At 51.4% G+C, this 52721-nt stretch carries 61 protein-coding genes and 3 tRNA genes (1 of these 64 running past the window's edge); 20 read left to right on the top strand and 44 right to left on the bottom strand.

Features of this window, described 5'->3' with window-relative positions; all coding sequences use genetic code 11:
- The 5 genes from ACTHUT_RS00735 to ACTHUT_RS00715 all read right to left on the bottom strand — a co-directional run.
- Positions 1-145, bottom strand: partial view of an ogr/Delta-like zinc finger family protein gene (locus ACTHUT_RS00735; protein ID WP_314575466.1) — the beginning only. The gene continues 173 nt to the left of window position 1, outside the view; the window shows 145 of its 318 coding nt (coding positions 1-145); it begins with the start codon at positions 143-145; its stop codon lies beyond the left edge, outside the window.
- Positions 129-332: a hypothetical protein gene (locus tag ACTHUT_RS00730; RefSeq protein ID WP_440386336.1), complete on the bottom strand. Its 204-nt coding sequence runs from the start codon at positions 330-332 to the stop codon at positions 129-131. Before ACTHUT_RS00730 ends, ACTHUT_RS00735 begins: the two co-directional genes overlap by 17 nt.
- A 72-nt stretch (positions 333-404) precedes the next feature.
- Entirely contained in the window at positions 405-686 is a 282-nt protein-coding gene (locus ACTHUT_RS00725; RefSeq protein ID WP_440386338.1) for a hypothetical protein, read from the bottom strand.
- Complete coding sequence (locus ACTHUT_RS00720) at positions 683-1132, bottom strand: DUF6948 domain-containing protein (RefSeq protein WP_440386339.1); 450 nt, start codon at positions 1130-1132, stop codon at positions 683-685. The genes ACTHUT_RS00725 and ACTHUT_RS00720 overlap by 4 nt, the downstream gene beginning before the upstream one ends.
- Before the next feature lie 97 nt (positions 1133-1229).
- Entirely contained in the window at positions 1230-1421 is a 192-nt protein-coding gene (locus ACTHUT_RS00715) for a Cro/CI family transcriptional regulator (RefSeq protein ID WP_440386340.1), read from the bottom strand.
- Positions 1422-1782: 361 nt separating this feature from the next.
- On the opposite strand from ACTHUT_RS00715, the gene ACTHUT_RS00710 reads away from it, so the two are divergent.
- Entirely contained in the window at positions 1783-2256 is a 474-nt protein-coding gene (locus tag ACTHUT_RS00710; RefSeq protein ID WP_440386341.1) for a S24 family peptidase, read from the top strand.
- Between the two features lie 23 nt (positions 2257-2279).
- The gene (locus ACTHUT_RS00705; protein ID WP_440386342.1) at positions 2280-3083 is read left to right on the top strand and encodes a WYL domain-containing protein; all 804 of its coding nucleotides are present in this window, start codon (positions 2280-2282) and stop codon (positions 3081-3083) included.
- Between the two features lie 111 nt (positions 3084-3194).
- Here ACTHUT_RS00705 and ACTHUT_RS00700 read toward each other — a convergent pair whose 3' ends face one another.
- From ACTHUT_RS00700 to ACTHUT_RS00685, 4 genes are read right to left on the bottom strand one after another with little or no spacing between them, the layout of a single operon-like run.
- Positions 3195-3356, bottom strand: a complete 162-nt coding sequence (locus tag ACTHUT_RS00700) for a hypothetical protein (protein WP_440386343.1) — start codon at positions 3354-3356, stop codon at positions 3195-3197.
- Complete coding sequence (locus ACTHUT_RS00695; protein ID WP_440386344.1) at positions 3337-4689, bottom strand: contractile injection system protein, VgrG/Pvc8 family; 1353 nt, start codon at positions 4687-4689, stop codon at positions 3337-3339. Before ACTHUT_RS00695 ends, ACTHUT_RS00700 begins: the two co-directional genes overlap by 20 nt.
- Before the next feature lie 3 nt (positions 4690-4692).
- Positions 4693-5145, bottom strand: coding sequence for a phage tail protein (locus tag ACTHUT_RS00690; protein ID WP_440386345.1), 453 nt, complete (start codon positions 5143-5145; stop codon positions 4693-4695).
- A gap of 3 nt (positions 5146-5148) precedes the next feature.
- Positions 5149-7806 carry a phage tail tape measure protein gene (locus ACTHUT_RS00685; RefSeq protein WP_440386346.1) on the bottom strand — a complete coding sequence of 886 codons (2658 nt, stop codon included), beginning with the start codon at positions 7804-7806 and terminating at the stop codon, positions 5149-5151.
- Between the two features lie 14 nt (positions 7807-7820).
- Here ACTHUT_RS00685 and ACTHUT_RS00680 point away from each other — a divergent pair, with 14 nt between their 5' ends.
- Entirely contained in the window at positions 7821-7991 is a 171-nt protein-coding gene (locus ACTHUT_RS00680) for a hypothetical protein (protein WP_440386347.1), read from the top strand.
- 56 nt (positions 7992-8047) lie between these two features.
- Here ACTHUT_RS00680 and ACTHUT_RS00675 read toward each other — a convergent pair whose 3' ends face one another.
- From ACTHUT_RS00675 to ACTHUT_RS00560, 24 genes are all read right to left on the bottom strand, one after another.
- Positions 8048-8398, bottom strand: a complete 351-nt coding sequence (locus ACTHUT_RS00675; RefSeq protein WP_440386349.1) for a hypothetical protein — start codon at positions 8396-8398, stop codon at positions 8048-8050.
- 9 nt (positions 8399-8407) lie between these two features.
- Entirely contained in the window at positions 8408-9415 is a 1008-nt protein-coding gene (locus ACTHUT_RS00670) for a hypothetical protein (protein ID WP_440386350.1), read from the bottom strand.
- Positions 9415-9921, bottom strand: coding sequence for a phage major tail tube protein (locus ACTHUT_RS00665; protein ID WP_440386351.1), 507 nt, complete (start codon positions 9919-9921; stop codon positions 9415-9417). The genes ACTHUT_RS00670 and ACTHUT_RS00665 overlap by 1 nt, the downstream gene beginning before the upstream one ends.
- A 24-nt stretch (positions 9922-9945) precedes the next feature.
- The gene (locus tag ACTHUT_RS00660; protein ID WP_440386352.1) at positions 9946-11148 is read right to left on the bottom strand and encodes a phage tail sheath subtilisin-like domain-containing protein; all 1203 of its coding nucleotides are present in this window, start codon (positions 11146-11148) and stop codon (positions 9946-9948) included.
- Between the two features lie 92 nt (positions 11149-11240).
- Positions 11241-11720, bottom strand: coding sequence for a hypothetical protein (locus ACTHUT_RS00655; protein ID WP_440386353.1), 480 nt, complete (start codon positions 11718-11720; stop codon positions 11241-11243).
- On the bottom strand, positions 11721-12317 hold the full coding sequence (locus ACTHUT_RS00650; protein ID WP_440386354.1) for a phage tail protein: 597 nt from the start codon (positions 12315-12317) through the stop codon (positions 11721-11723).
- A gap of 15 nt (positions 12318-12332) precedes the next feature.
- Entirely contained in the window at positions 12333-14123 is a 1791-nt protein-coding gene (locus ACTHUT_RS00645) for a phage tail-collar fiber domain-containing protein (protein WP_440386355.1), read from the bottom strand.
- Positions 14120-14746 (bottom strand): phage tail protein I, encoded by a 627-nt coding sequence (locus ACTHUT_RS00640; protein ID WP_440386356.1) that lies wholly within the window; start codon positions 14744-14746, stop codon positions 14120-14122. Before ACTHUT_RS00640 ends, ACTHUT_RS00645 begins: the two co-directional genes overlap by 4 nt.
- Positions 14739-15653 (bottom strand): baseplate assembly protein, encoded by a 915-nt coding sequence (locus ACTHUT_RS00635; RefSeq protein ID WP_440386357.1) that lies wholly within the window; start codon positions 15651-15653, stop codon positions 14739-14741. Before ACTHUT_RS00635 ends, ACTHUT_RS00640 begins: the two co-directional genes overlap by 8 nt.
- Positions 15654-15658: 5 nt before the next feature.
- Positions 15659-15991 (bottom strand): GPW/gp25 family protein, encoded by a 333-nt coding sequence (locus ACTHUT_RS00630; protein ID WP_070765451.1) that lies wholly within the window; start codon positions 15989-15991, stop codon positions 15659-15661.
- Positions 15988-16611, bottom strand: coding sequence for a phage baseplate assembly protein V (locus ACTHUT_RS00625; protein WP_440386358.1), 624 nt, complete (start codon positions 16609-16611; stop codon positions 15988-15990). Before ACTHUT_RS00625 ends, ACTHUT_RS00630 begins: the two co-directional genes overlap by 4 nt.
- 132 nt (positions 16612-16743) lie before the next feature.
- Positions 16744-17415, bottom strand: a complete 672-nt coding sequence (locus tag ACTHUT_RS00620; RefSeq protein WP_440386359.1) for a phage virion morphogenesis protein — start codon at positions 17413-17415, stop codon at positions 16744-16746.
- Positions 17412-17855 carry a phage tail protein gene (locus ACTHUT_RS00615; RefSeq protein WP_440386360.1) on the bottom strand — a complete coding sequence of 148 codons (444 nt, stop codon included), beginning with the start codon at positions 17853-17855 and terminating at the stop codon, positions 17412-17414. Before ACTHUT_RS00615 ends, ACTHUT_RS00620 begins: the two co-directional genes overlap by 4 nt.
- Positions 17827-18057 (bottom strand): TraR/DksA C4-type zinc finger protein, encoded by a 231-nt coding sequence (locus tag ACTHUT_RS00610; protein WP_440386361.1) that lies wholly within the window; start codon positions 18055-18057, stop codon positions 17827-17829. Before ACTHUT_RS00610 ends, ACTHUT_RS00615 begins: the two co-directional genes overlap by 29 nt.
- Complete coding sequence (gene lysC / locus ACTHUT_RS00605; protein WP_440386362.1) at positions 18054-18305, bottom strand: Rz1-like lysis system protein LysC; 252 nt, start codon at positions 18303-18305, stop codon at positions 18054-18056. The genes ACTHUT_RS00610 and lysC overlap by 4 nt, the downstream gene beginning before the upstream one ends.
- A 43-nt stretch (positions 18306-18348) precedes the next feature.
- A complete protein-coding gene (locus tag ACTHUT_RS00600; RefSeq protein WP_440386363.1) occupies positions 18349-18657 on the bottom strand; it encodes a hypothetical protein in 309 nt (102 codons plus the stop codon).
- Between the two features lie 10 nt (positions 18658-18667).
- Positions 18668-19159, bottom strand: coding sequence for a M15 family metallopeptidase (locus ACTHUT_RS00595; RefSeq protein WP_440386364.1), 492 nt, complete (start codon positions 19157-19159; stop codon positions 18668-18670).
- Positions 19160-19172: 13 nt separating this feature from the next.
- Positions 19173-19463, bottom strand: coding sequence for a phage holin family protein (locus tag ACTHUT_RS00590; RefSeq protein ID WP_440386365.1), 291 nt, complete (start codon positions 19461-19463; stop codon positions 19173-19175).
- Complete coding sequence (locus ACTHUT_RS00585; protein ID WP_440386366.1) at positions 19460-19858, bottom strand: putative holin; 399 nt, start codon at positions 19856-19858, stop codon at positions 19460-19462. Before ACTHUT_RS00585 ends, ACTHUT_RS00590 begins: the two co-directional genes overlap by 4 nt.
- Positions 19849-20067 (bottom strand): tail protein X, encoded by a 219-nt coding sequence (locus ACTHUT_RS00580; protein ID WP_440386367.1) that lies wholly within the window; start codon positions 20065-20067, stop codon positions 19849-19851. The genes ACTHUT_RS00585 and ACTHUT_RS00580 overlap by 10 nt, the downstream gene beginning before the upstream one ends.
- Before the next feature lie 12 nt (positions 20068-20079).
- A complete protein-coding gene (locus ACTHUT_RS00575; RefSeq protein WP_440386368.1) occupies positions 20080-20556 on the bottom strand; it encodes a head completion/stabilization protein in 477 nt (158 codons plus the stop codon).
- Between the two features lie 103 nt (positions 20557-20659).
- Positions 20660-21316, bottom strand: a complete 657-nt coding sequence (gene gpM, locus ACTHUT_RS00570) for a phage terminase small subunit (protein WP_440386369.1) — start codon at positions 21314-21316, stop codon at positions 20660-20662.
- A gap of 48 nt (positions 21317-21364) precedes the next feature.
- Complete coding sequence (locus ACTHUT_RS00565; RefSeq protein WP_440386370.1) at positions 21365-22390, bottom strand: P2 family phage major capsid protein; 1026 nt, start codon at positions 22388-22390, stop codon at positions 21365-21367.
- 50 nt (positions 22391-22440) lie between these two features.
- A complete protein-coding gene (locus tag ACTHUT_RS00560; protein WP_440386371.1) occupies positions 22441-23316 on the bottom strand; it encodes a GPO family capsid scaffolding protein in 876 nt (291 codons plus the stop codon).
- Between the two features lie 159 nt (positions 23317-23475).
- On the opposite strand from ACTHUT_RS00560, the gene ACTHUT_RS00555 reads away from it, so the two are divergent.
- Entirely contained in the window at positions 23476-25290 is a 1815-nt protein-coding gene (locus tag ACTHUT_RS00555; RefSeq protein WP_440386372.1) for a terminase large subunit domain-containing protein, read from the top strand.
- Positions 25291-25305: 15 nt separating this feature from the next.
- Positions 25306-26313: a phage portal protein gene (locus ACTHUT_RS00550; protein WP_440386373.1), complete on the top strand. Its 1008-nt coding sequence runs from the start codon at positions 25306-25308 to the stop codon at positions 26311-26313.
- A 247-nt stretch (positions 26314-26560) separates the two neighbouring features.
- Here the strand turns inward: ACTHUT_RS00550 and ACTHUT_RS00545 are convergent, their stop codons facing one another.
- The 4 genes from ACTHUT_RS00545 to ACTHUT_RS00530 all read right to left on the bottom strand — a co-directional run bounded on the left by ACTHUT_RS00545 (position 26561) and on the right by ACTHUT_RS00530 (position 28327).
- The gene (locus tag ACTHUT_RS00545; RefSeq protein ID WP_440386374.1) at positions 26561-27787 is read right to left on the bottom strand and encodes a tyrosine-type recombinase/integrase; all 1227 of its coding nucleotides are present in this window, start codon (positions 27785-27787) and stop codon (positions 26561-26563) included.
- A gap of 173 nt (positions 27788-27960) precedes the next feature.
- Positions 27961-28051 (bottom strand) — tRNA-Ser (locus tag ACTHUT_RS00540).
- Between the two features lie 64 nt (positions 28052-28115).
- Positions 28116-28202: transfer RNA gene (locus ACTHUT_RS00535), tRNA-Leu, on the bottom strand.
- A 38-nt stretch (positions 28203-28240) separates the two neighbouring features.
- A tRNA-Leu gene (locus tag ACTHUT_RS00530) sits at positions 28241-28327 on the bottom strand.
- Between the two features lie 94 nt (positions 28328-28421).
- On the opposite strand from ACTHUT_RS00530, the gene rnr reads away from it, so the two are divergent.
- The 4 genes from rnr (at position 28422) to recR (ending at position 34018) form a co-directional block, all read left to right on the top strand.
- Complete coding sequence (gene rnr / locus ACTHUT_RS00525) at positions 28422-30902, top strand: ribonuclease R (protein WP_440386375.1); 2481 nt, start codon at positions 28422-28424, stop codon at positions 30900-30902.
- A gap of 81 nt (positions 30903-30983) precedes the next feature.
- Positions 30984-31331 carry an ArsC family reductase gene (locus ACTHUT_RS00520; protein ID WP_440386376.1) on the top strand — a complete coding sequence of 116 codons (348 nt, stop codon included), beginning with the start codon at positions 30984-30986 and terminating at the stop codon, positions 31329-31331.
- A gap of 145 nt (positions 31332-31476) precedes the next feature.
- A complete protein-coding gene (locus ACTHUT_RS00515; protein WP_440386377.1) occupies positions 31477-33330 on the top strand; it encodes a SurA N-terminal domain-containing protein in 1854 nt (617 codons plus the stop codon).
- A gap of 82 nt (positions 33331-33412) precedes the next feature.
- On the top strand, positions 33413-34018 hold the full coding sequence (recR, locus tag ACTHUT_RS00510; RefSeq protein WP_188213932.1) for a recombination mediator RecR: 606 nt from the start codon (positions 33413-33415) through the stop codon (positions 34016-34018).
- Positions 34019-34080: 62 nt separating this feature from the next.
- Here the strand turns inward: recR and ACTHUT_RS00505 are convergent, their stop codons facing one another.
- A complete protein-coding gene (locus ACTHUT_RS00505; protein WP_107867417.1) occupies positions 34081-34368 on the bottom strand; it encodes a hypothetical protein in 288 nt (95 codons plus the stop codon).
- A 214-nt stretch (positions 34369-34582) separates the two neighbouring features.
- On the opposite strand from ACTHUT_RS00505, the gene ACTHUT_RS00500 reads away from it, so the two are divergent.
- The 4 genes from ACTHUT_RS00500 (at position 34583) to ACTHUT_RS00485 (ending at position 39700) form a co-directional block, all read left to right on the top strand.
- Positions 34583-35833 carry a lipoprotein-releasing ABC transporter permease subunit gene (locus tag ACTHUT_RS00500; RefSeq protein WP_003746931.1) on the top strand — a complete coding sequence of 417 codons (1251 nt, stop codon included), beginning with the start codon at positions 34583-34585 and terminating at the stop codon, positions 35831-35833.
- Positions 35826-36509, top strand: coding sequence for a lipoprotein-releasing ABC transporter ATP-binding protein LolD (lolD, locus tag ACTHUT_RS00495; protein ID WP_003679081.1), 684 nt, complete (start codon positions 35826-35828; stop codon positions 36507-36509). Before ACTHUT_RS00500 ends, lolD begins: the two co-directional genes overlap by 8 nt.
- 131 nt (positions 36510-36640) lie before the next feature.
- Positions 36641-38404, top strand: a complete 1764-nt coding sequence (recD, locus tag ACTHUT_RS00490) for an exodeoxyribonuclease V subunit alpha (protein ID WP_440386378.1) — start codon at positions 36641-36643, stop codon at positions 38402-38404.
- A gap of 96 nt (positions 38405-38500) precedes the next feature.
- Positions 38501-39700, top strand: a complete 1200-nt coding sequence (locus tag ACTHUT_RS00485) for a hypothetical protein (protein ID WP_440386379.1) — start codon at positions 38501-38503, stop codon at positions 39698-39700.
- 94 nt (positions 39701-39794) lie between these two features.
- Here the strand turns inward: ACTHUT_RS00485 and ACTHUT_RS00480 are convergent, their stop codons facing one another.
- Complete coding sequence (locus tag ACTHUT_RS00480; protein WP_003679090.1) at positions 39795-40196, bottom strand: RNA-binding S4 domain-containing protein; 402 nt, start codon at positions 40194-40196, stop codon at positions 39795-39797.
- 203 nt (positions 40197-40399) lie between these two features.
- Between ACTHUT_RS00480 and ACTHUT_RS00475 the strand changes: the two genes are divergently transcribed.
- The 6 genes from ACTHUT_RS00475 to ACTHUT_RS00450 all read left to right on the top strand — a co-directional run bounded on the left by ACTHUT_RS00475 (position 40400) and on the right by ACTHUT_RS00450 (position 45747).
- Positions 40400-41359 carry an acetyl-CoA carboxylase carboxyltransferase subunit alpha gene (locus ACTHUT_RS00475; protein WP_049322761.1) on the top strand — a complete coding sequence of 320 codons (960 nt, stop codon included), beginning with the start codon at positions 40400-40402 and terminating at the stop codon, positions 41357-41359.
- An 88-nt stretch (positions 41360-41447) separates the two neighbouring features.
- The gene (gene tilS / locus ACTHUT_RS00470; protein ID WP_440386380.1) at positions 41448-42776 is read left to right on the top strand and encodes a tRNA lysidine(34) synthetase TilS; all 1329 of its coding nucleotides are present in this window, start codon (positions 41448-41450) and stop codon (positions 42774-42776) included.
- A 214-nt stretch (positions 42777-42990) separates the two neighbouring features.
- A complete protein-coding gene (gene rpoE / locus ACTHUT_RS00465; RefSeq protein WP_036493687.1) occupies positions 42991-43590 on the top strand; it encodes an RNA polymerase sigma factor RpoE in 600 nt (199 codons plus the stop codon).
- Positions 43591-43595: 5 nt separating this feature from the next.
- Complete coding sequence (locus ACTHUT_RS00460) at positions 43596-44144, top strand: sigma-E factor negative regulatory protein (RefSeq protein ID WP_440386382.1); 549 nt, start codon at positions 43596-43598, stop codon at positions 44142-44144.
- Positions 44145-44261: 117 nt separating this feature from the next.
- Positions 44262-45053, top strand: a complete 792-nt coding sequence (locus tag ACTHUT_RS00455; RefSeq protein ID WP_296117285.1) for a TrmH family RNA methyltransferase — start codon at positions 44262-44264, stop codon at positions 45051-45053.
- A gap of 34 nt (positions 45054-45087) precedes the next feature.
- The gene (locus ACTHUT_RS00450; RefSeq protein WP_440386383.1) at positions 45088-45747 is read left to right on the top strand and encodes a UPF0149 family protein; all 660 of its coding nucleotides are present in this window, start codon (positions 45088-45090) and stop codon (positions 45745-45747) included.
- 69 nt (positions 45748-45816) lie between these two features.
- On the opposite strand, the gene ACTHUT_RS00445 is transcribed toward ACTHUT_RS00450, so the two are convergent.
- The 4 genes from ACTHUT_RS00445 to ACTHUT_RS00430 all read right to left on the bottom strand — a co-directional run bounded on the left by ACTHUT_RS00445 (position 45817) and on the right by ACTHUT_RS00430 (position 50533).
- Positions 45817-46305, bottom strand: a complete 489-nt coding sequence (locus tag ACTHUT_RS00445; RefSeq protein WP_003746916.1) for a DUF456 domain-containing protein — start codon at positions 46303-46305, stop codon at positions 45817-45819.
- A gap of 143 nt (positions 46306-46448) precedes the next feature.
- Positions 46449-47684, bottom strand: a complete 1236-nt coding sequence (locus ACTHUT_RS00440) for an MFS transporter (RefSeq protein WP_440386384.1) — start codon at positions 47682-47684, stop codon at positions 46449-46451.
- A gap of 100 nt (positions 47685-47784) precedes the next feature.
- Entirely contained in the window at positions 47785-48183 is a 399-nt protein-coding gene (locus ACTHUT_RS00435) for an extensin (RefSeq protein ID WP_440386385.1), read from the bottom strand.
- A gap of 304 nt (positions 48184-48487) precedes the next feature.
- Positions 48488-50533 carry a TonB-dependent receptor gene (locus ACTHUT_RS00430; RefSeq protein ID WP_440386386.1) on the bottom strand — a complete coding sequence of 682 codons (2046 nt, stop codon included), beginning with the start codon at positions 50531-50533 and terminating at the stop codon, positions 48488-48490.
- 548 nt (positions 50534-51081) lie between these two features.
- Here ACTHUT_RS00430 and ACTHUT_RS00425 point away from each other — a divergent pair.
- Positions 51082-51702, top strand: coding sequence for a TetR/AcrR family transcriptional regulator (locus tag ACTHUT_RS00425; RefSeq protein WP_440386387.1), 621 nt, complete (start codon positions 51082-51084; stop codon positions 51700-51702).
- A gap of 90 nt (positions 51703-51792) precedes the next feature.
- Here ACTHUT_RS00425 and ttcA read toward each other — a convergent pair.
- The coding region (gene ttcA, locus ACTHUT_RS00420) for a tRNA 2-thiocytidine(32) synthetase TtcA (protein WP_440418660.1) at positions 51793-52721 on the bottom strand (929 nt) is incomplete at its 5' end.

The following is a 52721-nucleotide window of genomic DNA, read 5'->3' as shown; positions in this document are numbered from 1 at the left end:
TGGTGCAGCGCAAATAATATAAGCGGGTCAGGACGGTTTGCCGGAAAGACGCGTAAATGACACAAGGCTCTTCGCAGCATGGGCAGGCTTGCTGCGCCAATTTCAGACGGCCTTTTTCGTGTTGGTTTCTATTTTTGACCGTCATGGGCTTGCTCCCTTGCATAAACTACTAGGCCGCCGCCGTGTTTGCGGTAGGTCGCCGTTGCGCGGATATTCGGAAAGCGTTTCATCGGCTCGGCGAGGCGGAAGTTTTCGGCTTCGCGGTCGGTCAGCTCATGACGCGCGATTTCTTGGTGCTTGGCGTTTACGATGATTAATTGATTGTTTGACATATCCCCACCTCTTATTTTTTTAAATTAAACCGTGTTTGATTCGGACGTCTGCGTCGGCGGCCGCCTCCATCTTTAGCCTTCGCCGTCGCCTTCGCCGCTGCCGTAGCCGCTGCCTGCGCCGCTGCCTGCGCCGCCGCCGTAGCCGCTGCCGTCGCCGCTGCCGTTGCCGTAGCCGTAGCCTTCGCCGCTGCCGCCGCCGTTGCCGTTGCCGTAGCCGTAGCCGTAGCCGGAGCCGCTACCTTTGCCGCCGCCGTTGCCGTCGCCGTAGCCGGAGCCGTAGCCGCTACCTTTGCCGCCGCCGTTGCCGTCGCCGTAGCCTGAGCCGTGGTTAATTGGCTTATCTAAGTAGCTCATGATTGTTCGATCTCCAGTGCGGTGCGGATTGATTCGGCTGCGTTGCCTGTTACCGGAATAATCTCAATCGCTTCAAGCCATACGGAAGCAAGCTCACCGCAAATCTTGCTGTCTTCTTGCTTGATGCCGTGTCGTGCGACACCTGACAGGCTGATTGATTCCTTTGCCCACCATTCATACATACGGCGCGCTTTAACCAAAATCACTTCATTGCCTGCTTTTTGTTTCAACACGCCAAACCAAACGCCTGCAGAATAAGTTCGGATGATCACTTCTTTGCCGATGGCGAAATCATTAATGCCTTTAGCCTCTGCAACTGTTACAGGCGGCAAGGTTTCTTCTTGGGCTTCTTCTGCCTGTTGCTTGCTTTCCGCGCTTGCCAAAACATTTGCAATCATCATCAGCAAATCAGAAGGGCTGTTTACTTCAAATTTTTTAATTTCCATTTTGTATTTCCTTGTTTATCAAGTGTTTAAAAAATTTACCGTCATAGGCCGTTATCTTTTTTTCGCCTGTAACCGTTTGTTCGGATTCTTGCTCCGGTTAGTTTGGTAGGCCGTCTGAAATTTGTTTGTATTGCAAGGGGAATTTCTCTTTTAAGAAGTTCATTTGCGCTTTCGGGATTCCGTTTTTCTGCCATTGAGAAACTGCTCCTCGTGTGATTCCGCAAATTTTTGCAACCGCTGAAACGCCTCCCAATTCTTTAATGAATTTGACTTGTTGGTCTGTTTTCATTTTTTGTCCTTTTTTAAAGTTTAGTGAACTATACATTCCTAAACTTGTCTAGTCAAGCATACTAAACAAATAATAGTTTAGAATTCTAAATAATCATTGTTTTTACTAAGTATTTTTTTGGCTGGGATTTTTAGTGATGGATTTGAAAGATAGACTTCAAGAGTTGATGGCTGAATACGGCCTAATCACTCAACAGGACTTGGCAGACTTCGCCGGAGTGTCTAAAGGTCTTGTCGGTCAATGGTTCAACGGTCAGACAGGGTTAGGTAAAAAACCGCTGTTAGCATTTGAAAAGAAGACAAGATTTTCTACTCGTTGGCTTGCAGATGGTCTAGGCGAAAAGTATAGAAAAGATTTAGAAATGTATAGAGAAGTTGATTTTTCAGACGGCCAAGAAACCGCGCGCCTGGATTTATTCGACGTTGCCGCCTCGTGTGGCAGTGGCCATTTGAATGCCGACTATCCCGAATTGCTGCACTCGCTGGAGATTCCTAAGTCTGCTCTTAAAGAGCTGCTCGGCACGGACAACCTGCACGGCGTGAAGCTGATGTCGCCCGACGGAGACAGCATGGAGCCGACAATACCGCCGAAGTCGATCACGCTGATTAAAACTGATGTCGTCGATTTTGAATCGAGCGGCGTGTACTTGTTCACGTTTCAGGGCTATACCTACATCAAACGCCTGGCGCGCGGCAAAGCTGGCGTGATACACGTTACAAGCGATAATCCGATTTACGGAAAATCCGACTTTGTCATCGAGCCGGAAGAATTTGACGATTTGTTTATTCACGGCAAATTCTGGAAGGTGTTGCCGTTGGATTTTTTGGATATTTAGTTTTTTAAGAAAAAGGGGATTTTATGAGCGAGGAAATGTCTGATTTGGTGGCCTTATTCGTCTTGGGCGTGTGTACGTTTTATTCTGTTTGGCTGTCGATGGAGTTTAGCCCACGAAGCAAACTGCACTTGCTCTGGACGATTCCTGTCGGCTTTTTCGGCTGCTTTGTGGCTTTGGCTATATTTTCGCTTGCGGTCAATCAGGCGAATGATTTTGTATTTATTGCGGCGGCCAGTGCGCTATTTTTGCCGTTTCCGATTTGGCGGCTGTACAACCGCCGAAAATTTGCGCCTGCACCGAAAGAGCAGGCCGCGCCCAAAGAGCCAAAACAGATTCTCACACCGTCGGCTCTGTTTGATTCCGTCCGAAACATGAAAAGCAAACTTGATTTACAGACGGCATTGCTGAAGAAAAACAACGGCGACGATTTGCCGCCGCCCGAAGTCAGCGGATCGAAATACATCAATCCGAATGACCCGGATTTAAAGGCGCGTTATGAAAACTTTGTCGCTTTTAAGGCTTGGCAGAAAAAGAGGGCGGAAACAAGCCAGCGTTATGATTCGTATTTGGACGATGACGATTTTATCCTTGACGATGACGCCGAAAGTGAAGAGCTTCCAGACGGCTTAAGTCTGGGCGACGAAATCACTTTTTCTTATACGAATGCGAAAGGCGAATTTTCTGACCGCCGCTTCGTCATTCATGGATTTGACGGCCTCTATTTAGAAGGCTGGGATTTGGATAAACATGATGGTCGGACTTTCCGAATTGACCGTATAGACGGCGGCGTCGTCAAAATAAGTACCGGCGAAGTATTTTATTTTTAATTTTTTTGAAAAAATGCTTGCATTACCGCATTAGGTGCGGCGGCAATATCTTGAGCGGAAATCGAATTAAAAACAGAGACCGTCTGAATTTCAGACGGCCTTTTTGTCGGGCTAATATTTTATTTGGCGCATGGCTTGATAATTGGCGAGTTCGCGCTCGGCGTGGTTGAATGCGTCGATGTCGGCGGCTTCGCTGGCTTCTCGGCTTTTTTGTTGCCAGTATTGGATTTGTCGGTCAATCCATGAATATGGATCATGAGTTTGGTTTTCCATTTTTTAGAATCTCCGTAATTTCGCCTGTCGGCTGGAAGTTGTTGGTCGGCGCGTCTTCGTAGAGCGTGATGTCGGGGACGATGCGCGCTTCAAATTGTATGCTTGCGGTATAGCCGCCGCTGTCGATTTTATGCGAAACCTCGTTAATTAGCCAGGCTTCTGCGTCGATTTCGGGCTTAAAGCCTTTGACGACGGCAGGCGTTTCGGGGTAGAGGTCAGGGCGGCCGACGGCGAGGGTAATGCTAAATTCGGCAACGCCGCGCTGGATTTTTTTGAATGCGCCGCGCGCGCCTGACCATGCGCCGCTTTCTGTGGCATACAGATGGCGCAGGGTTTTGATTTTTTGGCCGTCGGTGTTGACTTTGCGATTGTCTGTCACGGTTTTTGTCGTCGTGACTTTTTTTGTTGTGTACTGCCTGCCTTTTTTGCCTTTTACCGTCTTGCCCTTGGTGGCTTTGCCTTTTTGGGTTTTGCCTTTTACGGCTTTTCCTTTGATGATTTTTGTCTCGCTGACTGTCTTTTTATTGGGGTAGGCGTTGTCTTTGTTGACGATGACTTCTTTTTTTTGGCCTGTTTTTTTATCGGTGTAATAGGCGCGCACGGCCTGATAACTGTTATTGCTGGAGTAGGTAAAGCTGTGGCTGTCGCCGCTGGCGCGCGTGATGGTGGTGGGCTGAATGGGCTGGCCGCTGGCGGTTTGGCTCTCGCCTGCAGGGATAAATAAGAGCTTGCCGTTTTTGATGGTAGCGATGGCGTCGTATTGCTCGGCAAGGCGGCTCATAAAGGACGCGTCTGATTCGTTGGTTTGGTCGATGTGTTCTATTTTTTGGCTTTGAAAATCCTTGCTGATGATGTATTCGTATTTGTGTTTTTTGGCGATGGTCTCAATGATTTGGTAGAGGGTTTGCTTGTGCCAGCTTTTCTCGACTTGCTCGGCGAGGGCTTCGGCGAGGTCGGCGGCGCGCGCGGTAATGCTTAGGCGGTCGGGGCTGCCTGATGCGGTAAATTCGGAGACGAGGTATTCGCCTTTTTCGACGAGGCCAGTTTCTTGGTAGCCCAGCTTGAGCGTGATTTTGCTGCCTGTTTTAGGGATGGCAATGGTGCCGTCGTGGTCGTCCAATTCGATGGTCAGCTCGTCGGCTTCAAAGCCGCGCTTGTCGGTCAGGCTGATGCTGATGATGCGGCTCATTGCCTGCGTGCCAAAGCGGCGGCCGTCTATGGTCAGCTCGGCTGCCGGCGTGAGATGTCGGGCGTTTTTGCCGCTGACTTCGTCAAAGATTTTAGCAGCGGCCTTTTGGGCGGCCGCGCTGATGGAATCAAAATTTAATTGCATGGCTTAAATCCCTGTCAGGTTTCGGACGACGGAGACGGCGACGTTGAGGGCGGCGCCTTCGAGGCCTAGCGCGCTGTCGGAAACTTTTTTCAGGCTCATGCTGAAAGAGATGGCGCGCGCGGAGCCGTCGGGATTCAGTTGGCTGCCTCGCTCTTGGATGTTGGTTATCACATAGCTGCCCATGATTTTGCCGTGGCCCATGATTAGGGTGTAGGGCTTGCCGGTAGCCGCCATCATGCGCAGGGCTTCGATGCTGCCCGTGCCGCCTGTGACTTCGGGGCGCAGCTCGCCCTCGATGGTCATCTCTTCTGGGTCTTTGCCTGTAAATTGTGCCGGCGGCATGGTGCCGACGGTTGCTTGGTTTGGGTGTTTCCATGCCTGGCTGCGGCTGTATTGATTAAAGGGTATGGTACGCATTAAAAACACGAACATCCCCAAGCTGCCTAATAAAACCATGATTTAGTCCTTATCGAAAAATGAGGAATTGCGGCGGCGCTGCTTGGCTTGGCTGCGCGCTTCGAGCTTGGCCATGATGGCGTTGACGAGGGTCTGCTCGCTCATGCCCGGCGCGGCGTGAACGTTGATTGTGATGTTGTCGCCCGCCATGCTGACGGCGTGGGGCGCAGCATTGAATCGGGTCGGGCTGGGCAGGGCGGTTTGGCGGCCGTCTGAAAATCCCAGTCCCAAGCGGTTGCCGATGTTGGCGAGTACGCCTGCGCCGCCGCGTCGGATGGCCTCGACTGCCTGCCAGCCGCCAAATTTGGCGACGTCGCGCTGATTGAATACGACTTCGCCTTTGTGTACAACGCCTGCGGCTTCATGGACGCCGCCTGCGCCTGTGTAGCCGCCGACGGAAAAACCGCGATTGGGAATGCCAATGCTGGGCGGCGTTGCCGGGGCTTTTGCGGAGGTGGCCTTTTTGAGCCATTCCCACGCGCCGACGGCAGCGGAGCGCAGGATTCTGAAGCTGTTGATGACTGCGCCGATGGGACCCATTGCGGCCGCCATGGCGATGGCGATTGGGTTATTGCCGGAAAATGTTTTTTTAATCCATTCCCAGCCGCTAATCAGGGCGGCTTTGACTTTATTCCAGTTTGCGAGCAGGGCAATGAGCCAGCCGATAGGGCCGGTAAAGGCGGCGAGCAGGGGGTTTTGTTGGAATACTTTTTTAATCCATTCCCAGCCTGCAATCAGGGCGGATTTGACTGTTTCCCAGTTGCGCCATAGCAAAACAATGGCAGTAACGGCGAGGATGGCCCAGCCGAAGGGGTTGGTCACAAGGAAAACCGCCGCTTTTGCGCCAAAGCCTAGCAGCGCCATGCCCAGACGGCCAAGCCAGCCGATAATCGTGGAAATCGCGCCGCCGCCACCTGCGAAGACGCCGAAGAGGCTGAAGAATGAAAATTTAGCCAGGGCGATGGGGACGAGGACGGCGGAAATGGCCGCGCCGATGCCTGTGATGACGGTCAGGAAGATGCCGACGGCGGCGACGATTTTCATGATGGTATTAGCGGTCTCTGGATTTTGGGCGGCCCAGTTGCTCAATTTTTCGTTAACGTCGCCGATCCATTTGGTTATTTCTTTCAATTCAGGCGCGATGGATTCGCCCATTTTGGCAAGAAAGTTGGTAAACGTGCCACCTGCCGCGTCCCATAAGTTGGTCAGCGTGCCTAATTGGTCGTTGACGCGCTGTTCGAGGCTGGCTTGCGATTCCAGTTTTTTGGCAAATTCTTCGTATCCTGCCTTGCCTTTATCGATCATGGTGTTTAAGGCTTGCTGCGTCTCGGCATCATCGCCGAAGATGCCTTGCAGAATCTTGAGGCGTTGCTCGGTGTTGACGGCTTTGAGCTTGGCCAGCTCGTCGTACATTTTGTCTAAGCCGCCAAATTCGCCCTTGCCGTCGGTAAAGTCGAGGGAAATGCCTGTCCCTTTTGTGGCTTTGGCAATTTTCTTGGTATCCATCATGCGCGTGAACACTTTGCGCATGGCGTTGCCTGCTGATTCGCCTACTAAGCCTGATTGGTCAAGCATGCCGACGAGCGGCGCCATCGTCTTCATGGCTGCCTCGCCCTTGATGTTGAGGATGTCGAGGGCTGGGGCCATTTTTTCAAACGCGCCTTGAATATTACTATCTTCAACGCCTACGTAATGCAGCCGCTGAACTTGGTCGATAACGCCTTTTATCTCGTCTTCGGTCGCACGCATAGCGTCTTGCAGTTTGGCTGTCATCTCGGCGGCGGCTTCTGGGCTTTTTTTGAGTTGGACGGCCAAGAGGGCGGCGGCCTCGCCTGTGCCGCCTAAGATTTTTTTTGATTCTATGCCTTGGCGGCGCAACATGAGCATCATGATTTTAAAGTCGGCGGTCGTACCCGGCAGGCGGTCGCCCAAGCGAGTGGCAAGGTTTTCAATGTCTTTGAAGTCGGCGGATACTTTGCCGGTATTGTCCATCATGGCCGCGCGCAGGTCGGTGGAGGCGGCCTCTGTTTCGGCGTAGGCTTTGACCGGCGAAGAGAGGACGTTGCGCGTGGTGTCGGCAATGCCGCGCGCGGTGTACATCAGGCCGACGGCGCGCATGCCTGCTTCGGTCATTTGGGATTTGGCGGCGGCGGCTTTGTTTTGGGCGTTTTGTAATTTTTCGTATGCCAGCCGTTGCTTTTCTACCGCTTTAGATGCCGCTTCGTGTTTTTTATTTAATTGGTCTTGGGCGTTTGAGAATGTTTTGGCCGTGATACCGGCGGCAGATAATGCCTGGTCGAGTTTTCTGACTTTCTCCCAGTTTTTCTCTTGCGCCTGTGTCAGCTTTTTGTTTGCTTTGGTCAAGTCGCGTAATTCTTTTTCTTGCTCTTTGCTCGCTGTTCCTGTTTTGGCAATTTCGTTATTCAGGCGGCGGATTTCGGCGGCGTTTTTTCTTAATGCTTCGCCGTTTTTGCTTAATTCTTTATTTAATTTGTTTTTTCTTAATAGATTTTCTTGGGCTTTATCTAGGTCATGCAATTCTGCCTCTGCCTTTTTTAGGCTTTGCGCTAAAACGTTGCTGCCCTCTCGTAGCTTTTTGAAAGCCGCGCTGGCTTTGTCGGTGGCCGACATGATGATTTTTAATTCGAGGCTTTTAGACATGATGTTTCCTGTTTTTGATTACAAAAGGCCGTCTGAAATATTCAGGCGGCCTTTGTTTACTCTTCGGGCGTGTTGATTTGGACGGCTTTGTCGGTCCACTCAATCAGCTCGGCGATATTGCATTGCTCAAACTTGTCGAGGCTGCCGAAGGTCGCCGCGCATTGGGCGAGGCAGTCGTTGATTAGGTTGTAATACTTTTTCTCGTCTTCTGCCGCCGCCTGATAGATGTCGGCTTCGCCGCTTAGGATTCGGCCGACGTGGTCTGCTCGGAATTTGAGCTTTGGGAGTAGCCCAAGTCCTGCAAGGCTGCCTCCATCTCGGCTTTGGCTGACGGCGGCGCTGAAAAAAAATCAATGGCAACATTTAAGACTTGAGCGTCCGACATGCTCAATTTGCCATAGGCGACACGCGTCAGCGGCGGCGTTGAGATTTTGCCCAGCAGTTTTTGAACGGTGTCTGTGTGTTTGACTTTAATCAAGTCCTGCCCCAAGCCCTCCATGTCTTTGGCCAGCGGCTCGCGCAGGGTGTAGCGGTCGCCGGTGGAAAGCTCGATGGTCAGGGTGTTGTCGTCGTTGATTTTGATGGTTTGCATTGTTTGCTCCTATTTGGATTTTAAGATGGCGGCGCGATACCAAACGCCTTTTAACTCTGGGCTGTAATTGGTGGCCAGGTCAAAGCCTGACGCGGTCACGTTTTGGACGTACTGCAAGCGTGCCGAATTGCTTCGGATGTCTAAGCATACCTCGAAAATATCAGGGCGGCGGCTGAATGGTTTGGGGAAAGATACTGTGGCCGGCGTGTTGTTTTCGGGGATAAAGCCGAAATTTTCACGGGCGATGTAGCCCTCCTGAATTTCACTATATGGCGATTCTGCTTTAGGGGCAGGGCGGTTTTCCAAAGCAGTGAGGCGGCGTTTGAGTTCGCTGTCGTCGTAGACGGTGTCTTGGTCTTGGCGGTTTTCCAGCGCGGTCAGCCGTTGCTTGAGGTCGCTGTCGTCGTAGACGGTGTCTTGGTCTTGGCGGTTTTCCAGCGCGGTCAGCCGTTGCTTGATGTCGCTGTCGTCGTAGACGGTGTCTCGGTCTTGGCGGTTTTCCAGCGCGGTCAGCCGTTGCTTGATGTCGCTGTCGTCGTAGACGGTGTCTCGGTCTTGGCGGTTTTCCAGCGCGGCGAGCCGTTGCTTGATTTCGCTGTCATCGTATGCCGTCGGGCTTCGATTTCCAGCCGCGCGGATGATGGTGGCTTCGGAAACGGTAACGCTGACGGCCTCTTCGTGGATTTCGCCGCCGTCGCCTGCGGTCACGGGCGTGATGCTCGGCGTGATGTGCAGTTGGCCGCGCAAATAGGTTTTGACGTACTGGCCGCTGATGGCGCGGAGGTCGTATTCGGCGGTTGTGTGCGTGATGGCGGCGGTCAGGGCGGATGGAAACAGCAGGCTGACGATGTTGCCGTCAACGGTCAGCTCGGGCGCAATGGTTGCACCGTCGGGGAATTTGACGGCCAGCGCAAAAGACAGGCCGTCGATTTGCAACGGCTCGCCTGCTTCGTTGGTCAGGGCGACTTTGAATAAATAGGTGTCGCCCTGGTAAATGGCCAGATTCTTGGTTTTCATCACAAGCCCAACGCGGCGCGCAGGCCGGCGCGTTCGTCTTGGCCGCCGAAAGCGGCTTTATTGCCCATGACGTCAATTTCGACGATGGGGCTGCCGTCCACGCTTTCTTTCCAATAAACAAGCTCGACTGTGAATTTATGCTCGCCGCCTTCGCCTTGTTTGTCGCTGCCGGGGTCGGCTTCGGTAATGCGGCCGCGCGCTTCGCCTTTGAGGGTTTGGTAGCCTGTGCCGTCTTCTTCTTGCAGCGCGCCTTGGTAGCGCAGCAGCTTGCCGTCAATGCTGCTTGACATAGATTTGAGCATATCGGCGTCGTAGCCTTTGGATGTGATTTCCATTGTCAGCTTTTCAAAGCCGTGGACGACGGTCATTTCAATCATGCCGCCGCCCGGCGTGTAGGTTTCGGTTTGGCGGCTGATTTTTGGGCGCGTGATGTCGACGGTTACGCCGTATTGGTTCTCGCCATCGACGAATAAGTTAAAGCCTTTAAGGACTTTTGGCATTTTCATGGGGTGGGTTTCCTTTCAGACGGCCTAGACGGTAGTCGGTTTCAGGGTGTTGGCGAATGTGATGACCTTGTCAACCAAGTTAACAAAGAAGGTGTCGGTAACGTGTTGGTTGAAAACCAAGTTTTCCAGTGGCGGCACCCATGTGAACTCGTAGCTGATTGTGAATTGACCGGCTTGGACGGTTTCGGAGGTGTTGAGGGTTTTGTCGATAAACACGCGCGCGCCCAAGATGTAGCCTTTGTTGACGTACTGCGCCAATTTGGCGTTGATGGCCATAATGATGTCTTCCATCAGGCTCTTATGCATCGGCTTGTCCAAAGCCCACATGAAGGCGGAAGCGATGGTCTCTTGGATGATTTGGGCGGTACGCGTGGCGACTTCGAAAGCCATCATGCTGTCGTTGGTGCAGGTGCGGTTGCCCCAAACGCGGAAACCGTCCTCGCGGATCAGGGTGGTGACGTCTTTGTTGTTGAGGGTGTTGGCGTCGCAGTTTTTGTCCAAAAGATCAAAGCTGCGCGCGAATTTCAGGCCGCTGACGCCGTTGATTTCAGTGTTGGAGATTGATTTGTGCCAGCCAACATTTTTGTCGAGTTTGGCGCGCGCGCCCAATACTCGGGCGATGGTGGCGGCGGTCTCGGTTTTCTTGGAGGCAGGGTCGAATGCCATAAACTCGTTGTCAATCAACATCAGCTCACGCTGGCCGAAGTTTTTGCGGTAGTTGCCCACTTCCGTGATGTCGGGATTGCCGCCTGCGCTGCCGTAGGCAAAGGCGCGCGTCGCTTGGGCAACGCCTACCAATTCGGTCAAGACGTCTTGGCTGTCCAGCTCTGGGCAGCCCAAGATTTTCGGGGTATAGCCTGTCACGGCTTTGGCGCGGCGCAGGGCTTTGAGGCCGGTGTAGTTGCCGCCTTCGGCTGTGCCGATGACGTTGGCTTTGAGTTCTTCGGTGTTTTTGCTGTCGGCAACGCGCACGATGACGACTTGTGCGTCGGCTTGGTCAACGATGGCGTCGAGGGATTTGGCGAGCGTGCCTTTTGTGCCTGCTTTGGCGAGCAGGTCGTAGGCGGAGGTGGCGAAAATCGGGGTGTTCAGCGGAAATACTTTTGCGTCGGCATCTTCGGCGGTACAAACCATGCCGATGATGGCTGTCGAGATGTCGCTGATGCTGCGCACGCCTTCGGTGTATTCGTTGGCTGTGATGCCATGATGGCGGTTTGCTTCTGCCATTGGGGCTTCCTTTTTGTGGGTTGGACGATTGATACACTATTAAAAATTAATCCCACGCGTGTGGCGAGCGCGTGGGATTTTTTGGGTATTTTTTAAAATTGGTCTTGCTTCATGACAACGGCAAGGTCTGACGGCGAATATTTGGACGGCTCGCCAAAGCCGATGACGGCGGCGCACCATTCGGAGCAAAACCATTTATCCGGAGCTTGGCGAATTTTCAGGCGTCGGAAAACCGACTTGACGGCCAAAACGCCTGAAAGGTCGTATTTCTTGCCTTTTGTTTCGCGCCATAGTTTCATGGCGCGGCCGTAGGTCAGATTAGGCTTGGGCAGCTCAATCAAATCCCACTTGTCAGACGGCAGCTCCATGCGCTTGCAACGGACGCCGCCGTCCCGATGGGACGATGTGTAGCAGTCAAACTGACCGTCAGGTAGTCGGACGGCGATTTCGCAGTGGGAATATTCGCCGCGCGTCGCTTTGCGGATTGCCCAATCAGTCAAGCGGTAGATGATGTCTTTGGGAGATTGGATTTTTTTTCGGCCTTTGTACAATGCCAAATAAATTTTACTCATTCAGACGGCCTCCGGCAGCTTAAACTCGATTTTGATTTTGTCTAAGGCTGATTTGGTTTTGGCGGATTCGATTTTGCTCTGCAGCGCCTGCCGCTGGCCTGTGATGGATGCGGTCAGTTGCTCATAGGCGAGAGTCTTTTTCAAAGCCGCCTGTTTGAGTGCGTCAGCCGGTACGCCTCGGCTGGCCGCGATTTGGTCGAGTATTGGCGTAGGGGCAGATTTATCAGCCGCCCATGCTTTTGCCTCGGCCGCTTGGATGACCCATGTCTGCACTTCAAAGCCTGGGATTTTATCGATACCGGCGGCGCGGTCGATAAACGCTTGAGCCGCCGCATTTAAGCTGATGATTTTTTCGGCTCGTAGCTCTTCCAAGATGGCGGCTTCGCGCTCATTTGGCAAAACCCATTCCCCATCCTTGACGATATGGGCTTCAGACGGTGGCGGCGTGGTTGCTTCCTGCACGGTTTTGCCGTCTGAAAACAAGTATTCGCCCAAATCGTCCGCAGCTTCTAAATAAAAGTAGCCTTGGGGCAAAATAGGCGGCTCGACACTCATTTTCTCGGCGAAATGCCCATGATGATTAAAAATATAAAACATAATTACCTCTTTTGATTATTTGCTGTTTGGGGTGTGCCATTCGGTGTAGCCGTAGGTGTATGGAGTGTCTTTATGCGGCTGAATGCTGATATATGTTCCGCTCCACCAAGGGACTACTGCACCGCCGAAGCCGCAGGCAATTGCCCTAAGTGGTCTATAGTCCTGATTTCGGAAACGCTTCGGTATTTCTTCTGTTGTGATGATTGTTTCGATGTTGGCTTTAAATGAATAGACGGTGTCAAGCCTTAATTCAATGTCGCCGCCGCGTTGGCGGTACGCGATGGCGGCGCCGCCTTGCCCTTTACTGCCAGCTTTAACGCCATCGATTACTGGAAGCGGAATCCATCCGGTATCGTATGGCTCGACAACATCGGCAATGATTTCAATGGCGGAAGGGATGGCGCGCCCTGTTTGAAACCCATCGTCTGAAGATGGGCAGGCGTATGCGTCGCCGTACCAAACCTGCGAAGATCCGCCAGCGTCGAGGGCGACGGCAATCAGGCAGCCTTCATCTGCCATGATTTGCGCGGATTCTTGCAGCGTTGCACCGTATGAGCCGCTGATTCCCTCGAGGTTTAAAAGCACGATGCTGCGGTCGGCACGTTGGCCGATGGCGGCGCGCGCGCTCAAATATGTGTCAGGGTTTTGAATGACGCTGCCGTTTTCAACCAAGACAGGGCCGCGAGCGAAACTTGCTGACCATTCCGCGCCTTCGTCAACCCATTGGGCGGCCGACTTGCCGTCTTTGCTTTTGGCGGCTTTTAATTTGCCGTTGCGCATCCAAACGGCGGCGGCGTTGGTGTCGTAATCTGATGATGCCCAGTCTCGATGTACTTTGCCGTCAACGATTTGCAGTCCTTGCAGCGCCGCTTTGCCATCTACCGGCGGCGTCGTCCATCCGTCGCAGCTCAAAAGGATGCGCGCGCGGCTATTGCCGACGTAGTCATGCAGTTTTTCTAATTTGATTTTTTTTTGTGCGTCAGGCTCGCCTAAAAGGATTTTTCTGATGCTGCCGGGCTTGGGATTGATGACTTCGGTAATGTTCCATTTTTTGCCATTTTTTTGATGATAGCGGCAGCGGACGATGGTTTTTTCGCGCGTGTCGATGTAGTCGCCGTCAAAGTGGGCAAATGATTCATCGATGGGCAGCCAATCCGGCGCATCGGGAATATATCGCGCGCCGGTTTGTTTTTTATATAAATGACCTTGGGCGATGATTACCGCGCCGTCTTTGAGCTTTGTCAGATTTTCGAGGGCGGCAATAAACTCGCGGCGGCTGTCAAACGATAAAACAATCTGCGCCGCTCCGCCGAAGCCGTTGTCTTTAAATTTTTTATTAATCAGTTTTTCGACATATTCACGAGTCGCCAAAACGACGGCAGGGTCAACCTTGAGGCCGACGGCGTCGGTGTTGTCTATTTGGATGACCATGCGGATGATTTGCTGACTTGCCGAGCCGCTGGATAGGCGCGGCTTGTAGCTGTCGGCGATGCTGCCGATGGCGATCAGGTTGTTGTTGTTGTCAAAGAGGCCGACTTCGCGGATGGTAAAGTCGCCTTCTTCTTCGGGGATGAGCAGCTCGGCGATGACCTGCTTTTGGTTGTTTTCGTCAACCTCCAACATATTGAGGCTTGCGCGGTACACTTCGCGCGTCAGGGCGGTGGCTGTGGCAGACGGCGTGATGGGTTTGCCGCCGCCGTCGCCGACTGCCATTTGGCTCAAGTTGACGACTGTGCCTAATGCGGTCGCTTTCGCGATGCGCGCGGCGCCGATGTTGGTGACGAGGGTGTAATACTGTTGGCTCATGGGTTGGCTTTCGGGTTAATTGTGATGACGTCGATGTGTTGTAATGCGGCGGCGGCGCGGCCTGCCGGTTTTAAATTAATTTTTGGCTTGATGTATGGGTAAATTGTCGTGCGTTGTCCGCTGATGGTAATGCCGCTGGCTTTGAGTTTTCCGTAGGTCATAACGCCGACGGTCAAGCCGCTTAAATGACGGCTGACCGGCTTAACCTTTTGGACGATGCGCAGCATTTCCTGATAGTCGGCCTGGCTGATGGCTTCTTCGGCCATCAGGGTCAGAGCAAAGCTGGCAGGCGAGCCGATGGGCTTGGTCTGAAACCATTCTGTAATCTTGGCGGTCACGCCGAAGGGCTTTAGGGCTTCTTCGATGGCGCCGTTCGTGCCTTTAAATTTATGGGTGCGGTAGGCTGATTTGATGACGTCGCGTTTGCGCTGCTCGTCCCATGCGTCATTCCAATAGTCAACCGACAGCGCCCATGCGAGATACGGCAACAGGTGGGCTGGGATTCTGTCGGGATTCCAGAGGTCGGAGACGACGGCGTAGGGGACGGGGTAGATTTCGGCTTCGCCGAATTTCTTCTCAAAAGCCGTCCGCGTTGATGGCTGGGCGGTTTGGTATTTATTCATTTTGGCCGCCGTAGCTGATATTGATTTGCGTACACAAGGCCGCCTGATATTGTGTGACCGGCATGGCGGCGGCTGGCTGGCTGATGACGACGCTCTGCACGCCCTCGACGCGGAGGGCGGCGTAAATCATGGAAAGGTCAACGTCGCGGCCCAGCTTGAAATTTTCGTCCACGGCTTCACGCATACGCGTGCGCGCGTTTTCCAAAATCGGCTCATAGTCGGGCGTGGGATAGACGATGATTTGGGCGTTGATTTGATACTCGATGATTTGGGCGGCTTTGACGGTCACGCGGTCGGCGGTCGGGCGGCGGTATTTGGCATTGACGGCCTCTGTCACGGCTTTGATGACGGCTTCAGACGGCACGCCGCCTGCTTGATTCGAGAGGACGACAATATCGACAACCGCGCCGCTCGGGCTGATGACGGCGATGTCGGCGACTTGGCCGTGCGCGGATTTGGCGTGTTGGTAATAGGATTCTTCGCTGCCTGCCGTGGTCAGGGTTTCAAACGCGCCTTGCACGCGGCGGCGCAGGGATTCGTCGGATTCCCAAACCTGCTGGATGGGCGGCTCGACGGTGTAGTCGGCCTCGGTAATAACGAGGCGCTGAATATCGACATTGGCGGCGAGCTGGTCCAAGTCGCTGCCTGTTGCGTATGCCAGCATTAAGCCTTTGGCGCGCTCGTTGAAATCTTGGCGCATGAGCATTTCTGAATAGGCGCACTCTTCCAGTAATTTGACAACCGGCTCGGATTCCAGCTCCAACACTTTGCGCCAATAGTCGCGCTCGGCAGGCGTTTGATATTCTGCGATAAAACGCTCCTTGCGCGCGGCAAGTATTTTCTCGAAGTCAATCTCTTCGATGACGTCGGGGGCTGGAATTTTCGATAAGTCGGCAATTTGCGGCATTTTTTTTATTTCCTGATGCTGTATGTCTCAAGTGTGCCGGTCGAGATGTTGACGGCTTCGATGTTGATGATGACTTTTGCGTCGTTGGCGGCGGCTGCCGATACGGTGGCCGCCTGAATTTCAATGCGCGGCTCCCACTTTGCCAGGGCGGCGATGGCGGCCGCCTGGCATTGCAAGAGCAGGGCGGGGGTAATCGGTTGGTCTAATAATTCTGGCAGTAGGCTGCCATATTCTTCGCGCATCAGGCGCGTGCCGATGCGCGTGAACAGAATGTTTTTTATTGACTGGCGGATGTGGTCGTAGAGGCCGATCTGACGGCCTGTTTCGCTGTTGGTCATTCGGGTTTGCCTGTCTTGCCGCCGCTGTCGCCGGTGTGAATATGCTCATCGAGGACGATGCCGTTGGATTCGATTTTGCCGGTATTGGTCAGCGTGCCTTCGTGGTTGATTGCGCCTTTGATGGTTGTGCCGCCGCCTGCGCCTTCGCCGCCGCTGCCGCTCATGCCTGCCGTGTAGGTCAGCAGGCCGTTGCTTGTCGTCATTTTTTGGATGACAACGTTGCCAGTGATGAGGGTGTCGGGCGCGTCGATGGTCAGCTTGGCGACGGCTTTTAAGGTCATTTGGCCTGCGCTGTGGTTGTAATTGATGATGGCGCCGTCTGGGAATTTGACGACGGTCTCGTCAGCCGATTGGGCAGGGCTGGGGAATGAGGCCGATGCCATGCCGCACAAAACCATGCCGTTGGCGGTCTCGCCGCTTGGCGACAAGATGATGCAGTTTTCGCCGACGCTTGGGGGGCGGTGTACGGAAACGCCGCCTGCGAATGGGACGAAATAGGGCAGCCAGTCGCTCGTCAGCTCGCCATGCTGCACGCGTACCAATGCGCGCGCAGGGTCTGATTCGGAAATCACGCCCTGCTTGATGATGTTGGCGATTTTTCTGTTGAGTTCGGCGGTCATTGGTTTGGGTTTGTGTTCGCGTGCGTGTAATGGGCATAGTTTGGCAACGGCAACGCGGTTTTTCTATTCTTGGCGGTTTTGATGGTTTTTTTTAAAAGAGAGGCCGTCTGACAACGGGTTCAGACGGCCTTTTTATTCGTGGGCGGCCATGTGGCTGATGACGAGGTTTTCGATGATTTCGAGGTCGTCATCACTAAAACCTAAGAGATGACGCTCGGGTCGGCCGTCGTCGCCGTATTGGTGGGCGGCGGCGATGTAGGCGGTCAGGCCGCTGACGAATTTGATGGCGACGCCCATGCTGTCGATTTGTGAGCGCAGGTATTTGGCGCGGTGGATTTTTGTGAACATGCGCGTTTTCAGCCGCTCTTTGGTGGGCTTGCCGTCTAAGACGCGGATGTAGTCGCGGTTGAATTTTGACACGCCGCGCGTTTCCAATTCGTAGCCCCACTCATACTGCGGATCGTAGGCGGCCGTATTGGCGCGCGATTTCTTGGCGGCGCTGGCGGCGGTCTTGATGTTTTTAAATTGGCGGATGCGTCCGGCGTGTTTGCCGGATAGATAGACAAAGCGCTGCCCGACTTTGAGACGCTCGCCGTCTTTGAGCTTGCGCCCTTCTTCGCCGTGTCCGGCGCGCGGCGTCATGGCGTTGCCTTCAGGCTCAATGTTGGCGCGGATGCGCTGGCGGTTGGCTTTTAAAACGACTTTGCCAATGTCGCTTTTAAGGCGGCGAAGCTCTGCCGGGGAGAGTTTGGCAATGTATTCGTCGATGTTTTTAATATAAAGATTTAAGGCGTCGGCGGTCATTTTCTGTCTGTTCCGATGCCCAGCGCGGTCATCAGGTCGGAATGGTTGGCGTTGCGCGGATGGCCGATGACGATGTTGCCCTGGTCGTCGGTCAAGACAGTGGTGCGCTCGGTCAGATTTAACTCAATCAGAATGTCGCAGGTGTCGTTCCCCAAAAGCTCAACCTCGAAACTGTAATCTGTCGGCGTGGTCGCGCCCGGGCCGATGATTTGGGGGTTTTCTTCTTGCAGCCAAGCGATAACGACGGCGTTTAAGACGTCGATGTTGCCGGTAAAGTCGGTAATCATGACGCTCAAACGGTATTTTATCTCATGGCTCAATGTGCCTTTTGAGGCGACGATTTGCCCGTTGGTCACAAACATCGTCAGCTTGTCGGGATTTTGGCGCAGCTCGGGCAGGTGCTTTTGGATTTCAGCGCGCAGTAAAGCTGGTTTTTCCATATTTTTCCTGTTCGCGTTGGCAGTCGATACAGAGGCGGCAGCCGGGGACGGCTTGGCGGCGTGCTTCGGGGATGGGTTCGCCGCATTCTTCGCACTCAAATGCGGATGGGTAGTCTTGCTCGGCGCGGTCGGCTTGGCGTGCGAGGGCGTGGGCGCGTTGCATTTCTTCCAGCTCGCAGGCGCGGTCGATGTAGTCGGTCATTTCTCGGCCTCCGCGTCTGGGTTGAGGCAGGCGGCCAGCGTGTCGCGGTAGAGGCGGCATTGATTAAAGGCGGTTTTGTAGGCGGCAATGGTGTAAACCAAGTCGGCATTGGTTTTTATTTCGGTCAGCGGATTGACGGTACATTTCGGCACGGGTGGGCAGGTGTCGGCGGCTTGTATGGTCAGCGGCTCTTTGGCGGAGCAGGCGGTCAGGGCGGCGGAGAGTAAGATGGGGAGGATCGTTTTCATGGCTGTGCTTTCTAAGATAGGGCGTGTTTGACACGCCCTTTTTTTATTTGATGGATTTGGCTAAATCTTCGGGGACTGCCTGACTTGCCCAATCGTGATTTTTTTGGATGGCCGTCTGAATCTGCTCATTGTGTCCGGCGGCTTCGGCGGTCAGTCGGTCGAGCTGCTCTTGCAGGGTGCGGCTGCGCTGGTGGTAGAGCTTCAGGGCGGTATCTTTTTGCTTGATGGTCTCGGCCTGCGTTTTGATTTCTTGCTCTTTGGCTTTGATGGTGCGGTTGGCTTTAAGCAGGCCGTTCATGAGCAGGCAGCAGGCGAGAAAGAGGGCGAGACAGAATGAAATGACGGTTTTCATGGCGAGTCCTTTAGGCAAGCTCGAAATGTGGGCCATCGATAAACGCGCGTTTACCGGCGGCGCGGCGTTCGGCGACGTAGTCGGCGACGAGTTCGGTTGTCGGCTTGGTGGTGTCGTTGAGGGTTGCCCAGCAGCCGCCCCAACGGACGCGGATGTTTAATTCTTTGGCGGCGTCGCGCATGGCTTCGGCGATGGGGTAGAAGTTTTCCCATGCCCATGAAATCTCTTTGCTGCCGTTGCCGTCGAAGTCGCCCCACGGGATGAGGTCGGAGGCGTGGCCGTAGCCGTCTGGTTGTTTCAAGTGTTTGCTGTTGAGGGTACGGCTTGCACCGGCGGCGACAAGTCGCTTTTGTCGCTCAAGTGTGCGCAGCCCTTCGTTTACGCTGAAGTCTTGGCTGGTCAGCTCGATGGCGCGTTTGATGACTTTGACGAGGTCGGGATGGACGCCGTTTAATTTTGTCAGGCTGGTTTTGCCCAGGGTGTAGGTTGGTTTGTCGGTCATTTGTGAGGCTTTCTTATGGGTTGGTCTGATGTTTGGTCGCGGTCGGCAAGAGGCTGTTGACGTTGCCGCCGTGCCAAATTAATGCTCCGGTATGCAGGGCCAATCCGAAAATCAGCCCCCACACGGCGGCGGAGTAGAGTTTGAATATCACGGCAATCATCAGCCCGATCATCCAGGCAAATTTGAGCCAGGCGATGAAACAAATGAGGGGCTTATGGGTGCGGCCGCGCGTATCGAAAAACAGGATGCGCCATGCTCCGGCAGCCGTCAGGGAGATGATGGCGGCGGCTTGCAGTGGGGTCATTCGCTCTCTCCTTTCTTTTGGTTGGGTTGGGTTGGCTTGGCTGTGCCGACAAAGTCGATCAGGCGGTTGACGATGACGACGACGAGGGCGGAAAACAGGGCGGCGCCGAGAAATTCGTTAAATTTCAGCGGCTGGGCATCGGGGCGGATGATGCTCAAAACCCAGTTGAAAATCCCTGCGGCGGTCTCACCGCCAAAGATGCCGCTGAAAAAGGAAACGGCGAAGAGCCAAGCCTTGGTCAGTGGGCTGTGTTGGTTTTGGCTTAAGATAAACAGGCTTGCGCCGACGGCCGCGCCGAAGGCAACAGATGCGGCCATGTGATAACTGCCGATGACGATGACGGCCGCGTTGATGGCGGTGGTGGTTTTGGTTTCGTTCACGTTTTCTAATCCCATAGATTGATTGTTTTGATTGTTTGGTTTTGTTCTGTTCTCGGCATGACGATGGTCAGCCCTGCTGGCAGTTGCACGGCTTGGCGGCTTAGTTTTGGATTGGCTGCGAGGATTTGCTCAACCATGACGCTGGATTTGCCGTAATACTCGTAGGCCAGGCGGCTGATGGTGTCGCCGTCGCGCGTGATGATGGTGTTGTTTTGGGTGTGCATTTCAGACGGCCTTTAAATCAGCTCGCAGTCAATACGCGGCTTTTTGAGCAGCTCGGCGATGGCGTGATGCCCTTCGCGTCGGTAGTCTTCGGCGGTCTCTTGTTTGGCGTCGCTGCGCGCGGCGGTCTTGCCGGTGCTGTCGTAGTCGTTGTAAACCTCTAGAAGCAGGGCTTTGGTGTAGCTGTACACGGCGCGGCGGTAACGGATGGTGGCGAGCGGCTCGCCGTTGATTCGGCGTGGGTCGGTTTGGCTGATGTGTTGAGCCAATGGGACGATGGCGATGATGTCTTTGAGCTGGTCGTTGACGTAGGCGACGGCGTTGACGGCGGTGTCGAAGAGGCGGTCGGGCGTGATGGTGGTGTCGATGCGCATGTCGCGGCGCAGCTCGTCTAGGTCGATGACCGGCCAAAATTCGCCGCTGTCGATTTGTTGTTTGTCGATGGTTTGTGTGTTGGCTGGGGCGGCTGTATTAAAGTTAAATCCGGTCATTTCAGACGGCCTTTTTTATTGGGGTATGGCAGGGGCGGCGGCGCAGGCTGTAAGGGATTGGGCTTGCAGACAGGCCGCCGTCTGCCATACGGCGGGGGAGCTTTTATTTTTCGAGCTGTTTTTTCAGGGCGTCGATGCGTTTTTTGACGCCGCTGCGCGCGTTGTAGGCGTAGGCTTGCCAGTAGAGGGCGAGGGCGTGTTCGGCTTCGCCTTGCTCTTCGGCGCGTTCGCCTGCGGCTTTGAGCAATTTGGCGCGTATTTGGTCGGGCATGTTGTTGATGTGCAGGCCGTTGTCTGCTTTGGCTGTGACCCAGTCAATCAGGGTTTGCAGGTTGGGCAGGCTGATGTCGCTGCCTGCGCTGATTTGCTCGGCCATTTGCTCGATGATGATTTCGGGCATGGTTCGGCTGTATTCATCGGTCGAGGCCATTTGTGTCTCGATGGCGAGCTGCGCCAACGGCATGGCGGCGTCGAGCGCGCCTGTGTCAATCATCCAAACCAAGAGCGTCGGGGTCACTTGGTCGTCTTCGGCGGCGCGGCCTGTGTCGATGACGCCTTGAATCCAGTCGGAATAATTGGGAATCATGGCGGCTTTGGCTTTGATTTTGTCTTGGATGGAATCGATATTTTTTAAAATCGCTTTGTCGTCTTTGAGGCTTTTGTAGAGGCGCTGATAGACGGTCAGGGCGTTGATGTCGATGCTGTCCGTCGAGGCGGCAGCGGCAATGCTTTGGTCAAAGTGTTGGCGAATGAGGGTCATTTCAGACGGCCTTTCTTTTTGTCTTCGGGGGCTTGCGCCCCCCTGTTTTTATTCGGTGTATTTCAGGTTTTCAATCAAGACGGCCGCGCCGTATTCTTCGACGATGAAGTCGATGTTTTTGGATTGCAGGCTTTCAAGCTGGTCTTTTCGTGGGTTGTCCACGATTAACCGGCGCTCGCCGCTGATTTGGTAGTAAATCGACAGATTCGATACTGGGGTAATCAGCAGGGTGTTTTGCGGCATATTTGGGACGTACATAACCGGCAGGCCGCCTAATGTGCGCTCTTTGTTCAGACGGCCGCCTGCTTCGATTTCAGTGGCGGTTTCGCCTGATTTGTTGACGATGCGCAGGTATTTGTCGCCGACGGTACGGCGGCTTGCCAAGACGACAAAGTCGGAGCGGTCGGCAAAGCGTTCGTCCATGATGTTGAGCGCGTCAGTGACGACGGCATCGAGGTTTTTGTAATCTGTTGCGCCCGGGCCATATGGGACGGATGTCTTCGATGTGCCTGCCGTGCCGATGCAGCGCGCTTTGTTTTCCTCGCGCATTTTTTGCAGCCAGCCTTTGGTAACGTCTTGCAGCATTGTGTTGGTGGAGGCGTCAGAATCGGCGGCGCGGCTGGTGCCGTTCATGCCGATGGTGACCAAAGACAGGGCGATGGATTCGGCAATTTTTTTGTTGATGTGTTTCGGGAAATCGGTCAGGTGCGCCCATTGGTCGATTTCGTCATAGCGTAGGGCGGCGTCGAAGTTGGTTTTCTCGAGCGAGTATTTGCGGCCGCTCAAGTTGTGGATTGGCTTCGGTTTGCGTTCTTTGCCTGCGCCGGTGGTGTCGGTATTGCTGCCGATCAAGCCGGATGAGAGGCCGATGACTTCGCCTACTTTTTCAGTTTTCGGGCGCAGATTGATTTTTTGCAGCAGCTCGGTGTTTTGTGCGATTTCGTCGTACATGGTCTGCACGGCGGTCGGGGCGATGGTGTAGCCGTTGCTGACTTGCTCTTTGCTGATGCCTTGGGCGGCGGCAACTTCGGAAATCATCGCGGCGATGGCGAGACTTAATTTAGTTTGGTTCATGATGCGCTTTCTGTGGTATTGGGGGGATGTGGTGGATTCGGGTTGCTTACTTACCAGACAATGCGGTCGGCTGATTGGCTGCCGCTGTGTTCTTGGCGTTGGCCGGTATATGGCGCGGCTTCGATTTCGGCTTTGAATTTGTCAAACTCGGCGCGCAGGGCGTTGTATTCGGTTTGCTGGGCTTCGATTTTTTCGTCCAGTTTTTCGATGATTTGCGCGGCTTGACTGTATTTCTGACGCATGGCGTCGAGGTCTTCGGCTTTGGCGTAATCTTGCGAATCCCCAGCTTGGTCGGTTGTTTCCGGTGTGTTTTCCGGAATGGATTCTGGTTTTTCTTTTTTGCCGAAATATTTGTCAAACAGGCGGCTGAAAACGCTTTCTGCGTGTTCTTCGGTCATCGGTTTGGCTTGGTTTTCGGCTTGGTTGCTGTCTTGAGGCTTGGTCATGGCGATTTCCTGCGTTTCGGTTTGGCGGTAGGCGGTAAAGATTTTTTCTTCGGCTTTGGTCTTGGCGGCGGTGTAGTTTGCGGTCGTGCCAAGACTTGCCGGGGTGTCGGTAATGGCGAGGCCTGTCAGGTAGGCTTTTTTGGTGTCTGCAAAGCGCGGCGTAATCTCCATGCTTGTGTAGATTTTTTGGCCGCTGTCCCAAAGTTTTTGAAGGCTCTCGGTAATATTCAGCTTGGCCAGCAGGGCGGTTTTGGTTTCGTCTTTTGCCCACGGCTCGGCTTTAAGTTCGACAACGTCGCCATAGCCGCCGGCGAAATCTGGAAACAGAAAATTCATGTGTTCGAGATTGATGCGCGCGCCGTAGATTTCTGGGTCGTATTGGTCGGCCATTTCTTGCAGCTCTTTGGCTGAAATGGTGCGGCCGTCTGCGGTTTCGCCGCTGACGCCGATGACGCGCCAATCGGTTTTTTTATAGGTCATGGGTGAATGTCTCGCGTGTGGATGGGCATAGTTTGGCAAGCGTTAAGCTCTTTATCTATGCTTTGCGATTTTTGAGGATTTTTTTAAAAGGCGTTTGGGTTTAAGGCGGTCTGAAAATCATTGATTGTTTGGTTTTCAGACTTTTTTATTTTTTGAGAGATGACAAAAGAATCGTTAATCAAACCGAATGTCGATCCGCGCTTGATGGCGCGTGAGCTTTATTGGCAGGGCTGGCGGATTTCAGAGATTGCGCGGCATCTTGGTCTCAAGGCGCCGGCGGTCTATTCTTGGAAGAGCCGCGATAATTGGGACGGCGGCAGTCCGGCGGTGCGCGTTGCGGCTTCGGCGGAAATGCGGCTGCATGTGTTGATTGCGCAGCCGAAGAAATCGGACGCGGACTATAAGGAGATGCGGCAGCTTTTTGCGCTGGTATCGGGAGGCAAGAAAGCCGACGCGCGTCAGCCTGATTTAAATGAGGTCGAGCAGGCGGCCGCGCCTGTGGTTTCAGACGGCCTGCCCTGGGATGTGCCGACTATCGACAAGCCGCCGCGTGAGCGTCGGGAGCGTGAGAATGTGCGCTCGGCCTCGAAGCCTGCGCCGAATAGTTTCACGGCGGAGCAGGTCTTGCGCTTGCAGGAAATCTTCAGGGAGCAGATGTTTGAATATCAGCGGATTTGGTTCAATCAAAAGGTACGTTTCCGCAATCTGCTCAAAAGTCGTCAGATCGGGGCGACGTTTTTCTTTGCTCGTGAGGCTTTTGTCGATGCGCTGACGACGGGTAAAAATAAGGTGTTTTTGTCGGCGTCAAAAGCGCAGGCGTTTCAGTTTAAACAGTATCAAATCGACATGGCGCAGATGGTCGGCGTCGAATTGAAAGGCGCGGATATTCGTTTGGGCAATGGCGCGGTCTTGTATTTCTTGGGGACTAATTCGCGCACGGCTCAAGGCCGACACGGCGACTTGTATGTTGACGAGTATTTCTGGATCCCCGATTTCAAGGAATTGACGCGCTTGGCGAAGCCGATGGCGTCTCAAAGTCAGTATCGGATTACTTATTTCTCCACGCCGTCGGCGTTGTCCCATCCGGCTTATTCGTTTTGGACTGGCGAGCAATTCAATGAGGGCCGCGATAAGTCGGAGCATATCAAACTCGATGTCAGCCATGACGCGCTTGTTGATGGCCGCGCCTGTGAAGATGGGCAATGGCGGCAAATTGTGACGCTCGATGATGCGGAGCGGCGCGGCTGTAATTTGTTTGACCGCCAACAGTTGCTGCTTGAAAACTCGCCGGCGGAATTTCGTCAGCTCTTTATGTGTGAGTTTGTGGAGGACGGCGACAATGTCTTTGACTTCACTGCATTGCAACGCTGCGCGGTCGATTCGTGGGACGAGTGGGCGGAATTTTATAAACCGTTCGCGGCGCGGCCTGTTGGGAATTTGCCTGTTTGGTTGGGCTATGACCCGGCCGATTCAGGCGATGCGGCGGCTTTTGTGGCTGTCGTGCCGCCTCGTTTCGCTGGCGATAAGTTCCGCATTGTTGAGCGGCAGATGTTGCACGGCAATGATTTCCAAAGTCAGGCGGCATTTATTAAAAAGGCTTTCGAGCGCTACAACGTGCAAAAGGTCGTCATCGATAAAACTGGATTGGGCGCGGCGGTCTTTCAGATTGTGCAGGGATTCTATCCGCCTGTGGTCGGGGTTCAGTATTCGATGCATGAGAAATATCTGATGATCAATAAGATGCACGCGCTCATGCGTGAGCGTCGCGTCGAGTGGGAGCTGGATTGGAAGGATTTCACGGCGGCTTTTATGAGTATTCGCACGGCTGTGACCGGCAGCGGCCGCAATGTGACTTATGTCAGCGGTCGGACGAAAGAGTTGAGCCATGCGGATGTCGCGTGGGCGGCGTTGCAGGTGTTCTACCAAGAGCCGCTCGACGGCTCGGCGGCGCGTGGTTCGGTTGATGTTTTTTAATGAGAGGGTTTTATTATGAGTAATGAGATTTTGAAAGAGGGTCAGTTTGACTGTGATGTCTTCTCGTTTGAGGATTATCAAGATGTTTACAGTCTGTTTGATTTTATCGGCTGCTTTGACAACGGCAAATGGTACGAGCCGCCTGTCAATTTATATGATGTCGAGCGGCTGATGACTAAAGGGTTGCACCATGCTTCCGCTCTGCTCGCCAAGCTAAACATTTTGAAAGTTACCTTTAAGCCGACGGAGTTTTTGAGCCGCTCGGAATTTGAAAAGCTGGCTTTTAATTATTTGGTTTTGGGCAATGGCTATCTTGAGATGCAGCGCAATCGATTGGGCAAGGTGGTCGGAATGAAAAGCCGCTTGGCTTTGTACATGCGCCGCGCGTCCAATTTAAAAGACTTTGTCTATTTGCGGAATAATTTTTTACAGTTGGACTATGAAGAAATCAAAGGCAGCGATGTGATTCATATCATGCAGCCGAATCTGAAACAGGAAATCTATGGCGTGCCGTATTATCTGGCGGCGATGGATTCGATTGATTTAAATTCGGCGGCTACTAAGTTCCGCGTCCGCTATTATAAGAATGGTTCACACGCTGGCTTTATTCTCTACTCGACTGATACGCAGATTGACGAGAAGGGCTGGGATGCAGTCAAGTCGCAGCTCCGCCAGTCAAAAGGCGACGGCAATTTTAAAAATGTTTTGCTCCGCGCGCCGGGCGGAAATCCTGACGGCATTAAACTGATTCCGATTGCGGAGGTCGCGGCGAAGGACGAGTTTCTCAACATCAAAGCAGTCAGCGCGGAAGATATGATGGCGATTCATCGCGTACCTCCTGCGTTGATGGGGATTGTGCCGAAGTCTGCCGGTGGTCTTGGCGACGCGATGACCGTGGCAAAAGTGTTTGCGACGAATGAAGTCAAGCCGTTGCAGCAAAGTTTTATTGACGTCAATGAGCGGATCGGGCTTAAAGTCTTTGACTTCGACAGCTATCAGGTCGAAGAGCCAACGCCGAAATAAAATCAAACCAAAAAGCAAAGCTGAATCCAAAAAAATGGATTCAGCTTTTTTATTTTTGGAAATTTTGACCGGCGGCGGAGCGGCTCGCCGCGCACCGCCCTCCGCTCCTCCGCATTAAAAAAATCCTCTGCATTTTTATGCAGTCTGGCGAAATACTCAAAGTCTTATATTTAGACGGCCTCTGACATATTTTTTATTACGCGTTTTTTATGCGTTTTTATGCAAAATTCCGCGTTTTCTTTCTAAATTATTCGCCAGCTTTTCGGCGGCGGTATTTTTCGCGTAATTCCATCACATCACGTCCGAATAATTCCAATGCTTCTCGGCGTTCTTCTAGCAGTTCGGAGCGGTCATAGGCTCGCTCGGTTTTGTCTGCAATGCCGTGTGATAGCAATAATTCCCCCACATCGCGGCGGATTTTGTGTTTTTCTCGGAGATATGTTCGGGCAAGGCTTCGGAGGCCGTGGGCGGTTGTGTCTAGTTTCATTTTCCGCCGCAGTTTCAGACGGACGGTTTCACGGTCGAGCGATTTTGTAAAGCCGCTTCCCTCAAACAAATAAATTCCGTTGACGTTGAGCTTGATAGCCTCGTTATAAATTTGCAGCAGGGCCGATGATAACGGCACGATGTGCGGCCGCGTCTTCATCCGCTCAAGTGGGATTTCCCATGTTTTTTGCTCAAGGTCAATTTCTTTGAGTAGCGTCCCAGCGGCTTCAGACGGCCGCGTCATGCTTAGGAGTTGCCAATAAATCAGCAGGCGCGCACGGTCGCCGATACCGTCGGCGGTTTCTAGCTTTTCGATTAGTACCGGCAGCTCGTCATATTTCAAAGACTTAAAGTGTCGTTCTTTGGGTTTGTCAAAAACCTGCTTTCCGATAACGGTCACGGGGTTGTTTTTCAACGTTCCATCGGCGACGTAGTAGTCAAACATTAGATTCAAGTTTCCCTTGACGCGGCGCAGATATTCCAACACGCCGCGCGCTTCCATTTTGCGGAGCATTTCTACAATCTCGGCCGTTTCGATTGTTCGTATGTCGCGGCCTTTAAAAACTGGTATCGCGTTTAGTTCGAGCGCCGACAAGACTGCTTTTGCATAACGCGGCGCTTTTTCGCTGCCATCTTTGCCGCCCGATCTAGCCCAGCGGTCATACCAAACCGCCAAGCAATTCTCGAAGCGATATTTAGCGGCGACATCATCAGATATGATTTTGGGGTCTTTCCCTTCGCCAATTTTTTTTAATATCTCTTCTCGCCATTGCCTTGCGTCGGCAAGCCCGAATTTTGGGAAAAGCCCCAGCGTCAGCGTGTCTGACTTGCCATCGGTAGGGCGGCGATATTGAAGCCGCCATGACTTCTTGCCTGATGGTAGCACCCAAAGAGCAAGGCCGCCGCCGTCAGGTAGCTTGTACATTTTATCTTTTGCGCGCGCGGCTTTGACTTGTGCCAGCGTCAACGGGGTCACGATTTTGGGCATTTCTAATCCGATTTTTGTCTGATACCAAATAAAATACCACAAAAAAACAAAAAAGATTTAAACCTTTTTAAAAGCGTTTGACATTCTTGAATAAATAAAAGCCCCTTAAACACTTAATATTTAAGGGGCTTTTTCTGTTTTTGAAAAGTTCGTAAAACTTTTAAAAGTATCTATGGCAGAGAGGAAGGGATTCGAACCCTCGATACGCTATTCACGTATACACGCTTTCCAGGCGTGCGACTTAAACCACTCATCCACCTCTCTGTGGACTATTATCCTGAATTGTTATTTCAGAATAATGTGAAAACTTGACTGATTGATTTATCAGTGGTGCCCAGGAGAAGACTCGAACTTCCACACCCGTGAGGATACTAGCACCTGAAGCTAGCGCGTCTACCAATTCCGCCACCTGGGCAATTTAAATTTTCTTAAGCAAAGAAGCACCAAATTATTTGGTGCCCAGGAGAAGACTCGAACTTCCACGCCCGTGAGGACACTAGCACCTGAAGCTAGCGCGTCTACCAATTCCGCCACCTGGGCTTTGCTTTATTCTTCAATTTAAGGTAGAGTTGACTACCTGAACTGCGAAGAAGCAGCTATTATATATTTTAAAAAAAGAATGTCAACCATCAAAATGAACAAAAATACTAAATCTTTAAATTTACGAGAAAAAGACCCATATTTGGAGCGGGAGAAACAACGTTACGCTCATCCGTTGCCCAGCCGTGAATGGGTTATTGAATTATTGGAACAAAAAGGTGTGCCGACCAAAATCGAAGCGTTGGCACATGAATTGTCGATTACAGAAGATGAATATGAATTCTTCGAACGCCGTCTGAAAGCGATGGCGCGCGATGGTCAGGTGTTGATCAACCGACGTGGCGCGGTATGTGCGGCAGAAAAATTGGCATTGGTTAAATGCCGTGTCGAAGCGCATAAAGACGGTTTTGGTTTTGCCGTGCCGCTTACACCGACAGGCGAGGGCGATTTCGTTTTGTATGAGCGTCAGATGCGCGGCGTGATGCACAGGGATATTGTTACCGTGCGTCCTGCCGGTATCGACCGCAGAGGCCGTCGCGAAGGTACGGTTTTAGATGTGGTGGAGCGTGCGCAGTCTAAAGTGGTCGGCCGTTTTTATCTGGATCGCGGCGTGGCGATTTTGGAGGCGGAAGACAAACGCTTGAATCAAAGCATTGTTTTGGAACCTGAAAGCGTAGCGCACTTTAAACCGCAATCCGGTCAAGTCATTGTTGGTGAAATTGAGACTTACCCCGAGCAAAACCGCCCTGCCGTAGCGAAAATCATTGAAGTGTTGGGCGATTATGCCGACAGCGGTATGGAAATTGAAATCGCCGTGCGCAAGCACCATTTGCCTCATCAATTCAGCGAAGCATGTACCAAAGCCGCGAAGAAAATTCCCGATCATGTGCGTAAAACCGACTTGAAAGGGCGCGTGGACTTACGAGATTTGCCTTTGGTAACCATTGACGGTGAAACTGCGCGGGACTTTGACGATGCGGTTTTTGCCGAAAAAATCGGCCGCAATTACCGTTTGGTGGTGGCGATAGCCGATGTCAGTCATTATGTCCGCCCTGATGACGCGATTGATGTAGATGCTCAAGAACGCAGTACCAGTGTGTATTTCCCGCGCCGTGTGATTCCGATGCTGCCGGAGAATTTGTCCAACGGCATCTGCTCGCTCAATCCTGATGTCGAACGCCTGTGTATGGTGTGCGATATGGTGATTACTTATGCCGGCAATATCAAGGAATACCGTTTCTATCCGGCAGTAATGCGTTCGCATGCGCGACTGACTTATAATCAAGTTTGGGATTGGATTTCAGACGGCCGGGATCATCCGTTTAAACCGCAAATCGATACTCTGTATAAATTATTCAAAATCTTGCAGAAAAAACGTTTCGAGCGTGGCGCGGTTGAGTTTGAGAGCGTTGAAACCCAGATGATTTTCGACGACAACGGTAAAATCGACAAGATTGTTCCCGTTGTCCGCAACGATGCGCACAAGCTGATTGAAGAATGTATGCTGGCGGCGAATGTTTGCGCGGCAGAGTTTTTGCTGAAAAACAAACATACGGCTTTGTTCCGCAATCACTTGGGCCCGACCCCCGAAAAACTGGCTACTTTACGCGAGCAGCTTGGTTTGCTGGGGTTGAGTTTGGGCGGCGGCGATAATCCGACGCCGAAAGACTATGCTGCGCTTGCCGAACAATTTAAAAACCGTCCGGATGCGGAACTGTTGCAAGTGATGATGTTGCGTTCTATGCAACAGGCGGTTTATGAACCGCATTGCGACGGTCACTTTGGTTTGGCTTATAGCGCATATGCACACTTTACATCGCCTATCCGCCGTTATCCGGATTTGACGGTCCATCGTGCCATCAAAGCTGTATTGAACGGACAAACTTACCAACCCAATAAAACCTGGCAGGCTTTGGGCGTACATACCTCGTTCTGCGAGCGCCGAGCCGACGATGCCAGCCGCGATGTGGAAAATTGGCTGAAAACTTATTATATGCGCGACAAAGTCGGCGAAGTTTTCAGCGGCAAGATTTCAGGTATGACCAGCTTCGGTATTTTTGTAACTCTGGACGATATTCATATCGACGGCTTGGTTCACATCAGCGATTTGGGAGAGGATTATTTCAACTTCCGTCCTGAAATTATGGCGATTGAGGGCGAACGCAGCGGTGTCCGTTTCAACATGGGCGATACGGTTACTGTAAAAGTTGCGCGTGCCGATTTGGATACCAGTAAGATTGATTTGACCTTAATCAGCGGCGGTTCAGTCGGTAAGAAACGTGGCACCAGAAAAGCAAAACCTGTAAGCAAGCCGACAGCTGCTGACAAATCTGTCGAAAAGCGTAAGCGTAAACTTTCAGCTAAAGAAATTGATGAAGCGTTGGCTGCTCCCGTGAAGGCAAAGAAGGGTAAGGTAAAAAGCAAACCCGCTTCCAAACCGGCCAAGTCAAGTAAACCTAAAGCTGCAAGCAAGAAAAAGGCGCAGGCGAAAACAGCTTCCGTCAAAGCCGGGCGTAAAAATAACGCACAAGGCAAAAGCGTGAAGATTAAAGTGAAGAAAGCTGCTAAGAAATAAGCAGCATTCAATTCAGGCCGTCTGAAAGGTTTCAGACGGCCTGAGTTTGTGATTTCATGAATGAAAACAAGGATAAATAAGATGATAAAACTATACGGTATTCCTAATTGCGATACGGTTAAAAAAGCGCGCAGTTGGTTGGCGGAAAACGGCATCGAGTTTGAGTTTGTAGATTTTAAGAAAAACGCCCCGACTGCCGATTTGATTGATGGCTGGCTGAATCAGGCGGCTTTGGAAATTTTGCTCAATAAAAGAGGCACGACTTGGCGCAAGCTGGATAAAGATGCGCAAGAATTTGCCGCCACAAAAGAAGGTGCGATTGCTTTAATGGTGGAGAATCCCAGCATCATCAAGCGGCCTGTGTTGGTCAAAGAAGGGCAGGTTCATGTCGGATTTTCAGTAGAAGCGTATCAGGAAATGTTCGGATAAGGCATTTTTAGGTTTTTAGGCCGTCTGAAAAAGCAAGCCTCGAAAAAATACGTTACAATACGCGCTTTGAGCCTGTTTTCAGGATTTTAAGATTTTTGTGGCAGCATTTTCCGGCTGCCGTGCCAAACTTTTCTTTCGGATAAATATGTTCCATATTGTTGAAAAATATAAAACACCCGCCCAGATTGTTTTAGGTATCATCGGTCTGACCTTTATCGGATTCGGTGCCAATAATTTGTCTTCGCCGGGTTCTGATTACATTGTCAAAGTCGGGGATGAGAAAGTCAGCGAACACGCTTTACAGATTGCGATACAAAACGAGCAGGCTGCCGGCAATAATGCGCCTTCGCGTGATGCGGTATTCCAATCGTTATTGCAACGTGCTTATCTGAAGCAGGGTGCCAAGCTGATGGGCATTGCTGTATCTCAGGAACAAATCAAGCAAGTCATTGTGGATGATCCGAATTTCCATGATGCTTCCGGTAAATTCAGCCAGGATTTGCTCAAGAAATATTTGGATCAACGCAGGATGACCGAGGATCAGTTCGTTGAAGATATCCGTGAACAGTTCCAATTGCAAAATCTGTTGAATCTGGTGCAAAACGGTGCTTTGGTCAGCGATGCGCAAGCGCGTCAATTGATTAACCTGACTCAAGCCACCCGTACCATCCGTTCATTTACGTTCAGCCCTGAAGCATTTGCGGCACAAGTCAAAGTAGATGATGCGGCTTTGCAAAAATATTATGAAGCGCATAAGAAAGATTACTTGATTCCTCAAGCCGTTAAGCTGGAATATGTGGCTTTGAGCATCAAAGATTTGGCTGAGAAGCAAACCGTCAGTGCGGAAGAAGTACAAAAAGCTTACGACAGTAAAAGCGTAGATTTGTCGCCAAGAGCCGAAATTGCGCATATTTTCATTCCGGTCATGCCTAACGGAGATGAAGCAAGCAATGCGGAAATTAAAGCCGAAGTGGACAAAATGGCTGCGGAGCTTAAAGCACATCCGGATTCGTTTGCCGAGCTGGCGGCCAAGTATTCCAAAGACTTGTCTAGCAGCAACAAAGGCGGCAACTTGGGCTATCTGAGCAAAAGCGGCGGCAGCGGTTTCGGGCCGGAATTTGATAAAGCAGCATTTGCATTGGGCAAAGGCGAGGTCAGCGATACCGTTAAATCGTCTTTGGGTTATCACGTCATTAAAGTTTTGAATGTCGAAGCTGAGCCGACTTTGGAACAAGCCAAAGCGCGTATTGAAGCAGCCTTGAAACTGAAAAAAGCAGCTTCTGCCTTTAATGCCGCTAAAGAAAAACTGGGTGAAGATACCTTCAATGATCCGTCTTCTTTGGCAAAAGCAGCCGCCAATTCAGGTTTGAAAGTGGAAAGCCTGGATGAATGGGTGACCAAAGCAGGCGCGAAGGAAGCCGGCTTGCCTGAAGCATTGATTAATGCCGCGTTTAGCGATGATGTACTGAAGAAAAAACACAATTCTGAAGTGATCGCCATCAACAACGATACCGTTTGGGTTATTCGTGCGAAAGAAGTGCGTGAAGAGAAAATCGCACCATTTGCGGAAGTCAAAGATACTGTCCGTGCGGCATATCTGCGCTCTGAAGCCGCCAAACTGGCAGAGAAAAAAGCCCAGGAAACTTTGGCTGCATTGAAAGCTGGTAAAGCTGCCGATGTTCAATGGTCGCCTGTTTCTCAATTGAGCGCGCAAGATGCACGTAAAACCATGTCTCCGGAAGCTTATGCGGCTTTGTTGAAAGCGCGTCCTGTCGGCGGCAAACCTGCGTATACATTGTTGGAAGGTATGCCCGCGCCGGTGATTATGGAAGTTCAGAGTGTTTCTGCTCCTGAAAATGCCGATTCACAGATTCCGGCTTCCAAACAGGCTTTGGTTCAGCAGCTTTCTGCCAATGTTTTCGATGCCTTGCTCCAGTATTTGGATAAGAAAATCGATCGTACGCAAGGTGCACAACAAGTTAATAATGCTGCCGAATAAGCAGAATATTAGAGTAGGGCAGCCGGATGAATTCCGGCTGTTTTCTTATTTTTAGCCATCTTTTTAAAGGCCGTCTGAAATCATGAATAAAAATCCTGATGCCTTTGTCCGCTTGATTAATGCTTTAAAAATATTGCCCAATGTCGGCCCGAAATCCGCACAACGTATGGCCTACCAGCTTTTACAGTACAAACGCGAAGAGGCTCAGGAATTGGTGGACGCTTTGCAGTTTGCTTTGAAGCAGGTGCAGCATTGTCGGATGTGCAACACATTTTGCGAAGGCGATTTGTGTGAAATTTGCGCAGACGAAAAACGCGATAAAAGTCGTTTGATGATTGTGCATATGCCGGCGGATGTCTCCAGCATGGAGGCGGCCAATTGCCATGATGGCCTGTATTTTGTTTTGATGGGGCAAGTCAGCCCGGCGCAGGGGATGGATATTTCGGCAGTCGCATTAGATAAGCTGGTGGCGCGTCTGCAGGCGAGTGATATTGAGGAAATTATCATTGCAACCAACTTCACAGCCGAAGGTGATGCGACAGCGTATATATTGGCGGAATTGTTTAAAAATCTTCCTTATAAAGTCAGCCGGTTGGCAAGGGGAATCCCTTTGGGCGGCGAGATGGAATATGTGGATGCCGGTACTTTGGCTCAGGCTGTTTACGATAGAAGAAACATCCAATCTTAAATGCCAATATAAAAAGGCCGTCTGAATGTTTTTCAGACGGCCTTTTCATTGATGAAATCAGATTATTTGCAGCTCACGCCTTGAATTTGAGGCGTATCGCCGTTGCCGACTTTGAATGCGCATTTGGTTGCGCTGCTGCCGGATACGGTAACAACACCGTTTCCGCTGTTGAGGCTGACAGGTTCTTTTACGCCCATGCCGACAGCAGTGGCTGCCAGTTTTTGAACATCGGCGTCGGAGTAAGCGGTATTGTTTGAACTGATTTTGATTTCTTTGGCGGCATATGCATTGAAGCTGAATGACAAACCTATAGCTACGGATACGAGGGCCAAGAATTTTTTGCTGTTCATTAGTGTATTTCCTTTTTGATGGTGACAAAACGAGTCACAGCTTCAGAATAAGGGCGATTGGGTGATTGTGCAAGTTTTTCGGCGGAATTTACGGGAAGATACATGGTTTTACATACACTATATCCCTGAATGCCACATCAGTCGGGCAATCGGACGACCTGTCGGTTTTACGGTACAATAAGTCTTTTTTGACAAACGAATGAGGCATTTTTGAATGGCTTCTTTAGAAACTTGGATAGGCCTGCGCTATTTGCGTGCGAAAAAACGCAACGGCTTTATGTCATTTATTACCATGATTTCAATCGCCGGTATCGCCTTGGGCGTAACGGCGCTGATTGTGGTGTTATCGGTAATGAACGGATTTCAGAAAGAGATACGCGGTCAATTGCTGAACGTCGCACCCCATGCGGAAATCGGCTATTACGATGTCGGCAGTGCGCCGGGTTGGCAGAATTTGCGCGAATTTGTAAAAGGCAAAAAGGAAGTGTTGGCCAGCGCGCCTTATGTTTCCGATCAGGCTTTGCTTGCCAATGCCGGAGAAGTACGCGGTGTACAGATACGCGGTATCTTGCCGTCTGAAGAAAAAAATGTCGTCGATTACGGCAAGGATATGCCGGCCGGCAGTTTTGACGATTTGAAGCCGGGCGAATTTGATATTATTTTGGGCCAAGGGCTAGCTGAGGCATTGGGTACGGAGCTTGGCGGCAAAGTTACTGTGATTACGCCGGAGGGTAATGTTACTCCTGCCGGCGTAGTGCCGCGATTGAAGCAGTTTAATGTGGTCGGTGTGGTAAAAACCGGTGTTTATGAAGTCGATAACACATTGGCCATGACGCATATCAAGGATGCGCAAGTCTTGTATCGACTGGGAGAAAATGTCGGTGGGCTGCGTTTACGATTGGCTGATCCTCAGAATGCGCCGTCTTTCATTGCCAAGTTGATTCCTGATGCTAAAAAAGATGAAGTATGGGTGCGCGACTGGACGTTTAATAACCGCAGCTATTTTGAAGCCGTTGAGTTGGAAAAACGCATGATGTTCATCATTTTGACGCTGATTATCGCGGTTGCTGCGTTTAACCTCGTCTCGTCTTTGGTAATGGCAGTAACGGAAAAACAAGCCGATATTGCGATTTTGCGTACTTTGGGTTTGTCTCCGGGCGGTGTCATGAAGATTTTCTTGGTGCAGGGCGCTTTTGCGGGGTTCTTTGGTACGCTTGTGGGCGTGGTGTGCGGTGTATTGCTGGGTTGGAATGTCGGCAAGATTGTCGCGTTTTTTGAAGACCTGTTTGGCGTACATTTGATTAACTCACAGGTTTATTTCATCGATTACCTGCCTAGTGATGTGAACTTGAAGGACGTCGCCGTTATTGCCTGCATTTCGCTTGGCTTGGCATTTATCGCCACACTGTATCCGAGCTGGCGTGCTGCGAAAACCCAACCTGCGGAGGCTTTGCGTTATGAGTAAGACAATTTTGAAATGTATTGGCGTTGGCAAAAGCTATAATGACGGTGCATTGAATGTACAAGTGTTGAATCATTTGGATTTTGAAGTTGCCGAAGCGGAAAGCGTGAGTATCATTGGTTCGTCCGGCAGTGGTAAATCTACGTTGTTGCACCTTCTTGGTGGCTTGGATATGCCGTCTGAAGGCAAGGTAATACTGATGGATCAGGATTTGGGCGGTTTGAGCCAAAAACAGTTGGGCGAATTGCGTAACCGTTATTTGGGCTTTGTGTATCAATTCCATCATCTATTGCCTGAGTTTTCTGCGTTGGAAAATGTCATGATGCCGCTTTTAATCGGCAAAATGCCCAAGGCGATGGCTGAGGAGAAGGCTGTCAAGATGCTGAAAAAGGTCGGCTTGGACAAACGTATGTTGCACCGTCCGAGCGAACTTTCCGGCGGCGAGCGTCAGCGTGCGGCGATTGCCCGTGCTTTGGTCAATGAGCCTAAATGCCTATTGGCAGATGAACCGACGGGGAACCTTGACCGTAAAAATGCGCAAAATGTGCTGGACATGATGCTGGATTTGAAACGCGAATTGAACACCAGCCTGATTGTGGTGACCCATGATGACGAGCTGGCTGAACGTTTCGACCGGGTAATGACCATGAAAGACGGCAGCCTGCAAGTGCTGCAATAAGGTTATTATTTCAGGCAAATATTTTATGCTTTGAACGGTATAATAGAGGCCGTCTGAAAAATAGGTTTTCATTTATGGAAACGCTGTTTTTCAGACGGCCTTTCTTTTTCCATATCAATCAATCCTGAGCCATGAATCCGACCGACTCCATCCTTTCCTCTGCCGCAGATGCGGCCATAGCGTTTTTCCGCCGCCACGAAGTACAGGGCGCATCCGTTATTGAGCCTTATGTGGTTCGACTGTTTGCAGCCTTGCAAAACGGGCATTCGTTTATTTACTTGGATAAAGCGGATGTCGATGCCTTAAGCAATTTGCCGAATTTGGTCGGCAATGCGGATAAACCGCTTATCCTGCAAGGCCGGAAATTGTTTTTAGGGCGGATGTGGCAGTTGGAGCATGATTTGGCTGTCGAAATCAAACGGCTGGCAAGTGCCGAGGCGGAAGAAGTGAATTTCATGGCGGCTTCAAAAAGCCTGAGTGATTGGTTTGATCCTAAGGACAGTAAAGAGCAGAGGGATGCTGCGGCTTTGGCCTTGCTACAAAACTTTATGCTGATTACCGGCGGGCCGGGTACGGGTAAGACAACGACCGTAGCAAAGCTTTTGGGTCTGATTTGCAATAACAGTACGAAGCTGCCACGTATTGCATTGGCGGCACCGACGGGCAAAGCGGCTGCGCATATGGCACGGGCCTTACAGCGTGCTTTGGACGGTTTTGATTTGTCTCCGAGCATTAAAGCACATTTGGAAAACTTGGAAGGGCAGACTGTCCATCGTTTGTTAAAACTGCGTCCGCCACAAATGCGCCCTGCGTTCAATCATGAACATCCGCTTGCTTTGGATGTTTTGGTGGTGGATGAGGCTTCGATGTTGGATTTGCCGCTGGTGTTGGATTTATTGCGCGCCGTGCCGACCGGTTGTCGTCTGGTGTTGCTTGGCGATGAAAACCAGTTGCCGTCGGTTGGCTTGGGTGCCGTATTGGCGGCGTTGTCGTGTCCGACAGCTTTGGATAAAGAAACTGCTGAAAAGTTGGAAGTGTACCTGCCCAATCATGGCTTTGAGATTAAAGAGCGGCCTCAGGCTTTATCGCAAAACAATGCCAAATTGACGTTCAGCCACCGTTTTGGCGCAGACAGCGGTATCGGTTGTTTGGCAAGGGCGGTGGTGTCCGGGGAAAAGCAAACTGCGGTCGAACAGTTTGACAAGTTCCCCAAAGAGTTGGAAATGAAATCAGGCCGTCTGAAAGAGCAGGTCGCCTTGCTGTATCAAAAGCAACAGGATTATTGGCAGGCCGTGGCAGAGAATAATGTCGCACTCGCCTACGGTCATGCGGCCGATGTGGTGGTATTGGCAGCTTGGCGGCGGGATGCGGATGATTTGAATCAGGCTTATCAAGAATACCTGCAACGACAAGGCAAGGTTTCGGGAGAAACGCCTTGGTTTGCCGGACAAATCATCATGATTACCCACAATGATTACATGCTGGAAGTGTTTAACGGCGACATCGGGCTGATTATGAAAGATGAAGAATCGTTGAATGGCTTGTCTGCCTATTTTCCTGAGAAAGATGGATTTAAAAAAATTGCCATCAGCCGTTTGCCCGATTTTGAATCGGCTTTTGCCATGACGGTGCACAAGAGCCAGGGTTCGGAATATCGGGAAGTATGGCTTTTGCCGCCGTCAGTGCCTGCAACGACGGAGGGCGAAGAGGAAGCTCGAGGGTTGGATACGGCTCTGCTTTACACAGCCATTACCCGTGCGCGTGAACGTTTTGTGTTTTGGGGAAATGCAGAGGAATTGGTTAAGGCTGTGGGATGCCACCAAAAACGCAGGACGGCATTAGCCGATGCCTTGGAACGGCAGTTTGAACAGCCTGATATGCAGGCTTCTGTTTGACCTGAATCAAGAGGCCGTCTGAAAGCGGATAAAGCGTTTAAATCTGCTTGACTGATTACACTAATTTACATACGATAAAAATAATTAGTAAACAAAATGAATAATTTTTACAAAATCCACGATTTTGTACGCTTTATCGAATACTTCACTTTCAATACCTTCTTTTGGAGAGTCGGCATGAAATTTCAAACCAAACTGATTGCAACCTGTATTTTATTGGCTTCATCATCTTATTCATTGGCAGAGAACGCTGATGGCGGGCGTGATGCGGCGGCTTTGGCCACCACCAACGATTATGTAAATTCCGGCAGCATCATTCGCAAAGATGACGATAAAATCAGCATTTTCAATGATTTGTTGACTGTGAACGGCGGTTTGCGCGTACGTGTGGATACCAAAGACATCAATGCCAACAACAGCAGCGTTAACCCGACGCCTGAAGACACCAATGCCAACTTCAACGCGGAGTTTTGGTTACGCGCAAAACTGTACAAAGATTGGAAATTGGTAGCGCAAATCGAGCCGAATATCGATTTGGAAACCGGTAAATTTAACGGCGATCATGATGTGCCGGTCAATAAACTGTATGCCGAAGGGACTGTGTACAACAACATCAAAGCGCGTGTCGGTAAATTTGGCGCATTCTCTTCATACGGCCGCGTATGGGATACCGAAGTTACTGGCGGCGAAATTTTCTTTGACAATAAAACCCTGCCGACCAAAATCTATGCGGGCCGCCGTACAGGCAATCTGAATGACAACGCATGGGGCATCGGCGGTCGCCGCAGACATTTTGCCGCGATTCAAAGCGTGTTGCCTGTGAATGAGAATATCAACGTCGGCGCAACTGTCAGCTACATGAAAGACATCGATGTACGCGGCGCGAAGAAAAACGCGGTCTTCGGGGAAATCGGTACGGACATTAAATTTAATGACGATTGGCGTTGGATGGCCGCGGTCAGCAAGTCCAATATCAAAGCTTATAATGATGCCGGACAAAAAATCAAAAATGACGGCGTGTTCACTGAAGTGCGCTATAAATCGGCCGACTGGAACGTCCGTAATTCTTACGACGTATTCTTGAACTACCGCCGTGTCGGTTCGTTGTCCGGTGTCTCTTCTGTTGAGGATTACAGCAAAAACGTCCAAGGCGTGCAAATCGGTGCAACCTATATTCCTTGGAAAAACTGGAAACTCAAAGGCTTCTATTTGGCCGGCAAACAGGTTACGCCTACCGTTGGTACGGATAAGCAGGACGTGAACGTTATTCGTGGTCAGTTAGAATATAAATTTTAATCATCACAAATAAAAAACAGGCAGGATGTCCTGCCTGTTTTTGGTTTTCAGACGGCATGAACATAGGGCCGTCTGAAACAATGGATGAATCACTTTACCAGCTATCGCGCTTCATGCGGTCAAGCTGGCGGCGGTCGCGTTTGGTCGGGCGTCCGTCCGGATAAGCGGCACTGATGCGGCTGGCCTGGTCGAGTTGTTTTTGAGCTTCGCGTTCGGCAGCCGTTTTCATGTCTTCTTCGTACAGTAAACGCGCTTCCGGTGCCGGCCGGCGTTGATGATTGAGCGCGGCGACTTTGAATTTGTAGGGGAGGGAGTTTAAAGTCATGTCGATGGTGTCGCCGGCGGAAATATTTTTGCTGTTTTTCACCTTCGAACCGTTTACCAAAACCCTGCCCAGCTCAATGTGTTTTTGTGCCAGCGCGCGGGTCTTGAAAAAGCGCGCGGCCCACAGCCATTTGTCCAAGCGCATGGACGAATTGTCATGATCGTTTTTCATAGCCTGTTTGAAATGATTGAACTGAATTGAAGTTTATCATAAGATACGGCACGCCATACATTTAGTGCAGATATACTATTTCTTTGTTAAAGGCCGTCTGAAAGTTTTTTATTGCAAAAGATGGCAGTTTCCCTTTGAGAAATGCTGTCAAATACGTCTGATTAGCGTATCATGTCAGCAACCATTACCGAGAGCTTCGTTTTATGAAACCCGTTTTTTTGGACTTTGAACAACCCATCGCCGAATTAACCAATAAAATCGACGAGTTGCGATTCGTACAAGACGAATCGGCCGTCGATATTTCCGACGAGATTGCCAGACTGCAAAAGAAAAGCAACGAGTTGACCAAGTCAATTTTCAGCAAGCTGACTCCGGCTCAAATTTCACAAGTCTCCCGCCATCCGCAGCGTCCTTATACTTTGGACTACATCAACGGTATTTTTACCGATTTTGAAGAGTTGCATGGCGACCGCCATTATTCTGACGATCATGCCATTATCGGCGGTTTGGCACGTTTTAACGGTCAAAGCGTGATGGTCATCGGCCATCAAAAAGGCCGCGATACCAAAGAAAAAATCCGCCGCAATTTCGGTATGCCGCGTCCCGAAGGTTACCGTAAAGCGCTGCGCTTGATGCAGACTGCCGAGAAATTCAATATTCCGGTCATGACCTTTGTCGATACTCCGGGTGCGTATCCGGGCATTGGCGCGGAAGAGCGCGGCCAGTCCGAAGCCATCGGCCGTAATTTGTACGAACTGACCCGCCTGCATGTGCCGGTATTGTGTACCATTATTGGCGAAGGTGGTTCGGGTGGCGCGTTGGCAGTCGCTGTCGGTGACTACATCAATATGCTGCAATACTCGACCTATTCGGTGATTTCTCCCGAAGGTTGCGCCTCTATTCTTTGGAAAACTGCCGAAAAAGCAGCAGATGCCGCGCAAGCATTGGGTATTACCGCCAAACGCCTGCAAGAATTGGATCTCATCGATAAGGTCATTGACGAGCCGTTGGGCGGCGCACACCGTGATTACGAAACCACGATGAAAAACGTTAAAACCGTTTTGGAACAGCAATTAAGCGAAGCGCAAAGCATGACCATGCCTGATTTGCTTTCCCGCCGTTTCGACCGCATCATGGCTTACGGTAAATTTACCGATAAATAAGTTTGACTGCTGAAAAAGCAAGCAGATGCCGCTGCTTGCTTTTTTTGTATTCTATTTTTGAGTCATTCATAATTTCAGGCCGTCTGAAATGTTGCAACTATCCCCTGATTCCCTATTTAAAAGTTTTCAAGCAACTTTTCCTGATTTGCCGAACCATACTGTTTTTGAAGTTGGTTTGAGCGGTGGATTGGATTCTGTTGTCCTGTTGCATCTTTTGCACCGGATGCGTGAATTCTGCCGTTTTGATTTGCGTGCCGTCCATGTTCATCATGGTTTAAGCACCAATGCCGACAGTTGGGCAAAATTTTGTCAGGATTATTGTCAGCGTTTGAATGTTGCCTTGCGGGTGTGCCGTGTCAATGTGGAAAAACAAGGAAAAGGTTTGGAAGCGGCGGCCAGGGCTGCCCGATATCAGGCATTTTCAGACGGCCTGAAGAAAATTATTGTTTTGGCCCATCACCATAATGATCAAATCGAAACATTTATGCTGTCGGCCGTACGCGGCGGCGGATTGCGCGGTATGGCGGCCATGCCGGTATGGCGTGATTTAAATGAAAAGATCCAAATCTGGCGGCCGCTTTTGGCATTTTCCCGTCAGGAATTGGCAGGGTATGCGCAACAATGGAGGTTGTCTTTTGTCGAGGACGAAAGTAACGAGGATCCTGTCTATTTACGCAATTGGATGAGAAATCAGGCCTTGCCGCAATGGCAGCAGCGGATTCCGAATTTTGAGCGGCAAATTTGTGCCAATATCCGATTATTGCAGGAAGATTTGCAGCTTTTAGATGAATTGATTGAGTCTGAATATCAGCGCATCAGTCCGGACGGAATATTCAGTATCAGTCTGTGGCGGCAAGGTACGCCGCTTTTGCGCCGTCGGTTGCTTTGGTATTTTTTGCGAAAGCAAACGGAATCATTGCCTTCTTATCACAGCATTGCCGATTTCGCCCGAGTATTGGAAACCGCAGAACAGGCGCAGTTGAGTTTGCCAAACGGCGAATTGGTTGCCTATCGGGATCAGTTGTTTATTTGGCAAGAAAGTGAATTTCAACAGCTGCCTTGGTGCAATGGTAGGGAAGTTCGAGGCCGTCTGAAAGATATTTTGCTGGAAAACGGTTTTGTTTTATTACCGTTTAAAGGCGGTTTGCCGGAAGAAGAGTTGGAGAAGCAGGCAGTGCTTAGAACTGTATCCGAGGGCGACGTGATTCAGTCAGGGCAGAGGGAAAAATCAGTCGAAAAACTATTGCAAGAGTGTCATATCATGCCACTCGTGCGTAAATATTGGCCGATTATCATAAGTCTGGGCAACAAGTGCCTTGCTGTTGCTAACCTTAGGGCTGGAAGCGATGTTCAAATAGAGCAAGGCTATCTGCCAGTTCATAGAAAGTTGGTCGAATATATGGCAAAAGTAAAGTAAATAACTCTAAATTTAGTAAGTATCAGTAGTTTAACTACTTTTGCTAAGTATTGGTATATTAAGTAATATTGTTAATGTTAGAGCATCTGCACGAATAAACTTTAGCCATTGAATGTAATCTTATGGAACTATTTCAGAGCGTTGCTGTCTTTACTGTGCACAGCACGCTTTACTATTTTTGGGTTTAAAGCAGTAAAATGATTAAAGGGTGGGTATGAACGATCGCCAAATAGATCAAGTTTTGGTGGAGCGCGCGCAGAAAGGTGACCATAAGGCATTTGAGATGCTGATGTCTAAATATCAGCGTCGGCTAAACAGACTGATTTCTCGTTTTATTCAGGATGAGCATGAAGTGCACGATGTAACCCAAGAGGCAATGATTAGGGCTTATCGTGCATTGGCAAATTTTCGTGGAGAAAGTGCATTTTATACATGGCTGTACCGTATCGGTATCAATACGGCAAAGAATTTCCTGACCACTTCGGGTCGTCAGTTTTTTGTCAGTTCGGAAGCAGCCAATGAGGAAGGAGATGTTCTCGATTTAACCGATCAGATTGCGGATTACCATACGCCGGAAGCTGAGATGATGAATCGGGAAATCTTGCAGACCGTCGAGGCAAGCATTGCGCAACTGCCAGACGATATGCGTCAAGCCATTACGCTTAGGGAAATGGACGGCTTGTCTTACGAAGAAATAGCTCGGGTAGTGGATTGTCCGATAGGTACAGTACGTTCGCGTATTTTCAGAGCGCGTGAACTGATTGCAAAAGATTTGCGGCCGCTGTTGGATACTTCTGAAGATCAAAGGTGGTAATAAAAATGAACGACAAAACAAATAAAGCATTGGAGTATGTGTCCGCATTGATGGACGGTGAAGCATTGACTGATGAGATGCTGGATGCCGTATTGGCAGACGAGGAAGCATTGCGCGCTTGGCATGAGTATCACATTATCGGCGACTGTATCCGTCAGGGCGCGGCGGCGAAGGTGGCTGATGAAACCATGCAAAGCAAAGCATTTACAGTGCCTCAAGCTGAGATTGCCGGCAAGCAGGAAAAATATACTCATCGCGAGGTGGCCAATAACGGCTTCTTTAAATTCTTTGCGGCCGCTGCTAGCGTGTGTGCCATTGCTGTGACGGCATGGCAGTTTACGCCGCAAACTTCTCGTGACGCTATGCCGGTTGCCGAGAAGTCTAATGTTCAGCCTGCACAAGATATCATTCCGGTAAGCGGTACGCCTGACGATAAAGCGGCTTCCGAACCAGGTGAAACCGTTGTGCCGAATGCGGCGAAAGACGGCAAGATTGAAAACCGTCCGACTGTCCGTACCGAGCAGAAAAATGAGCAGCAGACTGTTGTTCAGTAAAAAATGAAATCATGCAAAACCCTTGCTTTATAGCAAGGGTTTTTATTTTTGCAGTAAAACCGTCAGGCCGTCTGAAAGCATAGCTTCAAAGAAGTCAAAGCAGTTATAATGCGCTCCATGAAACTGATTACCTCTGCTCAAAACGAACAGCTCAAACATTTATTCCGTCTTTTGACGCAGGCCAAAGCAAGGCGTGAAAGCGGTGAAACCGTATTGGAAGGCGTACATCTGCTGCAAACTTATTTGCAAAGCGGCGGTACGCCCAAACAGGTTTATCTGCCTGAAAAGAAACAGCAACATCCTGAAATTCAAGAAATTACGGCGCAGTTGGACGAGGGATTGATTACTTGGGTCGGTAACGAAGCGCTGTCTAAAATCACCAGTCTGACCGATGCCGATGATGTGATGACTTGGATTGATATTCCGAAACAGGCAGGCTTGCCTTCAGACGGCGATTGCGTGGTATTAGAGCGGGTACAAGACCCCGGCAATGCAGGCACAATTTTGCGCAGTGCGGCGGCAGCCGGAGTCAAGCAAATCGTGTGCAGCAATGATTCCGTAGATATTTGGTCGCCCAAAGTGTTGCGAGCGGGAATGGGTGCGCATTTTCTACTGTCTATTTTCAGCCGAGTGGAATTATCCGCTTGGATGGAAAAGTATCAGCATCCAATTTGGGCAACAGCTTTGGGCGGCCGCAATATCGGGTTGTATGAAATGGACCTCAGTCAATCTTGCGCTTGGGTGTTTGGCAACGAAGGCAGCGGCGTGAGTGAAACGGTAAAAGAGAAAGCCGATGCCTGTGTCAAAATCCCCATGTTGGGGCAAACCGAATCCTTGAATGTCGCGATGGCGGCAACGGTTTGTCTGTTTGAACAAATGCGGCAGCGTATCCATGACCAGGCCGTCTGAAAACCATAATATGATTTTATTTTAAGGAACGAAAATGCAAATACTGACTTTTGATGAAGCGGCACGCAGCCGATTGATGGAATTGCTGGATGCTAAATCCGAAGCCCACAACACCATGCGTTGTGATGAAGTTCAAGGTTTTATGATGGCTTTATTGAGCGGTCCGGATGCTTTGAATCCGACCAACTGGCTGCCTGAGATTTTGGGTGAGGAATCTTTGTTTGATGCCAAAGAGCGCACCGAAATCGAGCGTTTGGTCATGGCAATGGCCGCCGATATGCGCATGAAGCTCAACGAGAAAATCCTGCCTGATTTATGGTTTTATGAAGATGAAGCCGGCAATCTGGATTTCTACACATGGTGTAACGCCTATCTTTACGCACTGGATATTGTGCCTACCGATTGGTTTGAAGCAGTCGATCAGGAAGAGTTTGAAGATTTGTTCTATCCGATTATGGCTTTGGGCGGTATTTATGACGATGAGGAAAACGGCGAAGTCATCTTGCATCTGAATGAAAAAGAGCTGACCCAGTTGGAATCTGATTTGCCGCATGTCCTGCTGGATATTTACTGGTATTGGCAGGCCATCATCAATAAACCGCAAACCATCCGCCGCGAAGGCGAAAAAGTGGGTCGCAACGATCCTTGTCCGTGTGGTAGCGGTAAAAAATACAAAGCCTGCTGCGGCAAATAAGGAAAATAAATAGTGAAATGGAAAGGCCGTCTGAATGCTTGAAATTCAGACGGCCTTTAATGTTTTGTCTTAGAACAACGAGGCCAACCAAACAAACAGAATGGTCAGTGCAATGGTCAAGGCACAGCCGATTTTGGCCACGGTGCCGATGATGAAGCCGATAAACGTACCGATACCGACTTTGCCAGCCTGCCATGTGTCTTTGCGTGCGATAAATTCACCGATGGCTGCGCCTGCCAACGGGCCGAGCAACAGGCCGGGAATAGAGAAGAATGCACCGACGATGCCGCCGATAAACGCGCCCCAAACCGCAGTTTTACTTGCGCCGGTATATTTTGCACCTAATGCGCCCGCCACATAGTCCATCGCAGTACCGAATACGGCAACAATGGCCAAAAAGGTCAGCGTACCCGAGCCAAACACTTGATAATCGCCGGCATAACCCAACAACCATGCGCCACCAAACATCAAACCTAATCCGGGCAGGGCGGGATAAATCGTGCCTAAGATGCCGACGACAATGGCAATCAAGCCGAGAACGATGAGAACAGCAGTCATGAGGTTCCTTTTGAATGTAAGAGTGTAATAACGGCAGTATTATGGGCACGTTTTGTTATATTTTCATGAGAGATTGTGCAATAAAATGAAAAATTATCCGGAGGTGCGCTCAATTAAAATCGATGGATAAATATCTGAGCGAATTATTGTGAATCACGCTCTGAATGATTGAATAAATTTCTATTCAAATATAAAAGCAGGCCTACCAATACGGTCAAGTACACTGCAACCCAATACGCATCTGTATAACCAATAGCCTTTGCCAGCCGCAGGGCAGCGAAACCGGCCGCGTAACTGCCGAGCAGGACGACGGAAAATTGCAGACTGCTGTCGAGTGCGGCGGTGGCGCGGTCTGATTTGTCCATCACCAACGCCAGTATCACCGGCAGCAGCAGCGTGTAGCTCAGGCTCAGGGCGATGATTTGCGCGGGCGGCAGCCAAGGATGGATGCGGGCGAGCGAGTCGATGGCGATCATGGACGCCAAAAGCGGCAGTTGCAGCGCGTAGAGCAGGAACACGAGTTTGCGGCGCGGATAATTGCGCGAAAACCAGCCCGACAGCGGCGTCACAATCAGGCAGGCAACAGGAATGCCCACCGCCAAAATTCCTCCCGTCTGTTTCGGAGTGAAGCCCAAATCCGCCAGCTTGGGTACAAAAGTTGCCGCCATAAACGCATACGGCGCGGCAACGGCAAACAGCAAAACCAGCCACCGCCAGCCCGTTTCAGGTTGTTGCCAAAAAGAAACCAGCCGCGCTGCCAACGCCGTCCAACTGCCTTGCGCGGTCGGGCTTTCCGGCTCGCGGTAGTACAAGAGTTGCAGCAACATCAGCAGGCTGAACGCCAGCATAAAGCCGGCCGCCGCCGTTTGTCCGTATTCCTGATACAGCCACAACACCAGCGCACCGCCGATCATCTTGCCGCCGCGCGCCGCCATCGTCTGAATCACGCCGCCGAAACCGCGTTCGCGGTGCGGCAGGACGATACATGACAAACCCAGCATCGCGCAGCCGTACACCGCCGACATGGCCGAGAGCAAAACGCAGCAGGCCAGAAGCAGCGGGAAGTTTTGCGTGATGTCGGCACAGGCCATCAACCCGAACACCGCCGAAAGCCCCAGCGTCGCCGCCAGCAGCCAGCCACGAAACCGTCCCAAACGCCCCGCCTGCCGCCGCTCCATCAGCGCGGCAAACAACACCTTCGCCGCTTCGATACTGCCGATTAAATGAATCCAGCTCAGTTGGTTCAGGCTGTAACCGTGGTTTTTCAAAATGGCCACCAGCGCGACCAGATAAAAACCGGTCAGCGTGAATTTGTAGGTGCTGCCGCCGATAAGCATCAGCCAGTCGCGTGAGTTTGGGGAAGTCTGATTGTCGGACATCACATGATTCTTTTGAAGATGAGGCAAATAAAGGGACAAGGCCGTCTGAACATATTGGGTGGCAATACTTAATTTGTATTTAAATAGGTTTAGTATCTTTTCAGACGGCCTTCAACGCTTCTTCTGCGCGAAGCAGGGCGGTTTGCTCGTCGGCTTCGACGATGTAGTTCACGCCCAGCGCAGGGCCGAGTTTGGACGATTGTTCGCGGAAGAACGCCAGTTGCGTCGCGTCGGGTTCGATGAGGAGCATGGCGGCGCAGCGTTCGGACAGTTGCGGCCGATGTGCCTTTATCCATTCGATGTAGGTTTTGCGGTCGGCAATACGCTGTTCGTCGCTTACCTGCCGTCGCATAGGGGTGCAGACGGTGGCGAAGCGGCGGTTTTGGTTTAACAGGGTTTCGAATTCGGCCAGCCAGTCGGCGAAGTCGGCAACGTGGGTCAGGTCGGTCAGGTAGATGGTGCCTTCGGGCAGGGTTTTGGCAGGGGTGAAGTAGTGCATGGGGTTCCTTTGGGTGTTTTGGGGAAGCAGGGTAGGTCAATAGTTGGGCATTTATGCCTGGCTTTTTATTAGACTTCTTGTGCTGTCATTCCCGCGCAGGCGGGAATCCAGACCCATCCGCACAGAAACTTATCGGATAAAGAAGTGCCTTCGAGTCTCCATTCTGGATTCCCGCCTGCGCGGGAATGACGATAATCGGTTGTTACGATCGTTTCAGACGACCTTCGTTATTCCAGTAACCGTAGGTAGGGCATTGATGCCCGATCTACGTTTTTTCAGACGACCTCCATCATTTCAGCACCGCCTAAAACTTCCATTCCGCGCTCACGCCTACGCTTCTGGGACGTTGGTAGAGTGCGTCTTGGCGGTCGGCGCTGGAAATGAATATGGGTCGGCGGCGGTTGAACACGTTGTCGGCGTAGAGCGAGATGCGGCCTTGTTTGAAGTTGTAGGCGGTGTAGAGGTTGACTTGGTTGTACGCGCCGATTTTGCCTGATTCGGCATTGTCGGCGGCGGAGTAGTAGCCGCCGTAGAAGCGCACGTCGCCGCCGGCTTCCCAGCCTTTGTCGTTCAGGTATTTCACGCCGATGTTGGCGGTGTATTTGGGCGCGCGGCCGAGTTTGTTGCCTTCGATGCCACTGTCGGGATAGCTTTTGATTTTGGTGTTGAGCAGCCCCAGTCCGGTGGTGAGTTTCAGGCTGTCGGTCGCCTGCCAGTCGGCGGCGAGTTCCGCGCCGTAGGTGTGGACTTTTTTGGCATTGCGGATGACGACGGAGTTGGTGCCGAGATAGAAGGGGAGCTGCATGTCGCGGTAGTGGTTCAGGAACAGGTTGCCGGAGAGTTGCAGGCGGCGGTCTGCGCTGCGCCAGCGGGTGTACCACTCGTAGTTGTTCACATATTCGGGCTCATAAGTGTAGGTTACGACGGGGCGGCCGAAGGTGATGCCCGCGCCGCCGGGGTTGTAGCCGCGCGCAGCTTTGATGCCGCTGACCCATTGGTCGGTGGGTTTGAAGGCGATGTCGATTTTGGGCAGGAAGACGGTCTGGCCTTTGTCTAAATCGAGGTGCAGCGCGCCGCTGCCGCCGCTTCGTTTGTGCGTTTCTTTTTCAATGCGGGCGGCGGCTGTGATGTCCCATTTTTCGCTGGGGCTGTATGTGGTTTCGGCAAACAGGGCGCGTACGCTGTTGCGGTCGTCAAAGGTGTTGCGACCGCCGACGCTGCGGATATCTACCCATTCGTCTTGTTTGCTGCGGAAGTAGTGCAGTCCGGCAAGGCCTTTCAGACGGCCTTTGTTTGAAAAATGCAATACCGGCTCCCATTGCAGTTCGCGGCCTTTGAGTTCGGCGGGCACGCCTTGCGGGCTGACGGTCATCGGCAGGTGCAGCCGCTCGTTGTGGTAGCGGCCGTAAACCAGTTTGTTTTCCAGTTTCAGATAGTCGTTAAGCTGCCACGATACGTCCCAGATGCCCGATGTCGAGCCGGTTACGAACACGGGCTTTTCTTTTAAAAAACGGCGGCTGGCGGTGTTGCCCATGATTTCGTTTTGCGGCGCGCGCGAACGGATGTGGTTCAGCGTCAGGCGGCTGTAAAAATCGGGATGGTTTTCGGGCGTGAGCAGGAGTTTGAAGCGCACGTTGGTGTTTTCCACGCGGCGCGGGTTGCCGGTCGGCTCGTAGGACACGAACGGCTCATAGCTTTCGCGCTGCTGCCGCTCCGCGCTCAAGCGGAAGGCAAGGTTGTTTTTCACAATCGGGCCGGACACTACGCCGGCGACATTACGTGTTTTCTGATTGCCCAAACCCAAGCGCAGCGCGCCTTCCCATTCGTCGGTCGGGTCTTTGGAACGCATCACCACCGCGCCCGCCACCGCGTTCTGTCCGCGCACATGGCTTTGCGGTCCGCGCAAGACTTCTACTTGCTGCATGTCCCACAGCGACTGTGTGCCGAAGGCGTATTCGTTGTAAGTGGCGGAGCGGCCGTCTATGGACAGGTTCAGGCGCGGCCGAGTGCCCGCGAAAAACGCCACCGCACCGACGGCGGGGCCGGAGCCGTCCACGCCGCGCACGGTCGGCAAATCGTTGCCGCTGCCTAAGTCCACTGTGTTCACGGTCTGTTTGAGCAGGTCGGTGGCGGAAAGATTGTGGCCGCTGCGGTCGATGTTGGGCGTGGTGAAAACGCGGTTGGACGTGGCGGTTTCAAAGCCGCTGCGGTTAGCACGTTCGCCGGTGACGACGACTTCTTCCAACTGCACCTGTTCCGCGTCTTGCGCCGCATCGGCGGCATAAATCCATTCGGAGGCAAAGGCGGCGGCAATCAATAGAGGCAGGCGACGGAGGGTGTGTTTCTGCATTTCTTATCCTTTCAGACGGCATACGTCGGGGCGGATTGAATATCAGGCAATCAATTTCTCCGTCAGTATGCAAATATTTGTGTTTACACATTTACATAAAACAAACTATTAATGTAAAGTATAAGAAATAAGAAACAGGAATGCAAGTGTTTATCATTCACTTTACTTCCCCTCTTATCTTGTGAATCGTCCAAAAAATCCCTCTCCTATTTGACAGGAGAAGGTTGGAGGAGGGAGATTCTGTAATCTTCATGAATTTGGCCTGCCAAGCATCCGACAGCCCTCATCCGTAGGGCAGAGCGGAGGATAAGGAAAGAGGCCGTCTGAAACCCCGCCGTATTGCCATTGCAGCCGTGGGGAAATATAGTGGATTAACAAAAATCAGGACAAGGCGACGAAGCCGCAGACAGTACAGATAGTACGGAACCGATTCACTTGGTGCTTCAGCACCTTAGAGAATCGTTCTCTTTGAGCTAAGGCGAGGCAACACCGTACTGGTTTAAAGTTAATCCACTATATGATGGGTATCCGACTTACGGATAACTTTAATGAACCTCCTTTATAAACAAAATCAAAACCTTCCTACCGTCATGACTGCCAGTAAACAACAAACCATCATCGACACCGCCCGCCGCCTGTTCCGCGAACACGGCTTTTCCGCCGTATCCGTAGGCAGCATCTGCACTGAGGCCGCCGTCAGCCGCGTCACTTTCTACAAATATTACAGCGGTAAAAACGCACTCTTGCAGGAAATCGTTACCGAACAGAAAAACCGCGTCCGTGCCGAATTTGAAAATCTGCTTGCACGGCAATGCAGCCTGCGCGAAGCCGCTGAGGCTGTGTTTGCCCTGCAAAAACAATCGTTTGAAGAACTTTATTCCGCCGCTTTTCTGCGCGACATTGAAGAGAACACCGATTTGGAGCTGGAGCGTTTTTTCCACGAATTGAACGAAGAAAAATACGCCTTTATGCGCGGTTTCTTCCACACCCTGCAACAACGCCGCCTGATTCAGCCCGATTTGCCGGTGGAACTCATCGACCTGTTCATCCGTCAGGCGGATATATTGATGCGCCATCCGCAACTGACCGCGCTTTATGCCGCCGCGCCGCAAAAGCTGCCGCAAGACGTATTGGGATTGCTGCTGCACGGTTTGTCAGGGAAAGAATAGATAAAAAAGAATAGAAAAATTTCAAATATGAATATTCAGACGGCCTTTCGGTAAATAGCTACCGAAAGGCCGTCTGAAAATTAAATGGAATTATAAACCGCAGGTTTTAGGTTTGTTTGCCAGAATATTGATGACTTTGCGTTCGGCTTTTTGCGGCTCGATTTTGATTTCGCTTTCGTCTTCTTCGCTGCCGTCGGAGAAACGTTCCGGCATTTTTTCACTGTCAAACGCCAAGTCGCCACCATGTTTCAGGTTTTGACCGCGTTCCAAGCCGACAAAGTCGAAGAGCTCGGTATCGGCCAAATGTGATGGAACAACGTTTTGCAGCGCGGAGAACATCGATTCGATACGGCCGGGGAAGCGTTTGTCCCAATCGCGCAGCATGTCGCCGATGACTTGGCGTTGCAGGTTGGGCTGAGAGCCGCAGAGGTTGCATGGAATAATTGGGAATTGTTTTAGCTCGGCATATTTGATCAAGTCCTTCTCTTTGACATATGCGAGAGGACGGATGACGATGTGTTCGCCGTTGTCGCTGACCAGTTTGGGCGGCATGGCTTTGAGTTTGCCGCCGTAGAACATATTCAGGAACATGGTAGCAAGGATGTCGTCGCGGTGATGTCCCAAGGCGATTTTGGTGCAGCCCAATTCTTTTGCGGTGCGGTAGAGGATGCCGCGGCGCAGGCGGCTGCACAGCGAACAAGTCGTTTTGCCTTCGTCCAATACGCGTTTGACGGTGGAGTAGGTGTCTTCTTCAACGATTTTGTAGGGAACGCCGATGCTTTCGAGATAGGTCGGCAATACTTCTTCGGGGAAGCCCGGCTGTTTTTGGTCAAGATTGACGGCAACCAGTTCAAAATCAATCGGCGCACTGGCTTGAAGCTGGCGCAGAATATCTAAAAGGGCGTAGCTGTCTTTGCCGCCTGAGAGGCAGACCATGATTTTGTCGCCCGGCTCGATCATATTGAAATCGTTAATGGCATCGCCGACGGCGTGGCGCAGGCGTTTGCTGAGTTTGTTGT

This window comes from Neisseria sp. P0022.S010 (assembly GCF_051956635.1).
This window is presented reverse-complemented; position numbering and strand designations above follow the sequence as displayed.

Excerpts from the sequence above, each read along its gene's own strand:
- ACTHUT_RS00730 (WP_440386336.1), bottom strand. The coding sequence starts at position 332 with ATGTCAAACAATCAATTAATCATCGTAAACGCCAAGCACCAAGAAATC.
- ACTHUT_RS00725 (WP_440386338.1), bottom strand. The coding sequence starts at position 686 with ATGAGCTACTTAGATAAGCCAATTAACCACGGCTCAGGCTACGGCGAC.
- ACTHUT_RS00720 (WP_440386339.1), bottom strand. The coding sequence starts at position 1,132 with ATGGAAATTAAAAAATTTGAAGTAAACAGCCCTTCTGATTTGCTGATG.
- ACTHUT_RS00715 (WP_440386340.1), bottom strand. The coding sequence starts at position 1,421 with ATGAAAACAGACCAACAAGTCAAATTCATTAAAGAATTGGGAGGCGTT.
- ACTHUT_RS00710 (WP_440386341.1), top strand. The coding sequence starts at position 1,783 with ATGTATAGAGAAGTTGATTTTTCAGACGGCCAAGAAACCGCGCGCCTG.
- ACTHUT_RS00705 (WP_440386342.1), top strand. The coding sequence starts at position 2,280 with ATGAGCGAGGAAATGTCTGATTTGGTGGCCTTATTCGTCTTGGGCGTG.
- ACTHUT_RS00700 (WP_440386343.1), bottom strand. The coding sequence starts at position 3,356 with ATGGAAAACCAAACTCATGATCCATATTCATGGATTGACCGACAAATC.
- ACTHUT_RS00695 (WP_440386344.1), bottom strand. The coding sequence starts at position 4,689 with ATGCAATTAAATTTTGATTCCATCAGCGCGGCCGCCCAAAAGGCCGCT.
- ACTHUT_RS00690 (WP_440386345.1), bottom strand. The coding sequence starts at position 5,145 with ATGGTTTTATTAGGCAGCTTGGGGATGTTCGTGTTTTTAATGCGTACC.
- ACTHUT_RS00685 (WP_440386346.1), bottom strand. The coding sequence starts at position 7,806 with ATGTCTAAAAGCCTCGAATTAAAAATCATCATGTCGGCCACCGACAAA.
- ACTHUT_RS00675 (WP_440386349.1), bottom strand. The coding sequence starts at position 8,398 with ATGCAAACCATCAAAATCAACGACGACAACACCCTGACCATCGAGCTT.
- ACTHUT_RS00670 (WP_440386350.1), bottom strand. The coding sequence starts at position 9,415 with ATGAAAACCAAGAATCTGGCCATTTACCAGGGCGACACCTATTTATTC.
- ACTHUT_RS00665 (WP_440386351.1), bottom strand. The coding sequence starts at position 9,921 with ATGAAAATGCCAAAAGTCCTTAAAGGCTTTAACTTATTCGTCGATGGC.
- ACTHUT_RS00660 (WP_440386352.1), bottom strand. The coding sequence starts at position 11,148 with ATGGCAGAAGCAAACCGCCATCATGGCATCACAGCCAACGAATACACC.
- ACTHUT_RS00655 (WP_440386353.1), bottom strand. The coding sequence starts at position 11,720 with ATGAGTAAAATTTATTTGGCATTGTACAAAGGCCGAAAAAAAATCCAA.
- ACTHUT_RS00650 (WP_440386354.1), bottom strand. The coding sequence starts at position 12,317 with ATGTTTTATATTTTTAATCATCATGGGCATTTCGCCGAGAAAATGAGT.
- ACTHUT_RS00645 (WP_440386355.1), bottom strand. The coding sequence starts at position 14,123 with ATGAGCCAACAGTATTACACCCTCGTCACCAACATCGGCGCCGCGCGC.
- ACTHUT_RS00640 (WP_440386356.1), bottom strand. The coding sequence starts at position 14,746 with ATGAATAAATACCAAACCGCCCAGCCATCAACGCGGACGGCTTTTGAG.
- ACTHUT_RS00635 (WP_440386357.1), bottom strand. The coding sequence starts at position 15,653 with ATGCCGCAAATTGCCGACTTATCGAAAATTCCAGCCCCCGACGTCATC.
- ACTHUT_RS00630 (WP_070765451.1), bottom strand. The coding sequence starts at position 15,991 with ATGACCAACAGCGAAACAGGCCGTCAGATCGGCCTCTACGACCACATC.
- ACTHUT_RS00625 (WP_440386358.1), bottom strand. The coding sequence starts at position 16,611 with ATGACCGCCGAACTCAACAGAAAAATCGCCAACATCATCAAGCAGGGC.
- ACTHUT_RS00620 (WP_440386359.1), bottom strand. The coding sequence starts at position 17,415 with ATGACCGCCGACGCCTTAAATCTTTATATTAAAAACATCGACGAATAC.
- ACTHUT_RS00615 (WP_440386360.1), bottom strand. The coding sequence starts at position 17,855 with ATGGAAAAACCAGCTTTACTGCGCGCTGAAATCCAAAAGCACCTGCCC.
- ACTHUT_RS00610 (WP_440386361.1), bottom strand. The coding sequence starts at position 18,057 with ATGACCGACTACATCGACCGCGCCTGCGAGCTGGAAGAAATGCAACGC.
- lysC (WP_440386362.1), bottom strand. The coding sequence starts at position 18,305 with ATGAAAACGATCCTCCCCATCTTACTCTCCGCCGCCCTGACCGCCTGC.
- ACTHUT_RS00600 (WP_440386363.1), bottom strand. The coding sequence starts at position 18,657 with ATGAAAACCGTCATTTCATTCTGTCTCGCCCTCTTTCTCGCCTGCTGC.
- ACTHUT_RS00595 (WP_440386364.1), bottom strand. The coding sequence starts at position 19,159 with ATGACCGACAAACCAACCTACACCCTGGGCAAAACCAGCCTGACAAAA.
- ACTHUT_RS00590 (WP_440386365.1), bottom strand. The coding sequence starts at position 19,463 with ATGACCCCACTGCAAGCCGCCGCCATCATCTCCCTGACGGCTGCCGGA.
- ACTHUT_RS00585 (WP_440386366.1), bottom strand. The coding sequence starts at position 19,858 with ATGGGATTAGAAAACGTGAACGAAACCAAAACCACCACCGCCATCAAC.
- ACTHUT_RS00580 (WP_440386367.1), bottom strand. The coding sequence starts at position 20,067 with ATGCACACCCAAAACAACACCATCATCACGCGCGACGGCGACACCATC.
- ACTHUT_RS00575 (WP_440386368.1), bottom strand. The coding sequence starts at position 20,556 with ATGACCGGATTTAACTTTAATACAGCCGCCCCAGCCAACACACAAACC.
- gpM (WP_440386369.1), bottom strand. The coding sequence starts at position 21,316 with ATGACCCTCATTCGCCAACACTTTGACCAAAGCATTGCCGCTGCCGCC.
- ACTHUT_RS00565 (WP_440386370.1), bottom strand. The coding sequence starts at position 22,390 with ATGAACCAAACTAAATTAAGTCTCGCCATCGCCGCGATGATTTCCGAA.
- ACTHUT_RS00560 (WP_440386371.1), bottom strand. The coding sequence starts at position 23,316 with ATGACCTATAAAAAAACCGATTGGCGCGTCATCGGCGTCAGCGGCGAA.
- ACTHUT_RS00555 (WP_440386372.1), top strand. The coding sequence starts at position 23,476 with ATGACAAAAGAATCGTTAATCAAACCGAATGTCGATCCGCGCTTGATG.
- ACTHUT_RS00550 (WP_440386373.1), top strand. The coding sequence starts at position 25,306 with ATGAGTAATGAGATTTTGAAAGAGGGTCAGTTTGACTGTGATGTCTTC.
- ACTHUT_RS00545 (WP_440386374.1), bottom strand. The coding sequence starts at position 27,787 with ATGCCCAAAATCGTGACCCCGTTGACGCTGGCACAAGTCAAAGCCGCG.
- rnr (WP_440386375.1), top strand. The coding sequence starts at position 28,422 with ATGAACAAAAATACTAAATCTTTAAATTTACGAGAAAAAGACCCATAT.
- ACTHUT_RS00520 (WP_440386376.1), top strand. The coding sequence starts at position 30,984 with ATGATAAAACTATACGGTATTCCTAATTGCGATACGGTTAAAAAAGCG.
- ACTHUT_RS00515 (WP_440386377.1), top strand. The coding sequence starts at position 31,477 with ATGTTCCATATTGTTGAAAAATATAAAACACCCGCCCAGATTGTTTTA.
- recR (WP_188213932.1), top strand. The coding sequence starts at position 33,413 with ATGAATAAAAATCCTGATGCCTTTGTCCGCTTGATTAATGCTTTAAAA.
- ACTHUT_RS00505 (WP_107867417.1), bottom strand. The coding sequence starts at position 34,368 with ATGAACAGCAAAAAATTCTTGGCCCTCGTATCCGTAGCTATAGGTTTG.
- ACTHUT_RS00500 (WP_003746931.1), top strand. The coding sequence starts at position 34,583 with ATGGCTTCTTTAGAAACTTGGATAGGCCTGCGCTATTTGCGTGCGAAA.
- lolD (WP_003679081.1), top strand. The coding sequence starts at position 35,826 with ATGAGTAAGACAATTTTGAAATGTATTGGCGTTGGCAAAAGCTATAAT.
- recD (WP_440386378.1), top strand. The coding sequence starts at position 36,641 with ATGAATCCGACCGACTCCATCCTTTCCTCTGCCGCAGATGCGGCCATA.
- ACTHUT_RS00485 (WP_440386379.1), top strand. The coding sequence starts at position 38,501 with ATGAATAATTTTTACAAAATCCACGATTTTGTACGCTTTATCGAATAC.
- ACTHUT_RS00480 (WP_003679090.1), bottom strand. The coding sequence starts at position 40,196 with ATGAAAAACGATCATGACAATTCGTCCATGCGCTTGGACAAATGGCTG.
- ACTHUT_RS00475 (WP_049322761.1), top strand. The coding sequence starts at position 40,400 with ATGAAACCCGTTTTTTTGGACTTTGAACAACCCATCGCCGAATTAACC.
- tilS (WP_440386380.1), top strand. The coding sequence starts at position 41,448 with ATGTTGCAACTATCCCCTGATTCCCTATTTAAAAGTTTTCAAGCAACT.
- rpoE (WP_036493687.1), top strand. The coding sequence starts at position 42,991 with ATGAACGATCGCCAAATAGATCAAGTTTTGGTGGAGCGCGCGCAGAAA.
- ACTHUT_RS00460 (WP_440386382.1), top strand. The coding sequence starts at position 43,596 with ATGAACGACAAAACAAATAAAGCATTGGAGTATGTGTCCGCATTGATG.
- ACTHUT_RS00455 (WP_296117285.1), top strand. The coding sequence starts at position 44,262 with ATGAAACTGATTACCTCTGCTCAAAACGAACAGCTCAAACATTTATTC.
- ACTHUT_RS00450 (WP_440386383.1), top strand. The coding sequence starts at position 45,088 with ATGCAAATACTGACTTTTGATGAAGCGGCACGCAGCCGATTGATGGAA.
- ACTHUT_RS00445 (WP_003746916.1), bottom strand. The coding sequence starts at position 46,305 with ATGACTGCTGTTCTCATCGTTCTCGGCTTGATTGCCATTGTCGTCGGC.
- ACTHUT_RS00440 (WP_440386384.1), bottom strand. The coding sequence starts at position 47,684 with ATGTCCGACAATCAGACTTCCCCAAACTCACGCGACTGGCTGATGCTT.
- ACTHUT_RS00435 (WP_440386385.1), bottom strand. The coding sequence starts at position 48,183 with ATGCACTACTTCACCCCTGCCAAAACCCTGCCCGAAGGCACCATCTAC.
- ACTHUT_RS00430 (WP_440386386.1), bottom strand. The coding sequence starts at position 50,533 with ATGCAGAAACACACCCTCCGTCGCCTGCCTCTATTGATTGCCGCCGCC.
- ACTHUT_RS00425 (WP_440386387.1), top strand. The coding sequence starts at position 51,082 with ATGAACCTCCTTTATAAACAAAATCAAAACCTTCCTACCGTCATGACT.